Below are 55,174 nucleotides of genomic sequence, written 5' to 3' on the forward strand. Positions count from 1 at the left end.
CGCGTTTCTTGGTCATGAACAGCACCTTGGCGGCGATGGTCTCGATCAGCTTGGCGCTCAGCGGCACGGCGCCCATCCCGTAGTCCTTGATGGCGGTACCAGGTTCTCGTTCAACACGCGGGCGCTGCCTTGGGAGTATTCCCACAGCGTGGCCAGCACTTCGTCGCTCAGGTCTTCCATGCCGAGCGCTGCACGGGCCATGTCGTCGGCGTCGTCGCGGCTGATCGCCTTGATCGTCTCGGGCCACATGCCGACGCGGCCGCGCACCTGGTCGAACTGGCCATGCTCGGGCTTGATCAGGCCGGCGGCTTTTCCCGTGCCGGCCAGCACCACACCGATCATGGCCATGTCGCGGATGCGGCGCAGGCGCTGCAGCGCGCTGGCGCTCATGTTCTCGGCTTCGTCGGCAATGATCAGGTAGTTGGTTTCCTTGAGGACTCGCACCAGCTCGCGGAACTTGCGGTCAAGGCCGTTCGGGATGGCGTTGTTCAACTGCATGAGCAGCTCGGTCATCAGGACGCCGGGCGTCATGTTTGGGCTGACTTCGATCAGCAGCGTCAAATGGCTGGTGGCCGCGTATTCCTTCAGGAACCGGCTCTTGCCGACGCCGACGTAGCCCGTGATGACACCGAAGTTCTGGTGCTTGCGGGTGCGGTCGCACACCACCGACAGCAGCTTGTGCACGCTGCCTTTGACGTAGCCGGGCGTGCCGTCGTCCAGTCGCTCGGTCTCTGTGGCCAGCACGGCCTGCATGGTGTTGAGCTGGCGTGTGGGGCGGGCGGCGTACTTGCCAGACAACACCTGGCTCAGCGTGCCGTTGGGGATGCTCGACTTTTTGCAGAGCCAAGCCTTCGACTGTTCGTGATCCTCCAGCCACTTGTTGATGGCTGCGGCCTTGGCGGTGTCTTCTGGCGTATAGGCGCTGGTGACCTTCTTGCCCATGGCAGGAAGGGACGGCTGGACATTTGCGGGGTGGTCATTTGTCTTTCCTCCAAGTGAGTAAATCGATCTCGAAAACTTCGGCCGACTGCACAGGGGCAGCGGTAGGGAGCGCGGGGCGCAGGGACTCGATGGCGGCCACCTGTGTCTCGGCTGTGATGGGGTCTGCACGGCGCTGGCGTACCTCCTCGACCTTGCGTTCGAGGCGCTTGAGCTGGCCCGCAGCGCGGCGGTCGCGGCCTTCCTCAAGACGGCTGGTGGGCAAGACGCCGATGGTGTTGGCCAGCAAGGCTTCCATGACGAAGCGGCCCTTCTCATCGAACAGCCAGACGCGGCTGTCGTCAAACAGGTCGTACTCGGCCTGCAGCTTCTTGCCGTCGAACAGGGCGAGGGCCTCGGCGAAGTAAAAGCGGTCGTGCAGGCGAATGCTCTGGCGCCCGACGCTGACCTCTTCACGCGGCCTGACGACGCTGTCCATGCTCAGCTCGACGCTGACCGGCTTGAGGCCTGCCCAGACCTGCGCCGGGGTACGACCACCGAGCTTGTCCTGCGGGGCGTTGTGATAGCCCTCCAGAAACTGCATGAAGCTGGTGACGTATTCGGCAAGGCTGGGCAGCTTGCGCGTCGGGGTCTTTTTTGTTGAGATCAGCGCTCAGTCGGCGATTGGTCTCCGGCGCCATGTCGTCGCCGCAGTACACCTGGCCACCGGCAAAGAACTTGTCGTGCTTGTCGCGACAGGTGCGGAACCAGCGCTCAATCCAGCCCTTGCCGTGCGGATTGCCCGGCAGCGCGCTGATCATGCCGATGTCGAACCGGCTGTAAAAGCCGGTGACCTCGTCGCTGAGCATCTTGGAGCGGTAGCCCGCGCCCCGGTCAACGTACACCCATGCAGGGACGTGATCGTGCATGCGCAGGGCCTGGCTCAATGCAAACAGGGTGGACACGCCGCTTTCGCTTTCTGTGAACCACAGGCCAGCGATGTAGCCGCTCTTGATGTCGATGAAGGCCGTCAGCTCGGGGCGGTAAGGCTTGCCCGTGTTGGGGTGGCCGACATAGCAGTCAACGGTGTGGCCGTCGCCTGCGTATACTCCCCGCCGACCAGCACTTCCTCCAGGCTGCGCCGCTGAAATTTCTGGCGCCGGAGCTTGTGCAGGTGCGGGCCAATGCGGGCCGGGCTGAACTTGCCAAGGGTGGCAGGCATGGCTTTGAGGTAGCGCGCTACGCGGCTCTCGGTCACGTCTTCAAAGCCTTCTTGAATCAGCTTGAAAGCCACGTCGGCGTAGCCCGGCTTGCCCGGCAGGTTGTAGAGCGCGACGGCGCGCACTTCCCAGCCGTAGTCCTGACGGACCCGGCCTTTGTATTTCGGCAGCAACCCGGTCACGCCTTCCTTGCGGTAGGCAGACAGGGCGCGCTTGATCGTGGGCACGGAGACGGTCTCCCAGCCCACCAGCGTCATCAGGTGGCGCATGCGGCTGTCGAGCTTGCCCGCCGCTGACTGGCTGACGAACAGGGCTGCGACGTTGTTGATGCTCGCGCCACCGTCCACCAGCTCGTCCAGCGGCTTGAGCAGCGATTCGAGGAATCCGGCCACGCGCTTCTGATCTTCGTTTGCGCAGGCCCAGTGGTCGTCCGGGTTCAGCGCCGCAGGGAGGTCACTCATGTGTCGGATTTGTTTGGTCAATGCCTGAACTGAGCCCATGTGTTTCACCTATTGGGGGTGGGGTGGAACAGCCGGGCCTCAGGCCTTGGCCTGGCGGGATAGAGCCTGGGCGGCGCGCATGGCACGTTCTTCCTTGCTCTTGTGGATGGGCGTTCGGTAAACGACCTCGACACCGCGCCGCGCGCAGCCCTCGACAAACTCGGGGGTGAGTTCTCGCGGGCGTAGTCAACGACAATTTGCTTAGGCCTGGACTTGCTCATTTTTTGCTCCCTGGTGCCTCTGGTGCCTTAGCGGGGCGGCCCTTGCCCTTGGGCTTGGCCTGGTCGCGTTCGTGCTTGCGCAGCGCCTCTTCGTGGCTGTGCAATGCGGTCAGCTGCGTCCAGTCTTCGGCGACACCCTTGATCTCAGATTCGTCAAGAAAGGCCAGCGCGTCGGGCTTGCTGGCAAGGCGTTCGGCCTGTTCGCCCATCGCCTCGACGTAGCTCTTGATGGAGCCGTCGATCAGCTCGCGAACAGCCATCAGACCGGACAGGCCAAGGCGCAGGGTCGGCTTGACCCACTCGCTGGCCTCGGCGTGGCCGCTCAAGGTCACGGCTTCGACGCCCACCGGGTACATGGACGTCACTGCCAGTTCTGCCTTTTTGACAAGGCTGGCCATTTCGGCGCGAATGTCGGCGATCACCAGCGGCACGCCTTGGTCGTCTTCGTCGCGCTGGTTGCGCTTCTTGAGCTTTTTCAGGGCACCGTCTCGCTCAGCCTCGGCCGTTTCCACCTGCACCGACAGGTCGGTGGCCTGAGCCTTCAGGTCGCTGATGCGCTGGCGTAGCTCACGCACGCTCAGGGCATCAAGATCGCCGGCTTCTTCGTCGCTCAAAAGGTCTTCAATGACAGCCGGGTCAGCGCTGGCCAGCATTAACACCTTGGATTTCGGCATGCTGAGCATGTCAGCCCGCTGGGCATCTGGCAGGCTGGTGGCGAACTTGGCCATGCGCATCAACTCTGATGCGCGCTGGCTTGAAAGACCCGTTTCTTCAAGGGCTGCGGTGAAGTCACCGTGCTCCAGCTCGCCCTTGACCGACAGCAACAAATAACCGGATTCAACAGCAAGGCGTGCGGCCATGTTGTACGAGACAACCGCCCGCGTGATGCGGTCAGCGGCCGGGCCACCGACGACGATGCCCATTTGCTGGGCGGCTTCGGCGTCTGCGGGGCTGAAATCAAAAGCCCGGACAGTCCGGGGATTTGCTTCGGTGACGGCTGTGGATGGTTTTTTTGCCATGATCACGCCGCCTTCTTGAGGCCGAAAGCCACGGCCACTTTGTGGCCTTCGCCGTAAAGGCCCTTATTCACGCCGCGCACCACCTCGGAGACGGTGCGGTAGTCGAAGTCGTGCTTGGCGGCGAACTGCTTGAGGGTCACACCCTTGGCCTGCAGCAGTTGCTTGGCCTCTTGCGGCGTCTTTGCGCGGATCGTGGGAACGTTCGCGTTTGTGGACATTTTCTGTTTCTTCATTTCCATATAGCCCTTTTTGTTGACAGTGGATTAGCTGTTATTGAACTGTTGTTGATCATAGTTCAACAAAACGGGTAACACAAGTGATTTGGTGCCTTTTTGTTGAATCGATGTGATCTAGTAACCGGAATGAAGTACTTGCGGGGGCTATGCAGACCGTTTTGTGGGTGCGATACTCTCGTTTTTGATTCACCGTGAATTAACCGTGAACGAACCACAAGAACAAACAGGGTCAACAAACGTGGGAATAGGTGAACGCCTGAGGGAAGAGCGCGAGCGGCTAGGTCTTGCGCAAAAAGAGTTCGGGACGAAATGCGGCGTAAGCAAAACGTCTCAGTTCAATTACGAGGTTGGAGAACGATCGCCAGACGGCGAGTACTTCTCCCTGGCGGACAGCCTGGGCGTTGATACCGCCTACGTGATCACAGGCAGGCGGTCCAAGGCTGCAGCAAACGACGACTTCGTGGTGATTCCCCGGCATGACGTTGCGGCCAGCGCTGGCCCTGGCGCGGTCAACGGTGAAGGCGCTGAAATATATGGGCTTTGCTTTCGCAAGAGCTGGTTAAACAAAAGAGGCCTGCAGGCTTCTCAGCTCCGGGTGATCGACGTGTCTGGAGATTCCATGACTGGCAAGCTGTCAGACGGCGACCAGGTGCTGATCGACATGTCGCAGACCACTCCAAAAAGCGGGTTCGCCTATGTGCTGCGACAGGGCGACGAACTGCTGGTGAAATACGCGCAGTTGCTGCCCGACGGCATTCTGCGAGTGAGCAGCGAGAACCAGTCTTACCGACCATATGACATCGATCTGAGCAAGACGACGGATGTATCTATCCTTGGCCGCGTTGTGGCCTCAACTCATGAGTGGTAATTTTTAAGGGAAATAGCCATGGCAGATAACATTCAAAGCGGGCAATCGCTGCAACCAATCACGAAAAAAATCATTACGGCGGCCATTGGTGCGGCCGTCGGTTTGCTGTTGTATTACCTATTTGTCCTTGGCCCAAAAAACCAGGCTCAACAGCCGCCCACTTCGTTGCAATCTGCCGCAGTTGTTCGTGAACACAATTACGACTTGAAGGAGGGCGTGGACTATGGTTACACCGTGCTGCTCACTGATGACCAGCGAAAAGCAGGAAAGGCCAGTGCAGAAATTGTGATGTTCAGCTATGCCGGCCAGCGCGACGGCAAGCATCAGATACACGCGAGGCAGACCAGTATTTTGACGGCTTATGAGTGCGCCGCACCCTGCGAGATCATCAAGGTGATTAGCGCCATGGATATTGATGGACTACGCAAAACAGTGAATGTTGATCGCCTACGGCCCAGCCCGAACATGATTGCAGCTCTGGCGCTGCAAGACGCCATGACAGGCAAGCTAGAGCCTTACGCTGAGTACCAAGGTAAGCAGCGGTATGGACTGTGGGTCGATGAGCGGCAAGGCATCGTGCGTACCGCCTTAAGGTGAACTCGTGATCCGACCATGGAAATATTAGGGGTCATGTTCTCGCAGGGTGAGCTTTGGATTCTGAGCCTGCTGAGTTTGCCGATCACGGCGCTACTCTCTTACCGCATTGGCTTGAACCAAGCGGCGGTGGGTCGGCGGGCGGCGGCTGCTGCCACTTTCAGGATTGCCCTGAATCGAGCGAAGGAAAATCTCCCGCCGATAGACCAGCACTGGACAGCCGGTGGCTTGCATTATTTGGTCGAGCCGTTGCTGAAAAGCGTGCGCCCCGCGATAAATGACTTTCATCCATATCTGACCAAGAAGGCCGGCAATGCATTGCTGCGCACATTTGGGAAATTGGAAATGCATTGCGGCACCCAAATGAACTCCCTGAAATGGGCAATTGAATACCACGGCGCTGTGGGCTCGCCCCTGACGGGATGCGTTACGCCAAGCAACGACTGTTTGATTTAATTGAAGAGTTGAAAGCACAAGCGCCAGACAAGTAGCCCCTCTGGTGAAATGCTTCACCAAGATTAAAGCGCGCTGATTCCAGACACTGAGGGCTCTCATCGAAGAGCCCTCTTTAACGTCTGGAGTCAATCATGTTTCTCAAACTTCCGCGCATGCTGGTCTGGCTGGTGCTGACCATTGTGCTGATGGGTCTGGCGCTTCTGCTGCAAGCCGAGGCGCCGGGCAACTTGGTCGCTGTCACGCTCTACAAAGCGCACTTGCTCTCACTCGGCGGCTGGGGCGGCTATTGGCTCGACCGGGCGCTCTTTCCCCACGCCCGGCCGCATGAGCTGGCCGAACTGCTCGACGCTGACGCGGCCGCCCGCATGGCGTATGCAGCCTATTGCCGAACTGGTGGAGGCAAGACCTTTGACGGTAAGCCGTTGCCGACTTATGAAGTGCTGGGCGCGGACCGCCAGGCCTGCTGGGAAAGCGCGGTAACCGCCGTCTTTTCTGACCGAGATTGCGCCCGCGCCTTCGACCTGGCCGAGCTTCGCCGCGCCGTAATCGTCGCGGCTTGCCTGATCACTGTCGGGTTGGGGGCATAAGTGGCCAAGCCCCGCATGAAGCTGGCCGCCCGCATGGCCCTGTGGTTCCACATAGGCCTGGCGCTACTGATGCTTTGCGCGTTCATGTCCGTGGCTTGTGCTCAAGGCATCCCAAGGGACGCCCAGCGTCATCAGGCCACGCTCAAGCGCGAGGCACAGCGCGTCTGGGGCCTTAATGCCCCTGTGGCCACCTTTGCCGCACAAGTCCATCAGGAGAGCCGCTGGCGCGAGGATGCGCGGTCCCCGGTGGGTGCGGTAGGCCTGGCGCAGTTCATGCCCGCAACCAGCAACTGGATCGGCGGCCTGTATGTCAGCCTGGGCGACCGGGCGCCGACAAACCCCACCTGGGCACTGCGCGCACTCGTCACCTATGACCGATGGCTGGCCGACCGCATCAAGGCGGTGGACGACTGCGAGCGCATGGCCTTCACCCTGAGTGCCTACAACGGCGGCCTGGGCTGGGTTTACAAGCGCCAGAGGCTCTCAAAGGAGCCGGGGCGGTGCCTTGACGCCACTTGCACGATCAACCCCGGCGTGACCCCTGCCAGTCAGCGCGAGAACCAGCATTACCCCGAAGTCATCCTGCGGCGATATGAGCCGCTGTATGCGGGCTGGGGTGCGGGGAGCTGCTCATGAAGACCTGGGTGAAGTGGTGCATCGCTATAGCTGTCATCGCCTGTCTGGCTGCTATCGGCCGCGCAGAAGTGGCGCTGTACGAACACGGCAAAAAGGTGGGCAAGCAGGAATGCGAAGAGGCACACACCAAGTCCGACAAAAAGCAGCAGTCCAAGGCCAACGCCAAAACAAAGGGCGACCTCAAGCGTGCCGACGCCTCTGGCAACGCGCAGGAAAAAGGCCGCGCTGCCGTCGATCAGTTTTTTGAACAACTTACGAAGGATTCAAGCCATGAAGCTGCTGACTCTGTTGATAGTTGCGTGCTGCCTGACGCTCGGCTGCGCCGGTGGAACTCAGCCAACGCCGGACGCGTCGATACAGCCGATCAAGGTGGCGCCGCCCGCGAACTTGACACAGGCACCGGCCCCGCTGCCACAGGCGGCAACGGGCAAGGTGCCCGATCTGGAGGCGAATCACCGTCTGGTGGCCAAGGCGTACCACCAGCTCGCAACGCAGATGTGCAATCTGCTGGACTTTCTGGAGGTCAATCGTGAGCAATGCAACCAGTGGCGCACAACGAATGAACTACGTTGAAGCGCGCAGCCACATCAAGACTGGCGATCTGATCGCTCTGCGCACCACGCACGGCGGCTTTCCAGCCCTGGTGCGGTGGTTCACCAAGTCGCCCTATACGCACACCGCGGTGGCGCTGTGGATGTGCGACCGGCTGATGATGATTGAAACACGCATCGTCGCTGGCATCGTGCCCATGAGCCAGTTGGGCGACACCGATTTTGACGTGATCCGCTGCCCGGTGGCTGACCCGGAATATGTCTTTATCGAAGCCTTCAACATTCTGGGCACGCCGATCAATTACGACTTCATTGACCTGCTGCGCATCGCGGCCAGGTTGAAGCTGGGCTGGAAAGCGCCGGACGCTGACGACGGCCGCAAGGTCTGCTCGGCGCTGTCGGCGGCGGTGTATCGCCTTGCTGGCTGGAATCCGGCAGGTTTGCCCGGCATCCCCGCTCCGTGCGAGGTGGTTGCCGCTGCCGGACCTGTTGCCATCGAGGTGCGCAACGGTGGATGAAAAGTATTTGGAACAGGCGTCAGCGCTGGAGCAATCCCAGCGCGACACCCAAGTGCGACACGCTCAGGCCCAACTGGAAGGTGAAGGCCAGATCGATTGCGCGTCCTGCAGCAAACCCATCCCCTGTGACCGGCGCAAGGCAGTGCCGGGAGCGATTCGCTGCATCCATTGCCAGTCAACTTTTGAAAAATCCAAAGGACGCGGTTTATGAGTGATCCAAACCAGCAATTGCTGCAGCAGATGGGAGAGGTGCAGGGGCAGCTCAAACTGATGATGCAAGTCATCCAATCGAACCATGATTCGACACACCAGCGCATCAACGACTTTCGGCACGCTATTGAGGGCCGCCTGACTGGTGTGGAAGCTCGTGTGGGCGTGATCGAAAAGAACGAACGCGGCACAGCCATGCGCGTAGCAAGCGGCGGTGCCCTCGCAGGCGCTGTAGTGGCGGCTGCTATCGAAGCCATCAAGATGGCGAACAGGTAAGCAGATGGCTCACGACAAAACCACACGCGGCAAGGTGCGCGGCAAATACCTGCAGGGCATGCCTCTGACCGGCGCCGCCGAGCTGTGCGGGGTGTCGTACAACACCGCCCGAAACTGGAAGCGCACGGCCGCTGACGAAGGCGACGATTGGGACTTGGCCAAGAACGCCCGCCGCATGAGCAAGGGCGGCATGGAGGAAATGGCCAATGAGGTGCTGGGCGGCCTGTCCGAACAGTTCCTGGCCACCATCGAAGCCATTAAAGCCGACCCAAAAATGCCCGCTGACAAGCGCGCCGACATTCTGGTAAAGCTGATGGACGGCTTCAACAAGGCCATCGGCGCCGCGTCCCGCGCCATGCCCAATGGCAACCGCCTGGCCGTGGCCATGGACGTGCTGAAGTTCATGACCGTTTTCATCGGCAAGAATGCGCCCAAGCTGCAGAAGCAATTTATCGAATTGGCCGAGGCCGCGGGGCCGGAGTTCGTCGCCGAATTTGGCTCAGGGAATTAAGCGATGGCCAAGCAGCAAAAGCTAAAGGACAAAGATTTTCTCGCTGAACTGGCGGGCTTTGCCGAGCAGCAGCGCGTGATGATCGAGGCCGAGTGCGAGGGCTTTGCCACGGACTATTCGGCGCGGGACATGCGGCGCACCAGGGCGCAGTATGACTATGAGTTCTTCTGCCGCACGTACTTCCCGCACTACGTCAAAAGCGAATCATCGATCTTTCAGGCGTGGCTTTACAAATACCTGCCGATCCTGGTGGACAAGGCCACCGGCCAACTGGTCAACTTGTCGGCGCCGCGTGGCGAGGCGAAGTCTACGCTGGGCACGCAGCTCGGAACGATCTGGCTGGTGGTCACCGGTCGCAAGAAGTTCATTCCCATTGTCATGGACTCATTGGGCCAGGCCGCGACCATGCTGGAGGCCGTCAAGGTCGAGCTGGACAGCAACCCGCGTTTGGCGATGGACTTCCCCGAAGCCTGCGGCGCCGGCCGCGTGTGGAATGCCGGCGTTATCCTCACCAAAAACGAAGCCAAGATTCAGGCGTTCGGCTCGGGCACGCGGATGCGCGGCCTACGCCACGGCCCCCATCGCCCCGACTTCGTCTGGCTGGACGATATCGAGAATGACGAGAACGTGCGCAGCAAGGAGCAGCGCGATAAGGTCGAAAAGTGGGTTAAGAAGGTCGTGCTGCCGCTCGGCCCGCCCGACGGCTCGCTGGATGTGTTCTACCTGAACACGATCCTGCACTATGACTCGGCCGCAAACCGCTTTCACAGCAATCCCCAGTGGCGCACGCGCAAGAAGTTCAAGGCTGTCATTCGCTGGCCCGACCGCATGGACCTGTGGCAGAAGTGGGAGGAGCTGTTCATCAATCAGGAGGTGCCGGACGAGGCAGACCCGGACGATGAAGAGCGGGAAACCGAAGCGGACGCCTTCTACCGGGAAAACAAGGCCGACATGGAGCGCGGTGCGATTGTTAGCTGGCCGACCATGCGCCCGCTGCTGCGGCTTATGCAGATTCGGGCGGGCGACCACCACACCTTCGATTGCGAGTATCAGAACGACCCGAGCAATGAAGAGGCGTCGTTCTTTTCAACGATGCAGTACTGGGTGCAGCCGTCTCGCGATTGGATTTTTTACGGGTCGCACGATCCCAGCCTGGGCAAGAAAAACACCAATAAGCGAGACCCGTCCGCAACGCTGGTGGGAGGGTTCGACCGCAATCATGGAATTCTCGATGTGATCGAAGCCAAAGTGGCCCGCCGCACTCCTAGCCTGCAGATCAGCCACGTCATCGAATTTCAGCGTGAGTACGGGTGCCTGGTGTGGGCCTTCGAGGCCGTCCAGTTTCAGGAGTTCATGCGGCAGGAGCTGGTCAAGCAGTCCGCAATCATGGGCGTCCCGGTGCCAGCCATGCCGGTGATCCCGCACACCGACAAGGACCTGCGGATTGAGTCGCTCAGCCCGCACGTCTTTAACGGACTGATCCGCTTCAGCCAGGCGCACACGGTCTTAAACACCCAGCTGAAGCATTGGCCCGAGGCCGACCACGACGATGGCCCAGACGCGCTGGAAATGCTCTGGAAGATATGCGTCGCACGCGCTGGCGGCATTCCCCGAATCAAAACCGGCCCCCGAAAAGGAAATAAAAAATGAGTACCCTCCGTGGCCTGATCCAAGGCGTCAAAGGCTGGCTGGGCAAACCGCTTGCCACCGCCGAAACCGACCCTGAGCGCTTTCTTTCCTCCCTGGCCATGCTGCCTAATCCTGACCCGATCTTGCGGGCCATGGGCAAGACCGATGTTGTCTACCGTTCCATCATGGCGGACAGCCATGTAATCGGCGAGATTCGCTCCATTCGTGGTTCTTTTCGCTCGCATGAATACCGCCTGAAACTCGGCGCGCAAAACGACCCCAAGGCGGCCGCAGCGATGGAGCTGTGCCAGAGCTGGATGCAGAGCGGCCCGCCTAACAAGGTGGCCGACTGGATGGAGGTGATGTGGCAGATGTGCTCCTGCATCTTGACCGGCTACAAGGCCCACGAGCTGGTCTGGAACATTAACGCCGCCGGGAAGCTGGTGCCCAGCGAAGTCGCCGATCTCCCAGGCCGCCGCATTCATTTCGACTCATCCGCCAACCCGCTGCTGGTCAGCCGGGCCGCGCCCATGGGTGCGCCCGTCGAGCCCTACCAGTTCGCCATTTCGCGGCACATGGCCACCACGGACAACCCATACGGCATGGCGCTGCTGTCCAGTTGCTTTTGGCCGTGGACCTTCAAAACTGGTGGCTGGCGCTATTTCGTCAAGTACTGCGAGCGCCACGGCCTGCCTTGGCCTGTCGGCCGATACCCAGTCGGGACGGGAGAAAAGGAACAGGATCAGCTCGCCGATGCTCTGGCCAGCATGGTCGAATCCGGCTACCTGGTGGTGCAGGAGGGAACGGGCATCGAGTTGCTGGTGCCGCAGGGCGGCTCTGGTGCGGCACCACAGCAGGCCCTAATCAGCCTGGCCAACCGGGAAATGAGCAAGGCCCTGACCAGCCAGGCCATGATCGGCGAGCAGATGGAAGTCGGCTCACGCGCCGCAGCCGACACCGCCCAGGTCCGACAAAACAGCGTGCATGACTCCGACCGCGACATCGCGGCGTCCAGCATGAGCCAGATTTTTCGCTGGATCACGCTGTTCAACTTCGGTGAAGGTATTGCACCGCCGACCCTGGAGTTTTTCAAGCAGGAAGATGCCGGCAAAGACCGCGCAGAGACTTACGACGTGGCACGCAAGGCCGGCGCCAAGCCATCGCGCAAGGCCATGCTGATCGAACTGGGCATTCCAGAAGCCGAGGACGACAGCGATGCGCTTTTGCCCGATGCCAGGCCCGAGGTAAAGCCTCCACAGCCCACCGGCAAGCCAGACCTGAAGGCGGTTAACTTTTCGAAGGTTCCCGGCTTCAGCTTCGCCAGGGAAGCGGGCATGACGGACGACCAGGCGCAGCAACTGGCAATCGACGCCGCCGATCAGGTCATTGCCGACCAAATGATTGAGCCGATTGCGAACATGCTGGCCCAGTTCGAACGCGACGGCAAGACGCTGGCTGAGTTCAGCGCCGCGCTGCAGGACGTGGTCGGCCAGATGGACGATCAGGGCCTGCGCGAGGTGCTTGACCAGGCTATGACCTATTCCTTTCTGCGTGGCGTGGCCACGAATGCACCATGAAACGCATCTACATTGCTGGCCCGATGACCGGGTTGCCGGAATTCAACTATCCGGCATTTAACGCAGAGGCCGGGCGCCTGCGTGCGCTGGGCTATCACGTAGAAAACCCAGCCGACAACCCCGTGCCGCCTTGCAAGTCGTGGGCCGGATACATGCGGATGGCCATCGCGCAATTGGCCACCTGTGATTGCGTCGCGCTTCTGCCCGGCTGGGAGACGTCCAAAGGCGCAAGCGTTGAGCATCGCCTTGCGCACGATCTGGCCTTGCGCGTAGTCAAGGCTGGCGATATCTGCGAAGGGCCGCATGCCTGATCAGGTCGCCGCTCGCGAGTTTGGCGTCCAATTCAAGGGGGCCATCGATAACCTTAAAGGCAAGCTGCCCGAGAGTACAACGGCATGGGATGACCTGGCCGGGCCGGTGCATGGCAAAGTCTTTGCCATCGCGGGGGCGACGAACACCGATCTGGTCGCCGACATTCAAAAATCGCTGGTCGGCGCCCTCGAAAAGGGCTCCACGATTACCCAATTCCGCAAGGACTTTGACGCCGCTGTGCAGAACCACGGATGGACGTACAAAGGCAAGCGCGGCTGGCGTACCTCGGTCATTTTTGACACCAACATGCGCAGCTCCCATATGGCCGGGCGTTGGGAGCAACTGCTGGCCAACAGTGGCAGCAGGCCATACCTTGAATACCGGACGGCTGGCGATTCTCGCGTCAGGCCACAACACGCGGCATGGAATGGGCTAGTTTTCCCCATCGGCGATGCCTTCTGGCAAACACACTACCCGCCCAACGGCTGGCGCTGCCGGTGCACGATCCGCGCCTACAGCGAGGACGACCTGAAGGCATTGGGGACAAAGCCCAGCGCACCCTTCAATCTGAAAACTCGCACTGTTGTCAGTCAGGACGGCGAGATAAAAGACCAGGTGCCGGTCGGCATCGACCCTGGCTGGGATCACAACGTCGGCCAGAGCTGGTTAAGCCCCGAGCTGGCGCTAGGCCAAAAGCTGGCCGCGTTGCCGCGCTACTTGCAGGGGCCGATGGTCGATAAAACCATTTCACCGGCCTATCAAAAGGTCTTAAATGACGATTTCAAAGCCTTTCGAAACGTCATTAAAACCGACAAGGTCGCACGCGGAAACGCACAGATCGTGGGTTTTCTGGACAGCCGCACGCTGGCCGCGCTCTCCGAGCATGTGCCTACGCTGGCATTGGAGACAACCGCCGTCGCAGTCTTGGACAGCAAAACGGTCCATTTAACTGGCGCCCACAAGGCCGCTAAGGGCGCGCAACTCTGGCCAGCCGACTGGATCGACGCGCTTCCCGAGAATGTCAGGAACTATCGGGCGGTGCTTTGGGACACTAAAAACGGCACGCTGGTGGTTGTGCCGTTCGGGCAAGCAACGAATTGGGCGGGGGTTCTGGGCGACAGCGTGGCAAAGATCGTCCTGCGTCCGAACGTAAAGACCAAGGCCGGGCTGGCGGCATCGGTGGTCAGTTTGGGATCGTCGCCGCGCGGCGACTTGTTGAAGTCCGGCCAGTACAAGCTGCTGGTCGGGAAGCTATGAAAGGGGCCGGGAGGGTCGCAAGTTCCTCATAATCACGCAAAGGCTGCGTGGGGCATGGTGCTTTCCAGTCCACCGGCTTGATTAAATTTTAGGTCAGCCGGGAAGTTCTGGCAATTTCCAGACTTCAATTGCTCAGCTTGTTGTTATTTTTCGGGCAATTAATCAGCTTTTGCGCGCCGATTTTTGTCACTGACTGGATCAAAACAAACGTTTTCGTTTCAGCAGGCCAAAAGCCCGTAAACCCTTGATTCCATGCCGTTTTCCGGCGTTTTTTTGCCCGTTTGTTTTTGGATCAATTCAAACATCACCCCCCTGGCGCAGCCTGGCCTCTAAAATCGGCCATGAAAATTTTTGTCCGCTACTTCTTCAAAACCCTGCGCCTCGTCCTCGGTCCGGTGCTGCTGCTCAAGGAAACACTGACCCGGCCCAAAGGCCTGGACCGCGCGCCAGCCGCGCAGGCAAAAGTCGATCAGCAGTGTCAGGCCCTGGTGTTGTACCAGTACAAAACCTGTCCCTTCTGCATCAAGGTCAGGCAGGAAATCCGCCGCCTGTCCCTGACTATCCAACGCCTTGACGCGCAGCAAGAGGGTCCCACCCGCCAGGCCTTGCTGCAAGGCGGCGGCCAGACCAAAGTGCCGTGCCTGAAGATCACCGACGACAGCGGCCACAGCCAGTGGCTTTACGACTCGGAAAAAATTGTGGCTTATCTGCGCGGGCGGTTTGTGGCGGTTTGACGGGGACCAGTCAGGCCGCTCAGCCCATAGTGCTCGGCGAGCTCCAAGCTTTCAGCAAAAGTTGAAAGCGCTACCGAATTTATAGCTATCTACGCTCATTCTGCATGGGCTAGAGGCATTTTTCACTCATAAACAGTGAGTAAGTGCCCGATGGAGAGGCGCCAAGTGCTCAGCAGCCTACGTTCACCAGCACGCAGCACGTCGGTCGGCACCACCCGCACTATCCAGGCTTTAGCAAAAAGCAATTGGCCAAATTGATAGTCAATTCATATCATTGAATCTACATCAATAGTTTTGTCCATTTTTTGCAAGCAACCCGGAGTCCGACCATGGCCAAACTTGTTCGCAGCAACTTGCCCACCCTGAAAAAAACCGCCAGTTATTACGTGCTTCACGTGACCGTGGCGGCCCTGGTGGCCTATGCGGTCACAGGCAACTTTTTGCTGGCGCTCACCCTGAGCCTGCTGGAGCCCACGGTGCAGGCCTTTGCCTTTTTCTTCCACGAAAAAGCCTGGCAACGCTGGGGCGGACAGCGCACGGCGACCTCAGCCCCGGCTGCGGCCTGACCTGAAGGCATTCTTGTTTCGGGTGTGTATGGGATGGCATGTGCCCTCTGTACAGAAGAAGTAGATTCGTCCTGCGCGTGAGAGAGCATGCTCAGAACACAAGCAGGTGACAGCCAGCCATAGACGATTTTTTCCCGCCAAGTTACACGCCCGAATCGGGGTTAACTTTGTGGATAAGTCGTGGCACAACATCAAAATGTGGCGCCACCATTGGCTTTGCAGGGTGCTGCTTGCGAAATAAGCAGCCCCCTGGTCTGGCCGCATAAACGCCCCTGTGCTCAGTCAGCCAAGGCACTTTGTGGTGTCAGGTGAAGCTCAAAATGCGCTTCGCTTTCACCGATGTTTTTCAAACCAGCACGCTGCGCAGCTTCAAAAGCCTTGGGCCATTTCACGGCCAAGCTGGCCACCGACGCGCTCAGCTCACTGGCGTCACACTCACAGGCATCACGCCAGGCGCGATACGCGGCCACCACCGCATCCGCGCCGCCCAGAGCGCGGTTCAATTCCTTGATAAACCGCCGCTCCGCCGAAACCCTCTCCGCCTCAGGCAAGCCCTCCATGTCATGAAGACTGACGCCATATGGTTCACTCATAAAACCTCCACTAATAACTGTACAAATATACAGTTATTTGGGCTTGAAAAGTTTGCTCTTTGGTCTTGAACCTCGCTTGCGTTTGTCTTCGTCGGCGACCGTGTCTCCAGCAATTCGACAGGAACACCGGGCGATTTACGGCAGCGCCCACACCAGCGGCGGATCCCTACAGCCTGCGCGCCCAAGCAGCTTTGTGAAAAAGTCAAAAGCACTGCACCTGTTTGCGTAAATCCACTTACTAGGGTTTCCCCAAGCGTCGGCCTACAATCGCAGACCTTACAAAGATACGGCCCTGCCGGGGCCACTGCTCAGGAGACCATTGAATGCCCGAAGTTGTGCCCGCCGCCCCTAATAACAACCAGGAAAAACGCGACGAATTGCGCCGCGCCGCACTGGAGTACCACGAGTTCCCGACCCCCGGGAAAATCGCGATCGCGGCCACCAAACAGCTGGTCAACCAGCGTGACCTGGCCCTGGCGTATTCGCCCGGCGTGGCCGCTCCTTGCGAGGAAATCGTCAAGGACCCGAATGCCGCCTTCAAATACACCAGCCGCGGCAACCTGGTTGCGGTGATCACCAACGGCACGGCCGTGCTGGGCCTGGGCAATATTGGCCCGCTGGCGGCCAAGCCGGTGATGGAAGGCAAGGGCGTGTTGTTCAAGAAGTTCGCCGGCATCGACGTCTTCGACATCGAAATCAACGAGACCGATCCGGTCAAGCTGGTGGAAATCATTGCCTCGCTGGAACCCACTTTTGGTGCGGTCAACCTCGAAGACATCAAGGCGCCCGACTGTTTTTACATCGAGCGCGAGCTGCGCAAGCGCATGAACATTCCGGTGTTCCACGACGACCAGCATGGCACGGCCATCACCGTCGGCGCGGCCATCCTCAACGCCCTCAAGGTGGTCGGCAAACACCCGTCCCAGGTCAAACTCGTGACCTCGGGCGCGGGCGCCGCGGCCCTGGCCTGCCTGGGCCTGCTGCTCAAGCTCGGCATCCCGCGCGAAAACATTTACGTGACCGATCTGGCCGGCGTGGTCTACGAAGGCCGCACCGAGCTGATGGACGAGGACAAGATCCAGTTCGCCCAGAAAACCTCGGCCCGCACCCTGGGCGACATCATCGAAGGCGCCGACATCTTTCTGGGCCTGTCGGCCGGCGGCGTGCTCAAGAAGGAAATGGTCGCCAAAATGGCGATCAAACCCATCATTTTTGCGCTGGCCAACCCGAACCCGGAAATCACGCCGGAAGACGTGAAAACCGTGCGCGACGACGCCATCATGGCCACCGGCCGCACCGATTACCCGAACCAGGTCAACAACGTCCTGTGTTTCCCTTATATCTTCCGGGGTGCGCTGGATGCCGGCGCCTCCACCATCACCATCGAGATGGAAATCGCCGCGGTGCATGCGATTGCCGAGCTGGCCCAGGCCGAGCAAAGCGAGGTGGTGGCAGCCGCCTACCTCGGCGAAAAACTCGCTTTTGGCCCGGAATACCTGATTCCCAAACCGTTTGACCCGCGCCTCATGATCAAGATTGCGCCCGCCGTGGCGCAGGCGGCGGCCGACAGCGGGGTGGCGCTGCGGCCCATCACCGACATGGACGCCTACCGCGAAAAACTCCAGAGCTTTGTGTATGCCTCGGGCACCACCATGAAGCCGATTTTTGCGACCGCCAAAAAAGCCAGCAAAAAACGCGTGGCCTATGCCGAAGGTGAAGAAGAACGCGTGTTGCGCGCCTGCCAGATCGTGGTCGACGAAGGCCTGGCCCGTCCGACGCTGATAGGCCGGCCCGCCATCATTGCCCAGCGAATCGAAAAGTTCGGCCTGCGCCTGAAGGAAGAGCTGGACTACGACGTGGTCAACGTCGAGCAGGACCACCGCTACCGCGACTTCTGGCAGACCTATCACCGCATGATGGAGCGCAAGGGCGTCACGGTGCAAATGGCCAAGATCGAGATGCGCCGCCGCCTCACGCTGATTGGCGGCATGTTGCTGCACAAAGGCGACGTCGACGGCCTGATCTGCGGCACCTGGGGCACCACCGCCCACCACCTGGACTACCTGGACCAGGTGATCGGCAAGCGCCCCGGCGTCTGCACCTATGCCTGCATGAATGGCCTGCTGCTGCCCGATCGCCAGGTTTTCATGGTCGATACCCACGTCAATTACGACCCGACGGCCGAGCAACTGGCGGAAATCACCACCATGGCGGCCGAGGAAATGATGCGTTTTGGCATCAAACCCAAAGCCGCGCTGTTGTCGCACTCCAACTTTGGCACGTCCAACCTGCCCAGCGCCCTGAAAATGCGCCGCACGCTGGAATTGCTGCGTGAAAACGCACCCTGGCTCGAAGTGGACGGCGAAATGCACGGTGATGTGGCGCTGGACGCGACGGCCCGGGCCGCGATCATGCCCAACAGCACCCTGGCCGGTGAAGCCAATCTGCTGGTGCTGCCCAATATTGATGCCGCCAACATTGCGTACAACCTGCTCAAGACCGCGGCCGGCGGCGGCATTGCCATTGGTCCCGTGTTGCTGGGTGCCAGCAAGCCGGTACACATCCTGACCGCCAGTACCACCGTGCGCCGGATTGTCAACATGACAGCCCTGACAGTGGCGGATGCCAACGCATCCAGATAAGCCCCTGATAGACAGCTAGCACTAACTTAGATTCGCGAAATACCCACTCCGGGTTGCCTAAACTTTGAGCAGGCACTTGCAATTTTTGCCCGGATGCGTCAAACTCTGTCTCTTGAAATTTAAGGGTTAACCCGGCACCGATCAAAAGGTTTGGCGGCTTGATCCGGTTCAAGAAAGACGTTTTTTCATGTTGCGAAAAAGTTGGGCTGGTTGGCAACTGGCCATGGCCGTCATGCTGGCGGCCTTGGGCACAGGGTTCAGCCCCGATCTGGTGCAGGCCAAGGGGGCCACACCCGGGGTCGGAACCAGCACCGTCGCCATCGCCGAGCTGCCCGTGCAGGGTCGCAACATGGTTAGATTGATTTACCAGGGTGGGCCGTTCAAGTACGACAAGGACGGTTCGGTGTTTGGCAATCGGGAAAGAATTCTTCCTGCCAAAAACCGCGGGTACTACCGCGAATACACCGTTCAGACACCTGGTGAACGCAGTCGGGGCGCCCGGCGCATCATTTGTGGTGGATTTGTACCCACGACGCCTGATGCTTGTTATTACACCGATGATCACTACGCGAGTTTTCGCAGAATTGTTCAATAAATTCTGCAGTGATCATCAACTTTGAGTTTTTGACTTAAGAAAGAGAAGCGGAGATGGACATACCACTTCGTACTGTTAGACCCAATATCGTGCAATCCATACGCGCTTTTCGCGTGCAGGATCTGCAGGATGCCGCGACACAGCTGAACCAGCATTTCCTGTATGCCAACCTGGGCAATGCCCAGAGCAAGCAGGAAGTCCTGGACATGCTGGCGACACAGTACACATTCCCGGCGCATTTCGGCAAAAACTTTGATGCGCTGTACGACTGCATGACGGACCTGGTGCACAAGTCCGGCCCGCAGCCCGGCTTTATCGTGGTGCTTGAGCAGATTCCTGCCAACGCCAAATTCGACAAAGAAGCGCGCGAGCAATTGCTGGACATCTTCCGGGATGCCGCGGACTACTGGGCGGATCGCAAGATCCCGTTCAGATGTTTCTATTCTTTTCTGTAGCCCGCTCCCCAGACATTGGCCAAGGGGATCGGGCGAATGAGGCCCAGCAAGCAAACAGCATCGATGGTGAAGAACCGATGCCAACCGACAAACTGCTAGACGTGTCGCCCTTGGCGTTGCGCATGAGCAGCCCGTTTAACGCGGGTTACTGGTTGGCAGCGGCCTGACGCCTGGCGACAGCGCTCACAAAAAAGCCCGTTGAAGAACGGGCTTTTTTATGCGCGAGGCAAAACTACGCGCTTTGCCACCAGATTAAGAGATAAATCGGCCTTTAGCCCTTATTGGTCGGGCGCAAACAGCTATCTATTTCATAGCGACTGAGATGCCCCGCCCAATCCTCAGGAAGCAGCCGCCGCACCCAAAGCCTGTGCCAGCGCCACATACTCGGCCACCGGCACTTCTTCGGCTCTACGCTGCACATCAAAGGGCTGGTCGTATTGTTTTTGCGCCAGCCACTGGCCCAACGAATGGCGCAGCAGCTTGCGGCGCTGGCTGAAGGCCACACGCACCACTTCGCTCAATAACAAGGCATCCAGCTGGGCCGGCTCAGCATGCGGCACCATGCGCACCACCGCGCTGTCGACGCGGGGCGGTGGATCAAAGCTCTGGGGCGGCACAAACAGCACGTTCTCCATGGCGTATCGCCACTGCAGCATCACGCTCAGGCGGCCGTAGTCACTGGTGGCGGGCCGGGCCACCATGCGGTCAATCACTTCCTTTTGCAGCATGAAGTGCTGGTCTTCGATGACCTCAACCGCATCCAGCAGGTGAAACAGGATGGGCGTGGAGATGTTGTAGGGCAGGTTGCCAACGACGCGTATTTTTTTACCCGGCATGGTGGCCGCCAGCGCCGCAAAGTCCACCCTGAGAACATCGGACTCGACCACCGTCAACAACGGGTGCGCGCGCAACTGCTGCGCCAGATCGCGGTCCAGCTCGATCACCGTCAAGTGGCCCAGGCGTTCGGCCAAGGGCTGGGTCAGGGCCGCCAGGCCGGGGCCAATTTCCACCATGGACTGACCAGGCCGGGGGGCAATCGCCTGCACGATGTCCTCAATAATGCCCTGGTCCGTCAGGAAATGCTGGCCGAAGCGCTTGCGCGGGATGTGTTTCATGCGATGTAAGGCCTTAGAACGAGTGGTGGCCAGGCCAGTGCGAACAGGGCCGGCCTAGAGGGGAAGTTTTCCGCCAGGCCGCCGCCCTTAGGAAAATTAGCCCCTCTTCTTTGTGCAAGGGGCGGCGCACCGCCGAAGGCTCGCGAAGCGACAAGCGTGGGGGCACTATTGCGGCGGTTCCCGGTATTCCACATAAGCGCGGCCGCGCACTTCCTGCGCCCAGGCGGCATAAGCCTCTTCAAACTTTTTCTCGCGCAGCAGGCCACGCACAACTTCACGCTGCTCGCGCGTGGACAGCTTGGTGTTGCGCCGCTCCAGCACCTGGATCAGATGAACGCCAAAACGCGAAACCAGCGGATCGGCCACCTGGCCGGGAGCCAGGCCGTTCATGCGCTCCTCAAACTCGGGCACAAACATGCCTGCTCCCGCCCAGCCCAGGTCGCCACCGTCTTTGGCGGAAGCGTCCTGGCTGTGTTCGCGGGCCAGCGCCGCAAAATCGGCTTGCCCGGCGGCGATGCGTTTTTTGAAGTCCGCCAGGCGGGCCACGGCATCCGCTTCGCTGAGCTGGGGGCCGGTGCGCAGCAAAATATGGCGGGCGCGGGTTTCGGCCACGGTAGCGGCTGGTGCACCGGCGCGTTTTTTCTCCAGCACCTTGAGCACGTGGAACCCGGCACCGCTGCGAAGCGGTCCGGCGACACCACCCACGGGCAGGTTTTGCGTCGCGTTCACAAACAGCTCGGGATAACGCTCGGGCGCGCGCAAACCCATCTGGCCATCCCGGCTACCGCCGGGTGCATTGGAGAATTCCTTGACCAGCTCGGCGAAATCGGTGCCACTGCGGGCCCGTTCTGCCGCCAACTGGGCCTTGGCCTGAAGACTTGCAAGCTGTTCGGCACTGGCGTTTTCAGGAACGGCCACCAGGATTTGCGCCAGGTTGATTTCCAGCGCGGGGGCGCCAGCGCCACCGCTTTCCTGCTCGCGCAGAAACTGGTCGATCTCCTGCTCGCCAACTTTGGCCCGGGCATCCAGTTCGCGCTCACGCACGCGGTTCAACACAATCTCATTGCGCAAGTCGGCGCGAAACTGGGAAAACACCAGGCCTTCGGCCGCCAGGCGCCGGCGCAATTCGTCGGCCGACATCTGGTTTTGCCGGGCCACGTTGAGCACGGCATCGTCCACCATGCTTTCGCTGACCTGCACGCCGGTTTCCTTGGCAAGCTGCAGCTGGGCCCGCTCCACAATGATGCGCTCCAGCAGCAGGCGCGCCAACTCATTCCGGGGTGGCACCTGCGCACCTTGTTGCAGCATTTGCTGCTCGGTGCGCAACAGGCGGGCGCGCACTTCGTTGTTGGTGATCGGCTCGGAGTTAACCACGGCCACGATGTAGTCGGCCTGCTGTTGTCCGCCCGTGCGGCCACCCAAGGCCAGGCTTTGCGTGCCCAAACCCGGGGTCGCACGCAACTGGCCAGGCGGCCTGAGGGTCTGGGCCTGAGCCAGCATCGCGGGCACAGTCAGCACCAGGGCCAGGGCCGCGGCGACGACTGACGGGCGAAGGCAAAGGTGTTGGGTAAAGCTGGATTTAGTCATAGTTGGTAAAACGGCTGGGCGTCACGCCCTGCTCGCGCAGGTATTGGTAACGCGGAATATTTGCTTTCAAGATTTTCAAAGGGTTACTCCCTATGCGCGAAAACCCGACGAGTTCCAGCTGGAACAAGAGACGTGTGCTGCTGGCGCTTGACGTACTCCCCGCCGCCAAGCTGCCTAGTTGGGTACGCTCCAGCACAACCCGGCCAATCCAACAGCAACCGTCGTATTCGAAGCCCAGCACCATGTCGACGAATTTCTTGTCGGGCACGCTGTAGTTCAGGCGTCCGACGCTGTACCAGCGGCCCGGGCCCTGGCCACGCCCGACGCCCAGGTCTTTGCCTTTGTCGCCCCACAAGTCGTTGATGGGCCACTGCCAGCCCACATCGTATTGTTCGCTGACATTGCGCTGGCGCCGATAGGCTGCATTGATGACGCGGTAATTGCTGGGGCTGTAACGCCCGCCTATGGTCGCGCGTTCCGAAATATTGGTTTTCGGGTTGTACTGGACCGTGGTGTCCATCGACCAGGCTTTGGTCAAATTGACTGTCGCGCCCAACAGCAGGTCGCTGAAACGTTCAGACACCGGCACCACCCCGGGCAAGGTCACCAGTTGGTCCTTGAAACGAAAGCGCTGGGCCACGCCCACGCGCAAGGCCTCGGCCCCGGTTTCAGGGTCCAGCAGGCGCGAGGTGACACCCAGCGTCAGCAGGTTGGAGTCCGAAATACGGTCATTGCCGACAAATTCATTTTCTGTGAACAGCGTCGCAAAGTTGAAAGAGTTGGCACCTGAGTCGTAGTTGGGCAGATAACTCTGGTTGCGGTAAGGTGTATTCACATAAAAGGCGCGCGGCTCCAGCGTTTGTGTGAAGGCCTGCCCGAAATAACTGGTCTCGCGCTCGAAGGTCAAACCACTGTCTAGGCTGAAGGTCGGCACGACGCGGGAAGCCGAGTTGGCGCCATTGATCAGCGGCCCATCAAACTGGTAGGTGGTCGCGTTCAGCATCAGTTTGGGCGTGATGTAGCCACTCGGCCGAATCCAGGGCCGGCTGATCTGTGCCAAGGCAAACGTGCGGCTGGCATTCGGCTGCCCGGTCAGAGCGCGGTCGGATTCAAAACGTGTGTAATCGGTGCTGATCGAGTAGTCCAGCCCGCTCACCCCACCTACGGGAACGTTGACACGGGTGTAGGTCGCCGTGAGCTGCGGCATGCGGTCGTACGGCGGAACAATGGGCGAGTTCACGTCCTGCAGGGTCTGGTATTTCAGGGTGCGCACGGTGGTCGCCAAATACCCCTTGCTCCAGCTCAGGCTGGCATCGTTCGTCAGTAGCCGCTGCGTCAGCGTACTGTTGGCGCGTGGGAAATCGCGCCAATAGTTGTCATCGCTGACCCGGTTCAAATTCATATTGATACCGACGTTGCCGATATCCTTCAAGCCGGTATTGAAGGTCCCGCTGTGCAGGTAGTTGTAGGACCAGCGGTTGCTGTTGCTCAGCTTGTCGTTGGGCATCAGGCTGGCGCGCAACTCGCCTTTGTAAGTCGGCTCCAGGTAGCGGTACTCACCAGCCAGGTTCACGCCACGCTTGCTCATGAAGGTGGGCGACAACGTGGCATCCCGATTCGGAGCAATGTCGAAATAATAGGGGACGGTCAGCACACCACCACTGACGTTGTCTATGCCTATGGTCGGCGGCAACAAGCCCGACTTGCGCTTGTCGCTGAGCGGGAACGTGAAGGTGGGCGCTGCCAGAATGGGCACGTCCATGAAACGCAGGACGCCGCCCGAGGCTTCACCCACGTCCTCCTCCTTGTCAAACTTGAGGCGGCTCGCCTTGACGATCCAGGCCGGCATCCAGCTTGGGCCTTCGCCGCGCTGGCAGGTGGTGAAAGTGGCGTCGTAGGCCACCAAGCGCGTGCTGTCGAGAAAATCCACCCGCGTGGCCGCGCCGTGCCCGCTGTTTTGCAAAAATTTGTACTCGGGCTGGGTGAAAAAACCTTCAAAGGTATCGAGCTTGATCTCCAGCTCCGGCCCGCTGAACAGATTGCCGCTGCTATTCACCTGCACATGGCCCCGGGCCTTGATCACATCGGCCGGCTGGTTGTATTCCAGCCAGTCGGCGCGTATCGCCGAGCCGCCGCGGCGCAATTCGGCATTCCCGTCGATCGTGGTTTCCAGCGACGGCCGGCCCGACATGCGGTCGCCAAACACAAAGGTCGGCAACTCCACCCCCGGACCACCGGGCGGTGTTTCGGCCAGCATGGGGGTGCTTTTCAGCGGAGCGGGGCTGTCCGCAACCTTGCGCGGACCCGTCGCTGGCGCGTCCGGGGCTTTTTGTAACTGCTCTTGAGCAGGCGCGGAGTCTTGGGCATACGCCGTGCCCCCATGCCCCAGGCCCAGCACGGTGCAGGACACCAGACTGAGCGCGGCACGGGCCACCGGAGAGAGAATAAAGCGCGAGCTGGATGCGCGATGCATCGGAAGTATGAGATAAACCCGTTTATAAAATCAGGCCCGATTATCCTATGCCCACCCAAGCCCTTCCCCATCTTTTGATTTATCCCTTCCAGGCAGGCCGAAAGACCGCATGACCGACTCCCCCATTGCCTGGGCAGACCCTGCCCGCGCCGGTGCATTTGGTGCCTGGCTCCAGGCCAGCGCCCCGGTCCACGGCCTCTTGCCCGCGACCTTGCAGCTGGCCTCCGCCGACGCCAGTTTCCGCCGCTACTTCCGGATTCACAGCAGCGATGGCAGCAGCCACATCATCATGGATGCGCCGCCGGCCCAGGAAAACTGCCAGCCTTTTGTCCAGGTCGCCGGGCTGATGGCCGAGGCCGGCCTGAACGCGCCACGCGTGTTGGCCTGGGACCAGCCCCAGGGCTTTATGCTGCTGAGCGACCTGGGTGCACAAACCATGCTGGACGTGATCGAACAGCAGCCCGAAGCCAGCAAATCGCAGCGTGCTTATGCCTTGTACCGCGAGGCGGTGGACGCGCTGATCACCTGGCAACTGGCCTCCCGGCCGGATGTCTTGCCGGCTTACGACGAGGCCTTGCTGTCGCGCGAGCTGGCGCTGTTTCCCGACTGGTATGTCGCCCAACACCGCGGCATCAGCCTGGACGCCGCGGCGCAAGCCACGCTGGACAAGGCCTTCGCGCAGATCAAGGCCAGCAATCTGCAGTCGCTGAATGGCGCCCGGGTGTATGTACATCGCGACTTCATGCCGCGCAACCTGATGCTGGACAGCAACGGCCAGCTTGGCGTGCTGGACTTCCAGGACGCGGTCTACGGCCCCATCACTTATGACATCGCCAGCCTGATGCGCGACGCCTTTATCAGCTGGCCGGAAGACTTTGTACTCGACATCACCGTGCGTTATTGGGAGCAGGCGCGCAAGGCCGGCCTGCCGGTGGGTGATGATTTTGGTGAGTTTTACCGCGCCGTGGAATGGATGGGCTTGCAGCGCCACCTCAAAATCCTCGGCATTTTTGCCCGCCTGACTCTGCGCGACGGCAAACCCAAATACCTGGCGGATACGCCGCGTTTTATCAACTACGCCCGCTCCACCTGCGCCCGTTATCGCCAGTTGGGCCCGCTGATGGTGCTGCTCGACCAGATCGAAGGCAACGAAACCCGGGTAGGTTATACGTTTTGACACTCTTGTTTATAAAGAAACAGGCCTCCACCCCAGGAAGGGCGGGCACAAGCAGCTATCTATTTAATAGTGAACCCGTGTTATTGAAAGCCCGGCCATGACGGCCCGCTTCTACGCCGACCTGCCGCTACTCCCCGGCGAATCCCTGGCCTTGCCCGAACACGCGGCGCGCCATGTGCAGGTCTTGCGCCTGCAGCCGGGCGATACCATCACCTTGTTCAACAGCCAGGGCGGCGAGTTCGAGGCGACGATTGAACGCATGGGCCGCAGCGACGTGCAAGTCTTGGTCAATGCCCACAGCGCCGTGGAACGCGAAATCGGCCGCGCCGTGCACCTGGTCGTCGGCATGCCGGCCAATGAACGTATGGACTGGCTGGTCGAAAAAGCCACCGAACTGGGCGCCGCCAGCATCACGCCGTTGATGGCCGAACGTTCGGTGTTGCGCCTCAAGGGTGAACGCGCCGAGAAAAAACTCGCGCATTGGCAAGGTGTGGCCATCGCCGCCTGCGAACAATGTGGCCGCAACCGCGTGCCGCAACTGCAGACCATCCAGACGCTGGTCGATTGGGCCGCCGCCTTGCCGGCACCCAGCGCCACGCCCCGGCTGTTGTTGTCGCTGCGCACCGGCACCCAGCCTTTGGCGCAAGCCCTGGCCGCCTGGGACAACAGCGCGCCCGTGACCCTTCTCAGCGGCCCCGAAGGCGGCCTCAGTGCGGCCGAAGAAGACGCGGCCGTGGCCCGCGGTTTTGTTCCGGTCACGCTGGGCACACGCATCCTGCGCGCCGAAACCGCACCGCTGGCCGTGTTGGCCATCCTGGCGCAATGACGGCCACGAGTCGACCAGCGCCCTGGGGCGCGGACTTGCCGTTGCCCGTCGGCCAGGAAGCGGAGACGCCGCTGGCCGATTATTTTCGCGACGCGGACCACGCCAGCGACTCCTCGCTGGCCTGGCAGATGGAGCAGAAGTCCGCGCAGATCGACGCCTTGCGCGGCCTGTTTCATGGCCCGGCCGGGCTGGTGCGCCTGCGCCTGTGGGTCTTCATCACCCTGATGGGCCAGGCCGACGCCACCCTGACGCGCGACCAGCTCGACCCCTTGTTTCACGCGCTTCGCCCCGAGGCGCTTGACACCGTGCTCAAGCGTTTTCGCGAGATCGGCCTGCTGAGTTGGGACGAGACGCAGCGCCACCACGGCATCACGCCGCTGGCCCAGCAGGTGGCCGCCGTGCTGGGGCCGCTCAGCAGCAGCAACCCCGACCAGGACGAACTCGCCAGCCTGCTGGGCCAGGTGGTGGGCGCCGACCAGCTCGGCACACTCGACGGCCGGCAGGTGCAGATGTTGCAGGCACAACTGGGCCGCTTACACGCTGAATTCCAGGACGCGATTGCCAGCGGCTCCGAATTCCGCCTGCGTGAGGCGCGCAAGCGTTACGACCGCGCCGCCCACCTGATAGACCGCGCCTCCGACGCCATCACCACCCTCATCGGCAACGCGCGCGGCCAGGTGGCGCTGGAAAAAGCCGCTCGCGGCCTGGGCCTGGCGCAGTCGCGCCTGTTGGCCATGGCCAGCCAGTTCAACCGCGCGTTGCAACAGGTGGACCGCCAGCGCGTCACCCTGGGCACCACCGGCATCACCAGCACCGATGTCAAACGCTGGCTGCAAAACGTGAACCACCTGGCGCCGCTCGCCGACGAAGCCATGGCCCCGCCGGTGAGCCTGGCCGCGCTGGCGCCGCATGAGATGCTGGACGTGACCGAGGCCGAGTTCGAGCGCGACCGGCCACAAGCCAGCGCGGCCGACCCGCTGCCCAGCGCCCAGGTCGCGCCCGAAGGCAACCTGAGCACCGTCGCGTTGCCGCAAGAGCTGGCCGACTTGTCCGGCTGGCTGGCGCAATGGGCTTTAGCCGGCGAGGGCGCAGGCGCCGAGTCCCGTCAGCTGGCCGAGGCCTTGTTAGGCACGCCCGACGCCCCTGCGCGTTACGCCCAGGTGGCCTACAAGGCGCAACTGATTCCCTTGCTGGGCGACGTGCAGGCCCAAGGCCTGGCCGGCGCCACCGGCGAGCTGGCGCGCCAACCCTGGCGCGCCGAATGGAGCACCACCTTGCAAAACCTGAAACACCCCGCGGTGACGCAGCTCACGCAAGGCCTGCTGCACCCCGTTTTCCCCGACACACCCAAGGCAGCCCCCGCCCATGAATGACACCCCGGATGACGCCGGCCTGCTGATTGCAGAACTGCTGTCCCGCAAATACCTGCCCCGCACCCATGTTCGCGTGCGCCGCGCGCTGTCCGACGCCGAACTGTTCGGCCAGGTCGAGCAGCGCCTGGCCCAGGTCGGCCTGCGCTGGATGGACAACATCTACGCCGACCATGTCTGCCTGGCGCTGCTGCCCGCCGCGCAAAACCAGGTGCTGGGCGAGTCCGGCATCAACGCCAACAACAACCTGGAGCTGCCACGTGATGCCGTCGCGCTGCTGGTCGTGGTGTGGTCACTCATCGTGCTGCCTAAACGCGAGCGCCAGACCAGCCGCGTCGAGGTCGAAGTGCCGCAAAACGACATGTTTGCCGGCAGCAAGCCCCTGCCTTCCGCCCGCAGCGTCAGCCCGGTGTTGTCGTACAAAACCCTGCTGGAAGACTATGGCAACCAGCTCGGCAAAAAAACCCGGCTCGACACCAACCTCAAGCTGCTCGAGCGCCACGGCTTCATTCTGCGCAAGCAGGACGACATCGCCGAAGGCCCTTTGCTCGACGTCTTGCTCAACTATGACGTGCTGGCGCCCCGCATTTTGAACGGCGCACTCGCCGATGTGCTGGCGCGCGAACAAGCCCAGCAGCCCACCCCTCCTCAAGGCGACCCCACGCCCACCCCACCAGACCATGTTTCATCTCCAGAGTCTTGAACTCGTCCACTGGGACTACTGCCAGCGTGTCAGCCTGCCGCTGGACGCCTCCATCATCACCATCGCCGGGCCCAACGGCTCGGGCAAAACCACGCTGCTGGACGCCATGCGCACACTGCTGGGCCTCAAATGTTCGCAGCCGCGCGACTACAAGACCTATGCCCGCCACGCCGGGGCCAACGTGGCCTGGCTGCGCGCCGTGGTCGACAACCGCGCGCAGAACCGCCAGACCTCCAGCCGGCCGTTTGCGCGCCGCCTGATCTACAGCGACCAGGTCACCCTGGTCTGCCGCATAGACCGCAACGGCGGCGACTGGCAACGGCGTTATGCCGCGCTCGAGGGCGACGTCAGCATCGAAACCCTGAGCCAAACCCCCGACAAGGACTTGGGCTTGATGGGGGTGGAGGCCTGGAACCGGCTGCTGTCGGCCGCCGGCCTGTCGCCGGCGATTGCCAAGGTCTTGTCGCTGGAGCAAGGCCAGACCGACCGCCTCTGCGAGTTCAGCCCGCGCGAGTTGTTGCGCCTGGTGTTTGACGTGTTTGGCGACCAGGAGGTGCTCAACCATTACGACACCGCGCGTGAACACCAGCAACAACTGACACGCGAGATGGTGCAGGCCGAAAAAGAACTGGACCACAGCAAGGCGCAACTGGCCGAGTTGCAGAACAAGGTCACCAACTACAAAAACTGGCAACACAAGGTGCAAGAGCGCGAACGCCTGGCCACCGAGGTCTTGCCCGTGCTGGTCTGGCATGGCGAGCGCTTAGACCTGGGCAAACGCAGCCGCGAGCTCTACCGCCAGCGTATCGCCGCCCGCCTCGGCCAGGCCGAACGCGCCGCACACAACGCCCAGTTGCTGGACTTGCTGCAGGCCCGCACCCAGGCCGAGGCCGAAGAACAACGCCTGCTCGGCGAGCGCGACCAAGCCGCCACCCTGCGCGATCAGTCGCGCGACCAGGAGCGGCCACTCGAGCTGCTGGAAAAACGCGCGACCGAACTTACCAGCCTGGCTTCCGACGAGGCCGATGCCGGCGCGGTCAATGCCCGGCTGGGTGGGCTGGAAACCGACAAATCCGCGCTCGAAGACCAGCTCAGCGACTTGCGCGGCCGCCAGGCCAAAGCGCTGGCGCTGCTCGAATCGCTGCAAGGCCAGCGCACGCCGCCGCCGCCCGAAGAAGCGCGGCGTTTTCGCCAGCGCCTGCAGGCCGAAAAAATCGAACACGGCTTTCTCGCCGACATCGTCGAGGTGCGCGACGAACGCTGGCGCGCCGCCATCGAAGGCATGTTACGGCCCAGCCGCTGGATGGTGCTGCTCAACGACCGCGCCCAGGAAAGCCAGGCCTACGAACTCGCCGAACGTGAGCGTTACCGCCACTACATCGCCGTCGGCACCGACCGCGTGGCCCAGGCGCCGGCCGACTCCTTGCTGGCGCAGGTTCAGTTTGACGCCAAGGTGCCGCGCTGGCTGGTCCAGCAACTGGAAAATCTGCGCTGCGTCAGCAACCCGCGCGAGGGCCAGAAAAGTGGTGGCGCCTGGATCACAGAACAGGCCTATATGCACGACGGCCGCGGCGCGCGTTCGGTCTGGGTCGAGCCGCGCGACTACCAGTTTGGCGCCGCCGCCCTGCAGGCCCAGCGCGAGGCTTGCGAACGCGACATCCAACGCGGCGATGCGGCACAGGCCCCGCTGGCCGAAAAACTGCGCGAGGTCAAACGCCAGATCGAAGACGCCAGACGCAGTCTGGCTGGCCACAGCGCCGCCGAAGAACTGGCGCGGCGCAGCGAAGAGTTTGCCGAGGCGCGCCGCGCATTGCCGGCTGCCAGACAGGCACGTATCAGCGCCGCCACCCGCTGGCAACAACTCGACCAGGACCACCGCGCGGCCAGCCTGCGCCAGCAACAAGGCGACGCCGCCTACCGGGCGTTGCAACACAACCTGCAGAAAAAAACCAGCGAAGCCGCCCACGCCGCGCAGGAATGGCAGCAGCGCCGGACCCAGTTGTCGGTGGAGGTCGATGCCTCCCGGCAGCGCAAGCGCCAGTTTCCCGTCGCGTGGATCACACCCGACAAACTGCAGGAACTCGCCGCCAGCTACCAGAACGCCACCCAGGCCCGCCTGCGCCTGCTGGCGGTGGAAGAAGACCTGGCGCAGGACACCTGGGAACAGGACGCGACCGTTGAAGAACGTTACCGGCGCATGGAAGCTACGGTGCGCGACCAGGGTTTCAGCCTGGACGACCACCAGGTCAAAAACGCGCAGGCCGGCACCGCGGTGTTCAACGCCCGCGAAAGTTATATCGAGGTCTTGCGCAGCACCGTGCGGCGTTACCGCAAAAACATCCAGGAGTTGGGCGCACTGGCCGGCGTCGATGTCGCCGCCGATTTGCCGGCGCTGGAAAACGACGACACCGTGTTGACCCAGGCCGGCCTGAAGGTCAACTTCAACTTCGACGGCAAGGGCAGCATAGGCCTGAACGACGGCGAGGCTTCGGGCGGCCAGCAGGTCATCAAGTCGCTGATCCTGCTGGTGGGCCTGCTCAAGGACGAGGACAACGCCTCGGGCGGTTTTGTGTTCATCGACGAGCCTTTTGCCCACCTCGACGTGCGCAACATCCAGCTGGTCGGCCACTTCCTGCGCTCCACCCAGGCGCAGTATGTGTTGACCACACCGATCACACACAACCTGGAAGTGTTCGAGCCGGCCGAGATCACCCTGGTCACCAGCAAAAAACCACGCGATGCCCGCTGGGCACCGCCGATTGCGGTGGCCAAGCGGCGCGGCCTGCCGGAGATGACCCTGGAGCGAACCGGAACTAACGGCTGAGGCCGGCAGTAGCAAGGTGGTGGGCGACTGGCTCAGCAGCGCTGTCGCTCCCCTTTTGATAGCTGTTTGCGCCCGTGTCTTCTGGGCTACAGGCCTTTTTTCCTCAAGAATTTTGCCCAGGAGCTGGTGAGGCTCGCTACACTCTGAGCCATGAACCGCAATCTCTGGCTGCTCGCCATCTGTCAAGGCCTCTTCCTCACCAACAACGTCACCTTCATCGCCATCAATGGCCTGGTCGGTCTGGCCCTGGCGCCGCTGGGCTGGATGGCGACCTTGCCAGTTATGGGTTATGTGGTGGGCGGCGCGTTATCGACCGGGCTGGTGGCACGTACACAACGCCTGTTTGGCCGCAAAACCTCTTTCCAGCTCGGGCTGCTGGTGGCCATCGCCTCGGCGCTGCTCTGCTGTTATGCGGCTTACAGCAGAAACTTCTGGCTGCTGGTGACCGCCACCGTGGTCGCCGGTTATTACAACGCCAATGCGCAGCTCTACCGCTTTGCCGCCGCCGAGTTGGCGCTGCCGGCCTTCAGGGAAAAAGCCATTTCCCTGGTGATGGCCGGCGGCCTGATAGGCGCCATCGCGGGACCCAACCTGGCGGCCCAGACGCGGACCCTGACCGAGGTGCCGTTTGCCGGCGCTTACCTGGCGCTGGCCGGTGTGGCCTTGTTGGCCATGGCGCTGCTGGCTTTTGTGCAGTTTCCACCGGCGCCGGTGCAACACGCCGCTGGCGGCGGCCGGCCCTTGGGCGAAATCATGCGCCAGCCGGTGTTCATCGTCGCCGCCGCGGCGGGTGCGCTGGGTTATGGCGTGATGAACCTCTTGATGGCTGCCACGCCGATTGCCATGCAGCTTTGCAGCCTGCCGTTTTCCGACGTGGCCCTGGTGCTGGAGTGGCATGTGATCGGCATGTTTGCACCCGGTTTTTTCACCGGCCACCTGATCAAACGGTTTGGCACCCTGCCCATCATGGCGGTGGGGCTGGCGCTGAATATTGTGTGTGTGCTGATCGCGCTGTCGGGTGTCGAGTTTCAGCAGTTTCTGATCGCGCTGTTTTTGCTCGGCCTGGGCTGGAATTTCCTGTTCACCGGCAGCACCACGCTGGCCTTGACCGCTTACCGCCCGGAAGAAAAAGACAAGGCGCAAGGTGCGCTGAATTTTTGCGTGTTTGCGGTGCTGGCCCTGTCCTCCCTGGTGTCCGGTGTGCTGGTCACCACCCAGGGCTGGACCTTGTTAAACCTCGGATCCTTGCTGCCGCTGGGCCTGACCGCGCTGGCACTGGGCTGGCTTGCGCTGGCGCAGCGCAAGCCGCAGAATGTCTGAAACAAGGTCTTCTTGTTTTTATTCACTGGAGCACGATCATGGGTTTACTTGATTCGGTTTTAGGCGCGGTGACGGGTGGGCAACAGCCACAAGCGGGCGCCAACGCGGCCGGCGGCGGCCTGGGCGGGTTGATAGGCATGGTGACCAGCAACCCCCCAATTGCTCCAGGCCGTGACGGCCATGTTGAGCAATGACAGCCCCCATGGCGGCCTGGGTGGTTTGTTACAAAAGTTTCAGCAAGCCGGTTTGGGTGACGTCGCCGGCTCCTGGGTCGGCAGCGGGCAGAACCAGCCTATTTCCGGCGAGCAGCTCAGCCAGGTGCTGGGTCCGGACACCATGTCCGGCCTCGCCGAAAAACTCGGTGTGGCCCCAGGCGAAGCCGCCGGCCAGTTGTCCAACATCCTGCCCGGCCTGATTGATCACCTGACCCCGCAGGGCCAAGCCCCGGAGCAAGGGCTGGGCAATGCGGGCGACCTGATGGGCATGCTGGGCGGTCTGCTGAACAAACGTTAATCAGACCTTGACCCGCGCGGGCCGCCTGGCCGGCCCGGCTTCACCGCTACTTATTTGGTAGCTGCCTGCGCCCGTGCCATATGGGCTACAGGCCTTTTTTCCTTAGAAATGGCTGTCCAGCCAGGCTTTCAGCGTGGCAAACACCGGCGCGTTGTCAGCCTCGTTGAACAGTTCATGGAACAAGCCGTCGAAACAACGGGCCGTGACCACCTGGGCGGCGCCGTTGCCGGCCGCTGCCGCCGCAAAGGCGCGGCTGCCGGCCGGATTCACCAGCTTGTCCGCACCCGCATACATCAGCAGGGTGGGTGTGGTCCAGCCGGCGGCTGCGGCCACCGTGGCCGGCCCGGCGGTCGCAATAAATTTGGCCAGGCGCGCGGAGATTTTCGCGTGCACCAGCGGATCGGCCAGGTAGGTACGCACCACCTGCGTATCGTGCGAGATGAATTCGGGATTCAGGCCGTTGTTGATACGCAGGTTGGGCGCAATCGCCGGCAAGGTGGCCACCAGCAGTTTTTGCAAGGCATTGAGCCCCGGGTCCAGCGCCGGTGACGACATCACCAGGCCTTCCACAGCACGAAGCTTGAGCGAAACAAAACGCCCGACCACTGAACCGCCCATGCTGTGGCCCAGCAAAATCAGCGGCACGGGGCCGGCCGCCGCGTCCCGGCCAAGCAAATGCTGGGCCCGCAGCCGGGTGTTGTCGACCACCTCGGCCAGGTCTTCCAGCAGCAAGGCTTCGCTGGACAAGGCGCCGCGTTCGCCGCCGGACTCGCCGTGGCCGCGCTGGTCATACGCACGCACCGCAAAACCCCAGGCGATCAGCCGGCGCGCCACATGACCATACCGGCTGGCGTGTTCGCCGAGTCCATGAACAATCAGCACCACGGCGCGCGGCGGCTGCGCGTCTTCGGCCTCCCAGACGTCTTGTGGCCACTCGTAAAGCGCCAGATTTTCGCCATCGCGGGCCGTGAAGGGCGCCAATACCGGGTTGTGCATGCGATTCCTGATCCTTGACGTTTAAAAGAGGTTCACGGCATCTGGGCCATCACATGCGCCACAGCCGCGGTGATTTTTTTGGCGTAAGGCACATGCAGAAACTCATTCGGTCCGTGTGCATTGCTCCGGGGGCCCAACACGCCGCAGACCATCATCTGCGCCTTGGGGAAACCGCGGCTCAACATGCTCATCAGCGGAATCGTGCCGCCCTGGCCTATGGTGCCGCAAGGCGCGCCGTAATAAGCTTGCGAGGCCTCGTTCAGGGCCTTGTCAAACCAGGACGCGGTGCTGGGGGCGTTCCAGCCGGTGGCGCCGCCGGCACTTTGGAACGTGACCCTGGCCTGGTAGGGCGCGTTGTCTTCGAGCAAAGTCTTGAGTTCCTGCACCGCGCTGGCGGCGTCCACCAGCGGCGGCAAGCGCAGCGAGAGTTTGAAGGCGGTGTAGGGCCGCAATACATTGCCGGCATTGCCCATCTCGGGAAAACCATCGGCGCCGGTCACGCTCAAGGTGGGTTTCCAGGTGCGATTCAGCAAGGCTTCGACCGGGTCGGTGGTGGTCGGCAGCGCAAAGGTGGTGGCGCCGCCGCAGTCGTAATGTGCCCAGGGAAAACGTTTGTAAATTTCGTCACCCAGAATTTTCGCCGTGGCCTGGGCCTGCTGCAGGCGCTCGGCCGGAATCTCGCAGTGAAAACTGGCCGGCAACAAACGGCCGGTCTTGCTGTCTTCGAGCCGGTCCAGCACCTGGCGCATGATGCGAAAGCTGGACGGCACCAGGCCGCTGGCGTCGCCCGAATGCACCCCTTCGGTCAAAATCTCGACCTTCAAGACGCCGCTGGCCATGCCGCGCAAGGATGTGGTCAACCAGAGCTGGTCGTAGTTGCCGGCACCGGAGTCCAGGCAAATCACCAGGCCCACATCACCCAGCCGCGTGCGCAAGGCATCGACATAAGGCAGCAGGTCGTAAGAGCCACTTTCTTCGCAGGTTTCCACCAGGCCCACAATGCGCGGGTGTGGCATGTTCTGCGCCTTCAAGGCCTGGATCGCCGCGATGCTGGCGTACACCGCATAACCATCGTCGGCGCCGCCGCGGCCAAACAACTTGCCGTCTTCGTATTTGGGTGTCCACGGGCCGAGGTCCTTGCGCCAACCGGTGAACTCCGGCTGTTTGTCGAGGTGACCGTACATCAAGACGGTTTGCGTGGCGTCGGCCTTGGTGGCCGGCACTTCAAAAAACAGCACCGGTGTTCGACCTTCCAGGCGCACGATCTCCAGCTTGAGACCTTCGACTTTTTGCGCCTCGACCCAGGCCGCGGCGTTGCGCATCACGGTGTCGATGTGGCCATGGCTGGCCCAGTCGGCGTCGAAGGACGGCGACTTGGCGGGAATCGTGATGTAGTCGGAAATTTGCCGGACGATGTCGCCGTCCCATTGGGCACTCACATCGGACAGGGCTTGAGCAGCATTGAGGAGGCCGGCGGGCATTTCGCGGTGCAAAGGGGCGTTCATAAAAACTCCGGTGTTGGGCGGCTGCGGGACAAGCCGCTGAACTGGGCCTGAGAGAGCCTGTCTACGCTCTTACTGTACCTGCGCCTGTCACATCCTGCCAGCCCGCCGACGAAGCGCAGCGGCACGCTCGGTCATTTTCTGCAACCATGTGAACACCCCGCGTTCTTTTGCAGGAGTTCAGCCTTGAAAAAATCCGGCCCCCTACACACAGGTATTCGCGTTGGCATAGGCGGCTGGACGTACGAGCCCTGGCGCAACAACTTTTACCCGGCCGGCCTGCCGCACAGCCAGGAACTGGGCTACGCCAGCCGGCAACTCAGCGCCATCGAGGTCAACGGCACGTATTACAGCAGCTTCAAGCCGCCTGTTTTCGCCAAATGGCGCCAGGAGACCCCCGAAGATTTTGTGTTGTCGCTCAAGGCCAGCCGCTTTGCGACCCAGCGTCGCGAACTCGCGGGCGCCGGCGAATCGATCGCCCGTTTTGTCGAAAGCGGCATCAGTGAACTGGGCCCCAAACTCGGGGCCCATCGTCTGGCAGTTCATGCCCAGCAAAGTTTTCGAAGCCCCGGACTTCGAAGCCTTTCTGGCGCTGCTGCCCCCCGAGGTGGACGGCTGCCGCTTGCGCCACGTGCTGGATGTGCGCCACCCCAGCTTCATGTCTGAGGCGTATCTGAAGTTGGCACGCCGGTACCGATGCGCCACGGTGTTTTGCGACTCGGACGATTACCCGAGTTTTGCCGACCTGACGGCTGATTTTGTCTACGCACGGCTGATGCGCAGCGAAGCCAGGTTCAAGAACGGTTATGCGCCCAAGGCGCTGGACGCTTGGGCCGAGGCCGCCCGCACTTGGGCCCAGGGCGGCGAGCCGCCGGACTTGCCGCGCGTATCCAAGCCGGCACCGGCCGGCCCAGCACGCGAGGTGTTTGTGTTTTTTATCAATGGTGCCAAAGAGCGGGCGCCGGCCGCGGCCACGGGCCTGTTGCAGCGTTTCGGCTGGACGCGCCCTACAGATACGGCTTGAGCCAGCCCAGCCCGGCCGAGGTGCCGCCCGGCGTGCCACCCAGGCGCGGCCGGTATTCGCAACCTATCCAGCCGGCAAACTGCAACTCGTCGATCACGGAAAATAGATAGGGGTAGTTCAACTCGCCGATGTCCGGCTCCTGCCGTTCGGGCACACCGGCGATCTGCAAATGGCTGACGCCGCCGGTGGGCAGGTATTTGCGCAGCTTCATGGCCACGTCGCCTTCGACAATCTGGCAGTGGTAGAGGTCCATCTGCACCTTGAGGTTGGGCGCGCCGACCAGGGCCAGGATTTCATGCGCATGGTCCTGCCGGTTCAGAAAAAAACGCGGAATGTCGCGGGTGTTGATGGGCTCGATCAACACTTCGATGCCGGCCTTGGCCGCCTCGGCCGCGCCGTAACGCAGGTTATTCACATAGGTGAGCTGCGCTGATTCGCGTGTCATGCCCTCCGGCACCTCGCCGGCCATCAAGTGAATCCGCGGGCAGCCCAGCACCCCGGCGTAATCAATCGCCAGCGCCAGACCGGCACGGAACTCGGCTTCCTGCCCGGCCAGGCAAGCCGTGCCTTTGCGGCCGGCACTCCAGGCCTGCTCGATGCTGGCCGCATCCTGGCCGCCCGGCGGCGCATTGAACAAGACCTGCTGCAAGCCGTTGGCCTGCAAACGCGTCGCCAACTCCTTGGCGGGCCAGCTGTAAGGCGACAAATATTCCACCGCCTTGAAGCCGTCGCTGGCCGCCGCCTCGAAGCGGTCCAGAAAGGGCAGTTCGGTGTACATCAGGCTGAGGTTGGCGGCAAATTGGGGCATGGCGTCAGAAGGAGAGGTGGAAGAAAAAGATCAAGGCGCGCTGTCGGGGCCGGGCACGCTGCGGCATTCCCAGAAGATACGTGCCGTGCAGGTCCGGCAGATTTGCGGATCGAGTTTCGGGAATATGGTGGCGATGGCCGTGCGTTTGTCGGGGAACTGGTGTTCCGGCCCGAGCAGGCTGGTGAAGCCCGTGGTTTGCCACATCTCAAGCACCTCCGGGCGCGGCCGGTGAAAGTACAAATCGCCACCCATGGCGCGCCGCGCATTCAACTCGGCCTCCCACAGCTGTGCACCGGCCAGGTCGATGAAGTTCATGCTTTTGCCCATCACCAGCAAATGTTTTTGCGGCTGGGGCGCGTGGCGCAAGGCATGCAGGGTATCGGCCACATGTTGGGTCGCGCCAAAATACACCTCGCCCTCCATCCGTAACAGCTTGAGTTGCGGGCATTCCGGCAGCGGGGTCGCGGCATCGGCCAGCACCACAAACTGCCGGTCCGGCGAGCTGCTGTCAAAACCCATGGTGCGCATTGCCGGTTTGGAGGTGCGGTACAAAAACGACATCAGCGACAGCAGCGTGCCCAGCAAGATCGCCATTTCCAGCCGGATGGTGACGGTGGCCACCATGGTCGCCAGCGCCACTGCAAACTCGGTGCGACTGAGTCTGAACAGCTGGCGCCAGCAGGTCAGGTCCAGCAGGCCCACGGCCACCATCAGCAGCAGCGCCGCCAGTGCCGCCATCGGGATTTGTGCCAGCAGGGATGAGCTGACCGCCACCAGGCCCAGCAGCAACAAGGCAGAAAACACCGATGCCATCGGTGTGCGCGCACCGGCCTGCAGATTGGGCATGGAACGGTTCATGGAGCCGCAAGACACATAGCAGGAGAAAAAACCGCCGACGATGTTGGACAGGCCCTGGCCGCGAAACTCGCGATTGGCATCAATCCGCTGGCCGGAACGTGCGGCCACCGCCTTGGCGATCGAGATCGCCTGGCCCAGCGCCACGATGGTCAGCGCAAAGGCCAGGCCCAGCAGATCCGGCACCGAGGCCCAGCCGATATGCGGCACCTCGAAGCGCGGCCAGGGCGTGGCGATTTTGCCCACGGTGCGCAGGGCCATGGCCGGCGTGACCGGCTCCGGCACCATGACCTGGAACCAGGCCACCGCCAGCGCCGTCGACACCACCAGCCCGACCAGCATGAAAGGCCAGCCGGGCCGAAACCGTCGCACCGCAAAAGCCACGGCCGCCGTGATCGCCGCCACCGCCAGCGCCGCCGGCTGTGCATGACCAAGTTGCGCGCCCACATGCGCCAGCACCGCCCCGGCGCCATGCTCCGCAGCCGGTGCCAGCCCCAGCAAATCCGGCAAGGCGTACACCGCAATCAGCAGCGCGGCTCCGGAGGTGAAACCGAACAAGGCCGCCGGGGAAATAAAGTTGGCCAGGCTGCCCAGGCGCAAGGTGCCTATCAGCCACTGCATGATGCCGACCATGACCGTAACAGCCAGCGCCAGCTGGATGTAGGCCGGGCTGAAGGCCATGGCCAGCGGTGACAACATGGCAAACAGGGCCAGCGAATTGGCGTTGGTCGGCCCCGACATCACATGCCAGCTGGAGCCAAACAGCGCGGCGATGATACAGGGCACGACCGCGGTGTACAGCCCGTACTCCGGTGGCAGTCCCGCCAGCGTGGCAAACGCAATACCCTGCGGCAACACAAGCACGGCGCCTAACAAACCGGCCATGGCGTCGACACGTAACGTGCTGCGCGTGACGGTTCGGGTCCAGCTGCCGAACAGGCGTTCCAGCAGGCCGGGGGCGTTATTTTTTTCCAGTTGACCTTGCATGGGCTTGAGCATAACGTGGGTCGACGGCGCGTCGCATCCCTTAGGCCAGACCAAGCAGGCGCAGCGACAAGCCGATCCCCGCCGAAGCCGCGATGACAGGGATCACACCCCACTTGAGGCGCCACAGCGCCAACGCGGCGGCGAAGACCAAGACCAAGGCGACCCAGTCCGGTTGTGCATCAAATAGCCCCTTCCCCCCCGCCGGCCAAGCGACAGCAGCTATAAAAAACAGAGCAAGATTGGCGATCACACCGACCACGGCAGCGGTCACGGCCGCCAGCGGCGCGGTCAGTTTCAGGTTGCCGCGTGTGGACTCGACCCAGGGGCCGCCGGCCAGGATAAAAATAAACGAGGGCAAAAATGTGAACCAGGTCGCCACACAGGCGGCCAGCGCCGCGCCCAGGAACAGCGCGTCCGGGCCCAGCACCTGCGTGGCCCAGCCGCCCACAAAACCGACAAAGGCCACCACCATGATGAGCGGACCTGGCGTGGTCTCGCCCAGCGCCAGGCCGTCCATCATTTGCGCCGTGCTGAGCCACTGGTAATGCTCCACCGCCGCCTGGGTGACATAAGGCAAGACGGCATAAGCACCGCCAAAGGTCAGCATCGCCGCCTTGGTGAAAAACCAGCCGATTTGTGTCAGGGTGCCGTTCCAGCCATAACTGGCGAGCAGCGCGGCCATAGGCAGCAGCCAGAGCACAGCGCCCGCAGCCAGCACCTTCAGCAGCCGTGACCGGCTGAACAGGGCATGGGGTGGCGTCGGTGTGTCGTCGTCAATCAAGGCCGCGTCATGCACACCTTTGAGCGCCGACGTTGGGCCGCCCCCCTTGCTCAAGCTGCCGGGCGCCAGCCGCGCCAGCACGGCCCCGACCAGCATGGCGCTCAACACCACCAGCGGAAAGGGCAGCTTCAGGGCCCAGATCGCTATAAAACTCATAGCTGCTATCGCCCAGGGGACGGGGACCAGCAGCGGATTTCCCAATGATTTGCTGGCAATGCGGTGCAAAGCGTGCAGCACAATCGCCGCCACCGCCGGTTTGATGCCGTAAAAAATGCCGGCCACCAGCGGTTGCTGGCCGAAGGCCATATAAATCCAGCTCAGCGCAATCAGCAGCACCAGCGAGGGCAGCACAAACAGGGCGCCGGCCACCACCCCGCCCCGGGTGCGGTGCATCAACCAACCGAGGTAGGTGGCGAGTTGTTGCGCCTCCGGGCCGGGCAGCACCATGCAGAAATTGAGCGCGTGTAAAAAGCGTTTTTCAGACACCCAGCGGCGGCGTTCGACCAGCTCGCGGTGCATGATGGCGATCTGCCCGGCCGGGCCGCCAAAGCTGATAAAACCCAGCTGCAGCCAGAAGCGGAAAGCGTCGTAAAAAGTGACGGCCGGCGGTTTCCCGTCAGGGATCGATACAACAGGATTTTTGACAGAGGTGTCCACGGAAAACTCCACGTCAGTTGCCAGCGCTTGGACGGGACACCGTCTGTTCTAGGGAAGAGTCGGGAGGCTGAAATCCCGCTGGCTAAATCTTAGCATCCGACAGCGTCAGTCCCTGGCTCAACCGCGCTGGAACTTGAACACCGCACGGCTGGCACGTGCATTGGGCCAGAAGCGGATTTCCTGGCCATCCTGCAGCCCAAACTGGTCCAGGATTTCCAGCCGGTTTTGCAAGGCCAGGGCCTCGAAGTCCTGCAAGGTGCCAACACGGATGTTAGGCGTGTCATACCACTGGTAAGGCAACACCTTGGTCACAGGCATGCGGCCGCGCAACACCGCCAGGCGGTTCGGCCAGTGACCGAAATTGGGAAAAGCCACAATGCCGATGCGGCCCACACGCGCGGTTTCGCGCAACATCACTTCGGCATTGCGCAGGTGCTGCAAGGTGTCTATCTGCAACACCACGTCAAAACTCGCATCGCCAAACATCGCCAGGCCTTCGTCCAGGTTGAGCTGGATCACGTTGACACCCCGTGCGACACAGGCCTGCACATTGGCATCGTCGATTTCCACGCCGTAACCGGTGCAGCCGCATTCGGCCGTCAGGTAGTCCAGCATGGCGCCGTCGCCGCAACCCAGGTCCAGCACGCGTGAGCCCGGCGGCACCAGGCGGGCAATCGACAACTGGTCGGCAGAAAGCTGGCGCGCCGGGTTCAACATGCCGCCACCTTGCCCTGGAAGTAGGAGCGCACCACGTTCATATAACGTGTGTCGTCGAGCAAAAAAGCGTCGTGGCCGTGCGGCGCGTCGATCTCGGCGTAACTCACGTCGCGCTGGTTGTCGAGCAAGGCCTTGACAATTTCTCGGCTGCGCGCCGGCGAAAAACGCCAGTCGGTGGTGAAACTCACGAGCAGAAACTGCGCCTTGGCCTGCGCCAGCGCCTGGGTCAGGTTGCCGCCAAACGCCTGGGCCGGGTCAAAATAATCCAGCGCCCGGGTGATCAGCAAATAGGTGTTGGCGTCGAAATATTCGCTGAACTTGTCGCCCTGGTAACGCAGATAACTTTCGATCTGGAACTCGACCTCTTGCGTGGTGTAACGAATGCCGGCTTCGTCGCTGGGCGTGCCGTCTGCCGCCACCAGATTTCTGAGCTTGCGGCCGAACTTCTCGTTCATCACGTCGTCGCTGAGGTAGGTGATGTGGCCAATCATGCGGGCAATGCGCAGGCCGCGTTTGGGCAAGACGCCGTGGCGGTAAAAGTGGCCGCCGTGAAAATCCGGGTCGGTGACGATGGCGCGGCGCGCCACCTCGTTGAAAGCGATGTTTTCGGCGGTCAGGTTGGGCGCGCTGGCCACCACCACGGCGTGGCGCACACGGTCAGGGTATTGCAAGGTCCAGCTCAGCGCCTGCATGCCGCCCAGACTGCCACCCATCACCGCGGCCAGGGTCTGGATGCCCAGGGCGTCGAGCAGGCGCGCCTGCGCCGCCACCCAGTCCTGCACCGTGACCACCGGAAAGTCGGCGCCGTAAATTTCACCGCTGTCGGGATTGATCTGCATGGGCCCGGTCGAGCCGAAACACGAACCCAGGTTGTTCACACCAATCACAAAAAACTGGTCCGTGTCCACCGGTTTGCCGGGGCCTATCATGGTGTCCCACCAGCCCTCGGACCTCGGAACCACCGCGCCGCTGGCATCGAGGTAAACACCGGCCACATGGTGCGAAGCATTGAGCGCGTGGCAGATCAACACGGCGTTGGACTTGTCGGCATTGAGCGTGCCGTAGGTCTCGTAGCTCAGGTCATAGGCCCGAATGGCCGCGCCGCTTTGCAAGGGCAAAACGTCGGCGAAATGCATGGACTGTGGCGTGGCAACTAGCGTCAAGATGAGGCCCGTAACAAACAACGTACAAAAAGAAAACCCGGCATCGCTAAAAGCGAGTCCGGGTCCTGGATGTCGTCTTTAGCTGAACTTTTTAAGCGCCCGCAAGCTGAGCAAATCGGCGCCAAGCAAGTATATCAAGCGTCAAGCCGGTGCTGTTTTCACCACCAGCGCCAGCACGCCCAACACCGCAAAAATAAGGGCCGAGACGATGTGCACCACACGCAGCGGCACCAGGCGCGTGACACGTTCGCCCAGCCAGACCACGGGCGCGTTGGCCAGCATCATGCCCAAGGTGGTGCCGGCAACCACCGCCAGATAGGTCTCGTAACGCGCGGCCAGCATCACGGTGGCAATCTGGGTTTTGTCGCCCATCTCGGCCAGGAAAAACACCAGCACCGTGGTGGCGAACACGCCAAAACGCGGCGCTTTTTCCGTGTCTTCATCGTCGAGTTTGTCGGGGATCAGCATCCAGACCGCCATGGCGATAAAAGACACACCCAGAATCCAGCGCAGGGTTTGCGGGCTGAGCATAGTGGTGACCCAGGCGCCGAGGGCGCCGGCCAGGGCATGGTTGGCGATGGTTGCGACAAAAATGCCGAAAACAATGGGCCAGGGTTTGCGAAAACGCGCGGCCAGCACCAGCGCGAGCAATTGTGTTTTGTCGCCCATTTCGGCGAGGGCAACAATGCCTGTAGAGACGAGGAAAGCTTCCATTGAATAGACTCCGGCCGGAATAAAACCCATGACTGCATAGCATCCCTGGCCTGAAGCGGAGGCTGTGCAGTCAAAGGTCTCGCCAAGTCTGGAACCGCTTGCGCCATGTCAGCTTTATTGCAAAGCCGGACAAGTCTGTTGACGCAAGCCCCTCTCTCACATAAGTGGAAGGGCGGCTACTCCCCAATGACAACCTGCATTGTAAGCGCGACAGATCGCGACACGGCTTTTGGGCCGGATGGCCTTTTCGCACGCTTGCGGCGCATTTCTTGCTTGTATTTGGTGCGCTTCCGAGGTTTACCTGAAATGCGCACCACAAAACTACATTTCACTCTGCGAGGGACTTATGGAAGCACTAAAACAGGGCTCGGACGCCTTGTTCATTCTCTTGGGCGGCATCATGGTGCTGGCCATGCACGCCGGTTTTGCCTTTCTGGAACTGGGCACGGTTCGCAAAAAAAACCAGGTCAACGCCTTGGTCAAGATCCTGGTGGACTTTTCCGTGTCCACCGTGGTTTATTTTGTGGTCGGTTACGGCGTGGCCTATGGCACGCACTTTTTTGTAGGCGCCGAGCAGCTGGCCCTCAAAAACGGCTACGAGCTGGTGAAATTCTTCTTTTTGCTGACCTTTGCCGCGGCGATCCCGGCCATCATCTCCGGCGGCATTGCCGAGCGGGCGCGTTTTTACCCGCAGTTGCTGGCCACCGCCGTGATTGTGGGTTTTGTTTACCCCTTCTTCGAGGGGATTGTCTGGAACCAGCATTTCGGCGTGCAGGCCTGGATCAAATCACTCACCGGCGCACCCTTCCACGACTTTGCCGGCTCCATCGTGGTGCATGCCATGGGTGGCTGGCTGGCCTTGCCGGCGGTGCTTCTGCTGGGCGCACGCAGCAACCGCTACCGCAAGGACGGCGGCATCTCGGCACACCCGCCGTCCAGCATTCCGTTTCTGGCGCTGGGCGCCTGGATTTTGACCGTGGGCTGGTTTGGCTTCAACGTCATGAGTGCACAAACGATCGACAAGATCTCCGGCCTGGTCGCGGTGAACTCGCTGATGGCCATGGTGGGCGGCACCTTGGTGGCGCTGGCCATCGGTAAAAACGACCCGGGTTTTGTCCACAACGGCCCGTTGGCCGGGCTGGTGGCCGTGTGCGCCGGCTCGGACCTGATGCACCCGCTGGGCGCGCTGGTCACAGGCGGCATCGCCGGCGCGGTGTTTGTGCTGATGTTCACGCTGACCCAGAACAAATGGAAGATCGACGACGTGCTGGGTGTCTGGCCGCTGCACGGCTTGTGTGGTGCCTGGGGCGGTGTGGCGGCCGGCATTTTTGGCAGCAAGGCCCTGGGCGGGCTGGGCGGTGTCAGCCTCGGTGCCCAGCTGATTGGCAGCGCCATGGGTATCGCCTGGGCGCTGCTGGCCGGTTTTGTGGTCTACGGCCTGATCAAAAAAACCCTGGGCCTGCGCCTGAGCCAGGAAGAAGAATTCCAGGGCGCCGACCTGTCCATACACCGCATCGGCTCCACGCCGGACCGCGAGGTCAACTGGTAAGGCCATGGCCGTCGAATCGCTCCTGAATACATAGCTGCTTACGCCCATGTTTATTGGGCGCAGCCTGGCTTTCGTACCAAACTTTCAGCGATGGCGTCTGGGATGCCTGCCTGACACCAAGAAGCCGGGTGCGCGGCGGATGGCAATCATGGGCCAACCGACAAAATCATCACGCATCACGGGTAGTCATCGACTCGATGTCAGCGCACCTTGGGGGACTTCATGCCTTATTTTGTATGCAAATGTAAAAATAAATTGGCTAGCATTGACAAGTGAGGTCCGGGTTTCCTCCCCCCAGGCTCAAAAAATCAAGTGGGCGCAAACTTCTTGATAAAGACGCGACGATCAAGAACAACGCTTTGTCGGCGTCGGCAGGTCAAGCTGAAGGGTGGCGCGAATACCTTGCCAAACAAGGCCGAAACGGGCAAAACAAGCCGCCAAGTCCCTGTCCGCGCGGCTTGACGGGACTAGCTATCAGCGTCGCTTGCTTGTCATATACGTATCTGACGCATAATATGTGAGTGTGGATAACATCCACACAAGTTAGGTGATCGGTCAGTTTCGCGCGCTACAGCGGTACGTTTCAAGATTTGTTGTGCTATCGGGACCCCATCGCTTTTTTATTGTGTTTTAGAGGAGTCCCTTCATGGGCAACAAACTATACGTCGGCAATCTGCCATATTCAGTGCGCGACGAAGACTTGCAACAATCCTTCGGCCAGTTTGGCGCTGTCACCAGCGCTAAAGTCATGATGGAACGCGACACCGGTCGCTCCAAAGGCTTTGGCTTTGTGGAAATGGGCAGCGATGCTGAAGCTCAAGCCGCAATCGCCGGCATGAACGGTCAGCCTTTGGGCGGCCGTAGCGTTGTTGTCAACGAAGCACGTCCGATGGAAGCACGTCCTCCTCGCACCGGCGGCTTCGGCGGCGGTGGTGGTGGTTACGGCGGTGGTGGCGATCGTTCCGGCGGTGGCGGCTACGGCGGCGGCGGTGGTCGTTCCGGTGGCGGCAGCGACGGTGGTTTCCGTAGCCCGTACGGCGGCGGCGGTAGCGGCGGTGGCCGTTCCGGTGGCGGCGGCGGTGGTGGACGCGGCGGCTACTAAGCCCTGCCAGTCAGCCCCTTCAGTCGCTGACTGAAGACAGCTAAAAAAGGCTTCAAGACTCCGGTTTTGAAGCCTTTTTGCTTTCCGGCCCTTATGTGGCGGGCGCAGGCGGCTACTCTTTTTATAGCAACCCGAATTACTGCTCGGCCTGGCGATGTTTGCGCGGCCGGCCCGCGAGGGCCTTGTCCAGCAAGGCATTGGGCAGCAACCTGAGCAATTTGGCCACCACGCCCATTTGCCACGGAATCACACGGTAACTGGCACCAGCCTCGATCGCGGCAAAAGCCTGATCGGCAAAGTCCGCCGGCTGCATCAAAAACGGCATGGCATACCTGTTTTTCCGAGTCAGCGGCGTGTCGATATAACCGGGGCACAAGGTCAGCACCTTCACACCCGACGCGCGCAACTCGCCGCGCAAACTCTCGCAATAAGCAATCACCGCCGCCTTGCTGGCGCAATACGCGCCATGCCCCGGCAGGCCGCGAATGCCCGCCACGCTGCCGATACCGACCAAGGTTCCGGCGCCGCGCTGCGTCATGGCGTCGACAAAGGGATGGAAGGTGGCCGCCAGACCCACGTTGTTGGTGGCAAAGGTTTGCGCCATCACGTCCAGGTCTTCGCGCACCGCGGTGTCCATACCTATGCTGATGCCGGCATTGGCAATCACCACATCGGGCACACCCTGGGCCGCCAGGCAGGCTTGGCCGGCCGCCACAATGCTGTGGCTGTCGGACACGTCGGCGCTATAAACTTGATAGCTGTCTGCTTTTATCCCCTGGGCCAAAGCCCAGGCGTCAACCTCGGACGTTCGGCGTGCGGCCAGCGCCAGCCGGTAACCGGCCTGAAAAAATCGCACGGCCAGTGCCTGGCCGATGCCGCTGGAGGCCCCGGTGATAAAAACGAGTTTGGACATGCTGGGCCCTCCGCTTTATTTGCTTGAATGATTGAAGCCATCTGCGCCGGCCCAGCGGGCGCCCACGCTGTGAACAAAAGGCGAATTCAGGGCGCGGCGCCGGCCGGGGCATTGCGCGGCACCAGCAGGCCTTTCACACGGCCCTTCAGGTCGGCCACCCGATCCAGATTGTTATAGGCAAAGTTGTCGCCGGCAAACTGGTCGCGGCCACGCGTGATCACCACCGGCAAATGCGATTTGACGCGTTCTTCGTTCACAAACACATGCAGGAACTCGCCGCGAAACTCCAGCCGCGGGACCTCCTTGCCATCGGGGTCCTGGTAGGCCTCGCGCACCACGTGCGCGTTGCCGATCAGCTGGACTTCGGAGCCATCGCCGTTGGTCAAGGCGCGGTTGCCGGTGGAAGTGGTCAACCGGCCCTCCACGTTGTAGCTGCGGATCAAGGCCTTGTCGATTTCCACCGTATCGGTCTCGGGGTAGTGGCGCATTTCGATGCCCGACACATCACTTTTGAGCTGGCCGGTTTCGTCAAAGGTCTTGATACCGAACTGGCGCATGTAGTAATCGGGCTCGGCGCTGACCGCCTTGGAGCCTTCCGGCACCAGCGCGTCGGGGGTGTTTCTCACCAGCCAGTAGGTGCCCAGCGCCAGCAGGCCCATCAGCAACACCGGGATGTAGATGGCCGTGCGCTCCCAGCCGCGCGAGATTTTGTCGAGCAACTGGTGCCAGTTCGGCAGGACCCCCGCGGTGGCCCCAAGGCGGCTGGCGGCCATTACTGCGTGTACTCCTGCAGCAAGCTGGCATAACGGCCGCTGGCCACCATCAGCAGGTCGCACAACTCGCGCACCGCACCGTCACCACCGCGCGCTTCTGTGACATAAGTCGCCAGGGCCTTGACCTCCACATGGGCGTTGGCGGGGGCACAACTGAAAGCGACGCGGCGCATCACCGGCAGGTCGGGCCAATCGTCACCCATGAAGGCGGCTTCCGACCAGCCCAGGCCCAGTTCTTTCAGCGTGCTCTCGGCCGCCGGACGTTTGTCTTCGGTGCCGAAATGCGCATGTGTCACGCCCAGGGCCTGCAAGCGGGAGCGCAAGGCGGCGTTGTCGCGCCCGGTGATCACTGCCGGCGTGATGCCGGCTTTTTGCAGCAGCTTGATGCCGTGGCCGTCCAGGGTGTTGAAACGCTTGATGGTTTCGGCCGCCCTCGGGGCGTCGGCCTGCGGCGCGATCCGGGCGTCGCCGGGCGGGTACTCGCTGAAATACAGGCCGCCGTCGGTCAACACACCATCAACATCGAAAAAAACCACTTTGACGTCTTGCGCCAGCAGCAACAGCTCGGGCGCAAAGTTCAGCGCAGGCAGGTGGGGAGTCATCAACATATCAAATGACTTTGGCGCGCATCAAGTCGTTGCTGTTCAGCGCGCCGCACAACACACCGTCGTGGTCCACCACCAGCACGCTGGTGATGCGGTATTGCTCCATCAACGCCACCGCTTCCACGGCCAGCGCGTTGGCATGCAGGGTGCGCGGGTTGGGGCGCATGACATCTGCAGCCTTGCTGGCGCGCAGGTCCACCCCTTTTTCCACCAGCCGGCGCAAATCACCGTCGGTGAAAATGCCCAGCACCCGGCGCGCATCGTCGACCACGGCCGAGGCGCCCAGGCCTTTGTTGCTCATCTCGCGCATCAAGTCGGTGAAGCTGGTCTGCAGCCCGACCGCCGGGATGGCGTCGCCGGTGCGCATCACATCGCTGACATGGGTCAGCAGCTTGCGGCCCAGGGCGCCGCCGGGATGCGAGCGGGCAAAGTCTTCTTCCTTGAAACCACGCGCATCGAGCAAAGCAACCGCCAGCGCGTCACCCATCGCCAGTTGCGCGGTGGTGCTGGCCGTAGGCGCCAGATTCAGCGGACAGGCTTCCTGCGCGACGCTGCTGTCCAGCGTGACGCTACCGTATTCGGCCAGGGTCGAGGTCTGGCCGCCGGTGATGGCCACCAGCGGCACACCCTGGCGGCGCAGCACCGGCAGGATGGCGGTGAGTTCTTCACTTTCGCCGCTGTTGGAAATCGCCAGCACCACGTCGACCGCCTTGATCATGCCCAGGTCGCCATGGCTGGCTTCCGCCGGGTGCACAAACATCGCCGGCGTGCCGGTCGAGGCCAGGGTCGCGGCAATCTTGCGACCTATGTGGCCGCTTTTGCCCATGCCCATCACCACCACCCGGCCCTTGCAGTTGAGCATCAGTTGCACGGCTTGTGCAAACTCGGGGCCGATGCGACTTTTCAGGCCGAGCACGGCGGCGGCTTCGATTTCAAAAGTCTTGTGGGCGAGCGCCAGCGCTTGCGCAGGGTCAAAATTCGCGGGATCAAAGCTCATGCCCGCATTCTATAGAGGAGCGCAAAGACACACGGGCCGTGTGTACGGGCCGAACAGGGGCAATAAAGCACAGTTTTTTCGCCCCAAAACCGCCGACCTCATCAGCTACCATCACGCATGACTGCGCTTGAGTTGACCCTGCTTTACCTGCTGGCCGCCGTGCTGGGGGTGGTCGCCTGCCGCTCGCTCAAGCTGCCGCCCATGCTGGGTTACCTCGCCGTCGGTGTGGTGATAGGCCCGAACGCGCTGGCGCTGGCGCAAAACTCCGACGGTGTGCGTCACCTTGGCGAGTTCGGCGTGGTGTTCCTGATGTTTGTGATCGGGCTGGAATTCAACCTGCCCAAGCTGCGCTCCATGCGCCGCCATGTGTTTGGCCTGGGCCTGTTGCAGGTGGTGCTGACGATTTTGCTGGCCACCTTCGGCTCCCTGTTCCTGGCCGCACTCGCCCCAACCTTATGGAAAATGCCCTGGCAAACCGCGCTGGCCTTGTCCGGCGCGATTGCCATGAGCAGCACGGCCGTCGTGGTCAAGCTGCTGTCCGAACGACTGGAGATGGATGCCGAACACGGCAAACGCGTGATGGGCGTGTTGCTGTTCCAGGATCTGGCCGTGGTGCCGCTGCTGGTGCTGATTCCGGCCCTGGGTTCTTCGCCCGACCAGTTGCTGACGGCGCTGGCCATCGCCGGGCTCAAGGCCACCGTGCTCGTGGGATTGCTGATGACCGGTGGCCAGCGTGTGATGCGCTGGTGGCTGACCCTGGTGGCCAGGCGCAAAAGCGACGAATTGTTTGTGCTGAACCTGCTGCTGGTCACCCTGGCGCTGGCCTGGCTGACCGAACGCGCCGGGCTGAGCCTGGCGCTGGGCGCGTTTATCGCCGGCATGCTGATTTCGGAAACCGAGTTCAAACACCAGGTGGAAACCGACATCCGGCCTTTCCACGATGTCTTGCTGGGCCTGTTTTTCATCAGTATAGGCATGATGCTGGACTGGCACATCGTGCTGGAACGCTGGCCGCTGGTCTTGCTGCTGCTGATCGTGCCCGTGGTGTTCAAGCTGGTGCTGGTCACGGTGCTGGCGCGCCTGCTGGGCGCCACCTCCGGCGTGTCGCTGCGCACCGGTTTGTACCTGGCGCAGGCCGGCGAGTTTGGTTTTGTGCTGCTGGCGCTGGCGCAACAAAGCAGCCTGATCCCGCCGGCCCTGCTCAACCCCATCCTGGCCAGCATGGTCTTGTCGATGCTGGCCACGCCTTTCATCATCATGTACAGCAACCAGATCGTGATGAAACTGGTCGCCAGCGAATGGCTGCAGCAGTCGCTGCAAATGACCACGATTGCGCGCAAGTCCATCAATGCCGACAAACACGTGATCATTTGCGGTTACGGCCGCTGCGGCCAGAACCTGGGCCACATGCTGGAGCGCGAAGGCATCCAGTACATGGCGCTGGACCTGGACCCGGACCGGGTGCGCCAAGCCGCGGCCGCCGGTGACTCGGTGGTGTTTGGCGACGCCGTGCGGCTGCAGGCCCTGATGGCCGCCGGCCTGGCCCGGGCCAGCGCCGTGGTCGTGACCTACCTGGACACCGCCAGCGCGCTCAAGGTGCTGGCCAACACCCGCGCCCATGCACCCACCGTGCCGGTGATCATTCGCACGGTCGACGACCACGACCTGGAAAAACTGCAGGCCGCCGGCGCCACCGAGGTCGTGCCCGAAGCCATCGAAGGCAGCCTGATGCTGGCCAGCCATGCGCTGGCGCTGGTGGGTGTGCCCATGCGCCGCGTGATCCGTGTGGTGCAGGACCAGCGCGATGCACGTTACAACCTGCTGCGCGGTTATTTCCGCGGCGCCGATGACGACACGGTGAACGAGCTGGAACAGGAACGTCTGGCCACCGTGACGCTGCCGCTGGTCACCCGCGCCGCCGGCCAAACGCTGGACGCCATGACCTTGCATGCGGTGGGGGTGCGGGTGGTCAGCCTCAGGCGCAGCAACGGCAAAACCCAGCTTCTGGACGAAAACACCTTGCTGGCCGGTGGCGATACCCTGGTGTTGTCGGGCAAACCGGCGGCACTGGCGATGGCCGAAGAAAAACTGTTGCGCGGCCGCGCCGACAAAGCCGCCGCCATTGCGCGGGGATAGGCCCGCCAGCGGCAGACACAAGGCAAAATAAGGCCCCACCTTCTCAGGCCTGCCCCATGAACGCCCAATCGCCCGCACCGCTCAGCCACCTGACGGTCAACCAGTATTTGAAAAGCCACATCCGCACCGTGCCGGACTGGCCCGCGCCCGGCGTGCAGTTTCGCGATATCACGCCGCTGCTGCAGGACCCCAAGGTGTTTCGGGTACTGATTGATGCGTTTGTGCACCGCTACATGGACAAGGACTTGCGCCCCGACGTGGTGGCCGGGCTGGATGCGCGCGGATTTATCCTGGGCGCCGTGGTGGCGTATGAACTCAATGTCGGCTTTGTGCCGATACGAAAAAAAGGCAAGCTGCCTTTCACGACGGTGCAGGAAACCTACGAGCTGGAATACGGCAGCGCCACCGTGGAGTTACACACCGACGCCGTCAAGCCGGGCGACAAGGTGCTGCTGATCGACGACCTGATCGCCACTGGCGGCACCATGATGGCCGGTAAAAAACTTCTGGAGAAACTGGGCGCCACCGTCATGGAGGGCGCAGCGATTGTGGATTTGCCGGAGCTGGGCGGTTCTGCCAAGTTGACGGAAGCCGGCTTGCCGCTGTTCACGCTGCTGGATTTCGCCGGGCACTGAAACGTTTTTCTCGCTATCAAATAAATAGCTTCCTGCGCCCGTAGCGATTGGGCTAGAGGCCGATTTTCCTCTTAATGCCCGAAACCGGCTCAGTTCAGCTCGCCGTACTGCGTGGCGCTGAGCGCAGGCGCCTGGGCTGGCGACTCCGGCATTTCGGTATCTTCAAAGCCGGTCAGCAAGGTGTAGGAACGCGGACTGCTGCGGGCCAGCACGCTGCTGGCCGCCAGCGGTGTGCCCCGGGCCGATGCGGCGACCAGCGCCTGCTTGAAGGCCGCGACCTCGTCGGCCTCGATGGGCTCATAACGCGCCGCCGCCGGCTTGGGCGCAGTGACAACAGGCTCGGCCTGCGGCAGCGGGGCAGGGCGGCTGTGCGCCTGTGCGCCGGTGACAGGCCGGCCCACCGACACCAGCTCGTTCATGCGCCAGTACACCGCCGTCACGCGGATGTTGTAACGCGCCTTGGCGCTTTGCGCGATCATGACCTCGATGTCGGCCAGTTGCTCGGTGTGGCCGCCGACGGCCTGCGCCAAATCCATCATGACCATGAACTGGTCACCGCGCGGGTCCAGCGACAACACCTTGAACTTGTAACTCGCCGACAAAACACCGGCGCGGATCATGGACTCCCGCACCACGGTGTACAGCAGTTCGCGCTGGGCATGGCGGTGTGACTTGGAGGTGCTGCGCGGGACGGCAGCTGCTGGCACAGAAGCCGGGTCCCGGGTACCGGTCGTGGACCGGCTGCGCGGGTCGCGGCTTGCATCCGGTTGACGTTTGCCTGAAACGCTCGCGCCCCTACGGGATTTGCCGGAAAACCAACTGAAAAAGGACATGGGCTAAGGCTTCAAAAACAATGGCTGCGTACGCAGCCATTGGGGGGTTGCAAAAATGTCGTGCTTGCCAAGCCTGCAGTTTACTGAGTCCTGTGCGGCTTGTCCCCCACGGGTTGGTCAGAAACTGTTTTCTTCTGTTGCGGGGTGGCGAGCGCACCACGCCACCACGTGGCTGGCGCCCATCATTTATGAAAATATGGTCTGTAGCCCTTATCAGGCAAGCGCAAACAGCTATCGAAATAATAGCGTTTGTTAACCAGCGTCAAGTCGCCGCCACGCGTTTGGGCCGGTTGTACAGCCGTTTGGCCAACACCCCGGCCATGGCCAGACTCAGCTCCAGCGCCACCGGGCTGTGCCGGTTGGCAAGCTCCTTGAACCGCAAGGCGGTCAGGCACCAGAGCTTGCAGGCACTGGCGGCCTGCACCGTGGCGTTGCGCGGCAAGCGCGAGAAAAATGCACCTTCCCCGATCACGGTACCGGCGGCCACCAGCGCCAGCCGGACCCGGCCTTTGTCATCTTCGTAGTGGACACTCATGGTGCCACTTTCAATGAAATACAGGGTCTGGTCCGCCGCGCCCTGCTCGATCAGGGTCTGGCCCTGCTGCATGGAAAACGGCTGCATATAACTGGCCAGAATTTCCCACTGCAGCGGACTGAACTGGCAGCGCAAGGCGTCGCTGGCCTGGCTGTGTGTCACCGCATCGACCAGGCCCTGGATGTCAAAACGAAGAGTGGTGGGCAGGGAGGCATTCATGATGCCTGAAAGATACGCTGCCGCCTCCGCCTGTCGCAAGCGATGCTAACTTTTGTTTACAGTTGATACATTGCACACCAGGCTGCCATGGCAAGGCCGCCACACTGGCGCGTTTATTTGCCGATGCAGAATTTGGAGAAAATTTCGCCCAGCAAATCGTCAGGCGTGAACTCACCGGTGATGCCGCTCAAGGCATTCTGGGCCTGGCGCAGATCTTCGGCGAGCAAATCCAGCGCCGGCACTTTTGCATGTAACTGCGCCGCGGCCTGCACCAGTTGCGCCGCCACCTGGCGCAAGGCGCGCACATGGCGCTCCCTGGCCATGAATACGCCTTCGGGCGCCGCCTGCCAGCCCACCACCTGCAGCAGTTGCTGACGCAGCTGCTGCAAACCGGTGCCGGTTTTGGCGGAAATGACCACGCCCGACGCCAGCGCGGCCAAGGTGGCCGGGGGGGCCATGTCGGACTTGTTCCAGACATCGATCACCGGTGTGTTGGCGGGCAGGGTCGCGGCGATGGTTTCGGCAATGACGGTGTCGGCCGCCTTGTAGTTCAGGGCGATGCGCAAATCCTCGGGGGTGTGCTGGCGCGTCAGGTCGTGTAAAAACAGCACGGCATCGGCACTCTGGATTTCGGTCCAGGCGCGTTCAATGCCAATTTTTTCCACCTCATCGACTTCCGGCAACAGGCTGTCGCGCAGGCCCGCCGTGTCCACCACATGCAGCGGCACACCGTCGATCTGGATCAGCTGGGTGACCTTGTCACGCGTGGTGCCGGCCACCGGCGTGACAATCGCCAGTTCGGCGCCGGCCAGGGCATTCAGCAGCGAACTTTTGCCGGCATTGGGCTGGCCGGCAATCACCACCTTGATGCCTTCGCGCAGAATCGCGCCCTGCTGCGCACGTTGCATCACGCCGTCCAGGGTTTGCTGCAACCTGGCCAACTGGCCCTGGGCATCGGCTTTTTGCAGGAAATCGATGTCTTCCTCGGGAAAGTCCAGCGTGGCTTCGACCAGCATGCGCAGGTGCACCAGCTGGTCCAGCAACTGATGCACTTCTTTGGAAAACTCGCCCGACAAGGAGCGCG

At 61.9% G+C, this 55,174-nt stretch carries 56 protein-coding genes, 1 pseudogene and 1 riboswitch (1 of these 58 cut by a window edge); of the genes and pseudogenes, 32 read left to right on the plus strand and 25 right to left on the minus strand.

Annotation, left to right across the window (positions count from 1 at the left end):
• Window positions 1-57 precede the first annotated feature (57 nt).
• From ACHMXK_RS21635 to ACHMXK_RS21660, 6 genes are all read right to left on the minus strand, one after another.
• The gene (locus tag ACHMXK_RS21635) at window positions 58-942 is read right to left on the minus strand and encodes an AAA family ATPase (protein ID WP_397442746.1); all 885 of its coding nucleotides are present in this window, start codon (window positions 940-942) and stop codon (window positions 58-60) included.
• Window positions 943-976: 34 nt separating this feature from the next.
• Window positions 977-1,417, minus strand: a complete 441-nt coding sequence (locus tag ACHMXK_RS21640; protein WP_397442747.1) for a Mu transposase C-terminal domain-containing protein — start codon at window positions 1,415-1,417, stop codon at window positions 977-979.
• Window positions 1,392-1,883 carry a hypothetical protein gene (locus tag ACHMXK_RS21645; RefSeq protein WP_397442748.1) on the minus strand — a complete coding sequence of 164 codons (492 nt, stop codon included), beginning with the start codon at window positions 1,881-1,883 and terminating at the stop codon, window positions 1,392-1,394. The genes ACHMXK_RS21640 and ACHMXK_RS21645 overlap by 26 nt, the downstream gene beginning before the upstream one ends.
• A gap of 65 nt (window positions 1,884-1,948) precedes the next feature.
• Window positions 1,949-2,599 (minus strand): hypothetical protein, encoded by a 651-nt coding sequence (locus ACHMXK_RS21650; RefSeq protein ID WP_397442749.1) that lies wholly within the window; start codon window positions 2,597-2,599, stop codon window positions 1,949-1,951.
• Window positions 2,600-2,855: 256 nt separating this feature from the next.
• On the minus strand, window positions 2,856-3,878 hold the full coding sequence (locus tag ACHMXK_RS21655) for a hypothetical protein (protein WP_397442750.1): 1,023 nt from the start codon (window positions 3,876-3,878) through the stop codon (window positions 2,856-2,858).
• A gap of 2 nt (window positions 3,879-3,880) precedes the next feature.
• Window positions 3,881-4,096 (minus strand): DNA-binding protein, encoded by a 216-nt coding sequence (locus tag ACHMXK_RS21660; RefSeq protein ID WP_397442751.1) that lies wholly within the window; start codon window positions 4,094-4,096, stop codon window positions 3,881-3,883.
• 220 nt (window positions 4,097-4,316) lie between these two features.
• Between ACHMXK_RS21660 and ACHMXK_RS21665 the strand changes: the two genes are divergently transcribed.
• The 16 genes from ACHMXK_RS21665 to ACHMXK_RS21740 all read left to right on the plus strand — a co-directional run bounded on the left by ACHMXK_RS21665 (window position 4,317) and on the right by ACHMXK_RS21740 (window position 15,396).
• On the plus strand, window positions 4,317-4,982 hold the full coding sequence (locus ACHMXK_RS21665; RefSeq protein ID WP_397442753.1) for a S24 family peptidase: 666 nt from the start codon (window positions 4,317-4,319) through the stop codon (window positions 4,980-4,982).
• Between the two features lie 18 nt (window positions 4,983-5,000).
• On the plus strand, window positions 5,001-5,579 hold the full coding sequence (locus tag ACHMXK_RS21670) for a hypothetical protein (RefSeq protein ID WP_397442754.1): 579 nt from the start codon (window positions 5,001-5,003) through the stop codon (window positions 5,577-5,579).
• A gap of 15 nt (window positions 5,580-5,594) precedes the next feature.
• Window positions 5,595-6,032: a hypothetical protein gene (locus ACHMXK_RS21675; RefSeq protein ID WP_397442755.1), complete on the plus strand. Its 438-nt coding sequence runs from the start codon at window positions 5,595-5,597 to the stop codon at window positions 6,030-6,032.
• Between the two features lie 131 nt (window positions 6,033-6,163).
• Window positions 6,164-6,619, plus strand: a complete 456-nt coding sequence (locus tag ACHMXK_RS21680; RefSeq protein ID WP_397442756.1) for a putative holin — start codon at window positions 6,164-6,166, stop codon at window positions 6,617-6,619.
• An 84-nt stretch (window positions 6,620-6,703) separates the two neighbouring features.
• Complete coding sequence (locus ACHMXK_RS21685) at window positions 6,704-7,255, plus strand: transglycosylase SLT domain-containing protein (protein WP_397443102.1); 552 nt, start codon at window positions 6,704-6,706, stop codon at window positions 7,253-7,255.
• Window positions 7,252-7,788 carry a hypothetical protein gene (locus ACHMXK_RS21690; protein WP_397442757.1) on the plus strand — a complete coding sequence of 179 codons (537 nt, stop codon included), beginning with the start codon at window positions 7,252-7,254 and terminating at the stop codon, window positions 7,786-7,788. Before ACHMXK_RS21685 ends, ACHMXK_RS21690 begins: the two co-directional genes overlap by 4 nt.
• Window positions 7,785-8,324, plus strand: coding sequence for a hypothetical protein (locus ACHMXK_RS21695; RefSeq protein ID WP_397442758.1), 540 nt, complete (start codon window positions 7,785-7,787; stop codon window positions 8,322-8,324). The genes ACHMXK_RS21690 and ACHMXK_RS21695 overlap by 4 nt, the downstream gene beginning before the upstream one ends.
• A gap of 52 nt (window positions 8,325-8,376) precedes the next feature.
• Entirely contained in the window at window positions 8,377-8,535 is a 159-nt protein-coding gene (locus ACHMXK_RS21700) for a TraR/DksA C4-type zinc finger protein (protein ID WP_397443103.1), read from the plus strand.
• On the plus strand, window positions 8,532-8,810 hold the full coding sequence (locus ACHMXK_RS21705; protein WP_397442759.1) for a hypothetical protein: 279 nt from the start codon (window positions 8,532-8,534) through the stop codon (window positions 8,808-8,810). The genes ACHMXK_RS21700 and ACHMXK_RS21705 overlap by 4 nt, the downstream gene beginning before the upstream one ends.
• Before the next feature lie 4 nt (window positions 8,811-8,814).
• Complete coding sequence (locus ACHMXK_RS21710; protein ID WP_397442760.1) at window positions 8,815-9,321, plus strand: DUF1804 family protein; 507 nt, start codon at window positions 8,815-8,817, stop codon at window positions 9,319-9,321.
• 3 nt (window positions 9,322-9,324) lie between these two features.
• Window positions 9,325-10,971, plus strand: a complete 1,647-nt coding sequence (terL, locus tag ACHMXK_RS21715; protein WP_397442761.1) for a phage terminase large subunit — start codon at window positions 9,325-9,327, stop codon at window positions 10,969-10,971.
• Window positions 10,968-12,527, plus strand: a complete 1,560-nt coding sequence (locus ACHMXK_RS21720) for a DUF935 family protein (RefSeq protein WP_397442762.1) — start codon at window positions 10,968-10,970, stop codon at window positions 12,525-12,527. Before terL ends, ACHMXK_RS21720 begins: the two co-directional genes overlap by 4 nt.
• Entirely contained in the window at window positions 12,524-12,838 is a 315-nt protein-coding gene (locus ACHMXK_RS21725; protein WP_397442764.1) for a DUF4406 domain-containing protein, read from the plus strand. Before ACHMXK_RS21720 ends, ACHMXK_RS21725 begins: the two co-directional genes overlap by 4 nt.
• Complete coding sequence (locus tag ACHMXK_RS21730; RefSeq protein WP_397442765.1) at window positions 12,831-14,096, plus strand: phage minor head protein; 1,266 nt, start codon at window positions 12,831-12,833, stop codon at window positions 14,094-14,096. The genes ACHMXK_RS21725 and ACHMXK_RS21730 overlap by 8 nt, the downstream gene beginning before the upstream one ends.
• A gap of 341 nt (window positions 14,097-14,437) precedes the next feature.
• Window positions 14,438-14,830 carry a glutaredoxin family protein gene (locus ACHMXK_RS21735; RefSeq protein WP_397442766.1) on the plus strand — a complete coding sequence of 131 codons (393 nt, stop codon included), beginning with the start codon at window positions 14,438-14,440 and terminating at the stop codon, window positions 14,828-14,830.
• A 329-nt stretch (window positions 14,831-15,159) separates the two neighbouring features.
• A complete protein-coding gene (locus tag ACHMXK_RS21740) occupies window positions 15,160-15,396 on the plus strand; it encodes a DUF2061 domain-containing protein (RefSeq protein WP_397442767.1) in 237 nt (78 codons plus the stop codon).
• A 278-nt stretch (window positions 15,397-15,674) separates the two neighbouring features.
• On the opposite strand, the gene ACHMXK_RS21745 is transcribed toward ACHMXK_RS21740, so the two are convergent.
• Window positions 15,675-15,989: a hypothetical protein gene (locus ACHMXK_RS21745; protein ID WP_397442768.1), complete on the minus strand. Its 315-nt coding sequence runs from the start codon at window positions 15,987-15,989 to the stop codon at window positions 15,675-15,677.
• Window positions 15,990-16,312: 323 nt separating this feature from the next.
• Here ACHMXK_RS21745 and ACHMXK_RS21750 point away from each other — a divergent pair, with 323 nt between their 5' ends.
• The 3 genes from ACHMXK_RS21750 (at window position 16,313) to ACHMXK_RS21760 (ending at window position 19,681) form a co-directional block, all read left to right on the plus strand.
• Window positions 16,313-18,631 (plus strand): NADP-dependent malic enzyme, encoded by a 2,319-nt coding sequence (locus ACHMXK_RS21750; RefSeq protein WP_397442769.1) that lies wholly within the window; start codon window positions 16,313-16,315, stop codon window positions 18,629-18,631.
• Window positions 18,632-18,818: 187 nt separating this feature from the next.
• Entirely contained in the window at window positions 18,819-19,226 is a 408-nt protein-coding gene (locus tag ACHMXK_RS21755; RefSeq protein WP_397442770.1) for a ribonuclease domain-containing protein, read from the plus strand.
• A 53-nt stretch (window positions 19,227-19,279) separates the two neighbouring features.
• Window positions 19,280-19,681, plus strand: a complete 402-nt coding sequence (locus ACHMXK_RS21760; RefSeq protein ID WP_397442771.1) for a barstar family protein — start codon at window positions 19,280-19,282, stop codon at window positions 19,679-19,681.
• 338 nt (window positions 19,682-20,019) lie between these two features.
• Here the strand turns inward: ACHMXK_RS21760 and rsmA are convergent, their stop codons facing one another.
• The 3 genes from rsmA to ACHMXK_RS21775 form a co-directional block, all read right to left on the minus strand.
• Window positions 20,020-20,796 (minus strand): 16S rRNA (adenine(1518)-N(6)/adenine(1519)-N(6))-dimethyltransferase RsmA, encoded by a 777-nt coding sequence (gene rsmA, locus ACHMXK_RS21765; RefSeq protein ID WP_397442773.1) that lies wholly within the window; start codon window positions 20,794-20,796, stop codon window positions 20,020-20,022.
• 165 nt (window positions 20,797-20,961) lie between these two features.
• The gene (locus ACHMXK_RS21770; RefSeq protein WP_397442774.1) at window positions 20,962-22,383 is read right to left on the minus strand and encodes a peptidylprolyl isomerase; all 1,422 of its coding nucleotides are present in this window, start codon (window positions 22,381-22,383) and stop codon (window positions 20,962-20,964) included.
• Window positions 22,376-24,856: an LPS-assembly protein LptD gene (locus ACHMXK_RS21775; RefSeq protein ID WP_397442775.1), complete on the minus strand. Its 2,481-nt coding sequence runs from the start codon at window positions 24,854-24,856 to the stop codon at window positions 22,376-22,378. The genes ACHMXK_RS21770 and ACHMXK_RS21775 overlap by 8 nt, the downstream gene beginning before the upstream one ends.
• Window positions 24,857-24,965: 109 nt before the next feature.
• Between ACHMXK_RS21775 and ACHMXK_RS21780 the strand changes: the two genes are divergently transcribed.
• From ACHMXK_RS21780 to ACHMXK_RS21815, 8 genes are all read left to right on the plus strand, one after another.
• A complete protein-coding gene (locus ACHMXK_RS21780; protein WP_397442776.1) occupies window positions 24,966-26,033 on the plus strand; it encodes an aminoglycoside phosphotransferase family protein in 1,068 nt (355 codons plus the stop codon).
• Between the two features lie 97 nt (window positions 26,034-26,130).
• Window positions 26,131-26,859, plus strand: a complete 729-nt coding sequence (locus tag ACHMXK_RS21785) for a 16S rRNA (uracil(1498)-N(3))-methyltransferase (protein ID WP_397442777.1) — start codon at window positions 26,131-26,133, stop codon at window positions 26,857-26,859.
• Window positions 26,856-28,232: a hypothetical protein gene (locus ACHMXK_RS21790; RefSeq protein WP_397442778.1), complete on the plus strand. Its 1,377-nt coding sequence runs from the start codon at window positions 26,856-26,858 to the stop codon at window positions 28,230-28,232. Before ACHMXK_RS21785 ends, ACHMXK_RS21790 begins: the two co-directional genes overlap by 4 nt.
• Window positions 28,225-28,932: a hypothetical protein gene (locus ACHMXK_RS21795; protein ID WP_397442779.1), complete on the plus strand. Its 708-nt coding sequence runs from the start codon at window positions 28,225-28,227 to the stop codon at window positions 28,930-28,932. Before ACHMXK_RS21790 ends, ACHMXK_RS21795 begins: the two co-directional genes overlap by 8 nt.
• On the plus strand, window positions 28,910-31,756 hold the full coding sequence (locus ACHMXK_RS21800) for an ATP-binding protein (RefSeq protein ID WP_397442780.1): 2,847 nt from the start codon (window positions 28,910-28,912) through the stop codon (window positions 31,754-31,756). Before ACHMXK_RS21795 ends, ACHMXK_RS21800 begins: the two co-directional genes overlap by 23 nt.
• Window positions 31,757-31,906: 150 nt before the next feature.
• Complete coding sequence (locus ACHMXK_RS21805) at window positions 31,907-33,076, plus strand: MFS transporter (RefSeq protein ID WP_397442781.1); 1,170 nt, start codon at window positions 31,907-31,909, stop codon at window positions 33,074-33,076.
• Window positions 33,077-33,114: 38 nt separating this feature from the next.
• The gene (locus ACHMXK_RS21810) at window positions 33,115-33,270 is read left to right on the plus strand and encodes a hypothetical protein (RefSeq protein WP_397442782.1); all 156 of its coding nucleotides are present in this window, start codon (window positions 33,115-33,117) and stop codon (window positions 33,268-33,270) included.
• Window positions 33,257-33,589: a YidB family protein gene (locus ACHMXK_RS21815; protein WP_397442783.1), complete on the plus strand. Its 333-nt coding sequence runs from the start codon at window positions 33,257-33,259 to the stop codon at window positions 33,587-33,589. The genes ACHMXK_RS21810 and ACHMXK_RS21815 overlap by 14 nt, the downstream gene beginning before the upstream one ends.
• Window positions 33,590-33,691: 102 nt before the next feature.
• Here ACHMXK_RS21815 and ACHMXK_RS21820 read toward each other — a convergent pair whose 3' ends face one another.
• Window positions 33,692-34,585 carry a lysophospholipase gene (locus ACHMXK_RS21820; RefSeq protein WP_397442784.1) on the minus strand — a complete coding sequence of 298 codons (894 nt, stop codon included), beginning with the start codon at window positions 34,583-34,585 and terminating at the stop codon, window positions 33,692-33,694.
• 32 nt (window positions 34,586-34,617) lie between these two features.
• Window positions 34,618-36,090 (minus strand): M20 family metallopeptidase, encoded by a 1,473-nt coding sequence (locus ACHMXK_RS21825; protein WP_397442785.1) that lies wholly within the window; start codon window positions 36,088-36,090, stop codon window positions 34,618-34,620.
• A gap of 183 nt (window positions 36,091-36,273) precedes the next feature.
• Here ACHMXK_RS21825 and ACHMXK_RS21830 point away from each other — a divergent pair.
• A pseudogene (locus tag ACHMXK_RS21830) lies at window positions 36,274-37,111 on the plus strand (DUF72 domain-containing protein).
• Here the strand turns inward: ACHMXK_RS21830 and otnI are convergent.
• The 6 genes from otnI to ACHMXK_RS21860 all read right to left on the minus strand — a co-directional run bounded on the left by otnI (window position 37,095) and on the right by ACHMXK_RS21860 (window position 43,793).
• Entirely contained in the window at window positions 37,095-37,919 is an 825-nt protein-coding gene (otnI, locus tag ACHMXK_RS21835; protein WP_397442786.1) for a 2-oxo-tetronate isomerase, read from the minus strand. The pseudogene ACHMXK_RS21830 and the gene otnI sit on opposite strands and share 17 nt — an antisense overlap.
• Before the next feature lie 30 nt (window positions 37,920-37,949).
• Window positions 37,950-39,761 (minus strand): SulP family inorganic anion transporter, encoded by a 1,812-nt coding sequence (locus ACHMXK_RS21840; protein WP_397442787.1) that lies wholly within the window; start codon window positions 39,759-39,761, stop codon window positions 37,950-37,952.
• A 40-nt stretch (window positions 39,762-39,801) separates the two neighbouring features.
• Entirely contained in the window at window positions 39,802-41,199 is a 1,398-nt protein-coding gene (gene chrA, locus ACHMXK_RS21845; protein WP_397442788.1) for a chromate efflux transporter, read from the minus strand.
• A gap of 117 nt (window positions 41,200-41,316) precedes the next feature.
• Complete coding sequence (gene metW, locus ACHMXK_RS21850) at window positions 41,317-41,916, minus strand: methionine biosynthesis protein MetW (RefSeq protein WP_397442789.1); 600 nt, start codon at window positions 41,914-41,916, stop codon at window positions 41,317-41,319.
• Window positions 41,910-43,079, minus strand: coding sequence for a homoserine O-acetyltransferase (locus ACHMXK_RS21855; protein WP_397442790.1), 1,170 nt, complete (start codon window positions 43,077-43,079; stop codon window positions 41,910-41,912). Before ACHMXK_RS21855 ends, metW begins: the two co-directional genes overlap by 7 nt.
• Window positions 43,080-43,220: 141 nt before the next feature.
• Window positions 43,221-43,793: a TMEM165/GDT1 family protein gene (locus ACHMXK_RS21860; protein ID WP_397442791.1), complete on the minus strand. Its 573-nt coding sequence runs from the start codon at window positions 43,791-43,793 to the stop codon at window positions 43,221-43,223.
• Window positions 43,794-43,796: 3 nt separating this feature from the next.
• Window positions 43,797-43,990: riboswitch (yybP-ykoY riboswitch) on the minus strand.
• Window positions 43,991-44,139: 149 nt separating this feature from the next.
• Here ACHMXK_RS21860 and ACHMXK_RS21865 point away from each other — a divergent pair.
• Window positions 44,140-45,342 (plus strand): ammonium transporter, encoded by a 1,203-nt coding sequence (locus ACHMXK_RS21865; RefSeq protein ID WP_397442792.1) that lies wholly within the window; start codon window positions 44,140-44,142, stop codon window positions 45,340-45,342.
• Between the two features lie 646 nt (window positions 45,343-45,988).
• Window positions 45,989-46,444, plus strand: coding sequence for an RNA recognition motif domain-containing protein (locus tag ACHMXK_RS21870; protein ID WP_397442793.1), 456 nt, complete (start codon window positions 45,989-45,991; stop codon window positions 46,442-46,444).
• Window positions 46,445-46,580: 136 nt separating this feature from the next.
• On the opposite strand, the gene ACHMXK_RS21875 is transcribed toward ACHMXK_RS21870, so the two are convergent.
• The 4 genes from ACHMXK_RS21875 to ACHMXK_RS21890 form a co-directional block, all read right to left on the minus strand.
• Window positions 46,581-47,357, minus strand: a complete 777-nt coding sequence (locus ACHMXK_RS21875) for an SDR family oxidoreductase (RefSeq protein ID WP_397442794.1) — start codon at window positions 47,355-47,357, stop codon at window positions 46,581-46,583.
• Between the two features lie 86 nt (window positions 47,358-47,443).
• A complete protein-coding gene (lptC, locus tag ACHMXK_RS21880) occupies window positions 47,444-48,130 on the minus strand; it encodes an LPS export ABC transporter periplasmic protein LptC (RefSeq protein WP_397442796.1) in 687 nt (228 codons plus the stop codon).
• Window positions 48,130-48,732, minus strand: a complete 603-nt coding sequence (locus ACHMXK_RS21885; protein ID WP_397443104.1) for a KdsC family phosphatase — start codon at window positions 48,730-48,732, stop codon at window positions 48,130-48,132. The genes lptC and ACHMXK_RS21885 overlap by 1 nt, the downstream gene beginning before the upstream one ends.
• Before the next feature lie 7 nt (window positions 48,733-48,739).
• Complete coding sequence (locus ACHMXK_RS21890; protein ID WP_397442797.1) at window positions 48,740-49,732, minus strand: SIS domain-containing protein; 993 nt, start codon at window positions 49,730-49,732, stop codon at window positions 48,740-48,742.
• 117 nt (window positions 49,733-49,849) lie between these two features.
• On the opposite strand from ACHMXK_RS21890, the gene ACHMXK_RS21895 reads away from it, so the two are divergent.
• Entirely contained in the window at window positions 49,850-51,868 is a 2,019-nt protein-coding gene (locus tag ACHMXK_RS21895) for a monovalent cation:proton antiporter-2 (CPA2) family protein (protein WP_397442798.1), read from the plus strand.
• Window positions 51,869-51,924: 56 nt separating this feature from the next.
• Window positions 51,925-52,503, plus strand: coding sequence for an adenine phosphoribosyltransferase (locus ACHMXK_RS21900; RefSeq protein WP_397442800.1), 579 nt, complete (start codon window positions 51,925-51,927; stop codon window positions 52,501-52,503).
• A gap of 89 nt (window positions 52,504-52,592) precedes the next feature.
• Here ACHMXK_RS21900 and ACHMXK_RS21905 read toward each other — a convergent pair whose 3' ends face one another.
• From ACHMXK_RS21905 to mnmE, 3 genes are all read right to left on the minus strand, one after another.
• Complete coding sequence (locus tag ACHMXK_RS21905) at window positions 52,593-53,336, minus strand: hypothetical protein (protein ID WP_397442801.1); 744 nt, start codon at window positions 53,334-53,336, stop codon at window positions 52,593-52,595.
• Between the two features lie 262 nt (window positions 53,337-53,598).
• Window positions 53,599-54,090: a Crp/Fnr family transcriptional regulator gene (locus tag ACHMXK_RS21910; protein WP_397442802.1), complete on the minus strand. Its 492-nt coding sequence runs from the start codon at window positions 54,088-54,090 to the stop codon at window positions 53,599-53,601.
• A 113-nt stretch (window positions 54,091-54,203) separates the two neighbouring features.
• On the minus strand, window positions 54,204-55,174 hold the 3' portion of the coding sequence (gene mnmE / locus ACHMXK_RS21915; RefSeq protein ID WP_397442803.1) for a tRNA uridine-5-carboxymethylaminomethyl(34) synthesis GTPase MnmE. Its footprint extends 478 nt past the window's final position; 971 of the gene's 1,449 nt are visible here — the last part of the coding sequence; its start codon lies beyond the right edge, outside the window — the gene reads right to left on this strand; its stop codon occupies window positions 54,204-54,206.

Source organism: Polaromonas sp. UC242_47, from assembly GCF_044452385.1.
Classification (GTDB): domain Bacteria; phylum Pseudomonadota; class Gammaproteobacteria; order Burkholderiales; family Burkholderiaceae_C; genus Polaromonas.

What these genes read in the sequence shown, in the direction of transcription:
- ACHMXK_RS21735 (WP_397442766.1), top strand. Translation starts at nt 14,438, where the DNA reads ATGAAAATTTTTGTCCGCTACTTCTTCAAAACCCTGCGCCTCGTCCTC.
- terL (WP_397442761.1), top strand. Translation starts at nt 9,325, where the DNA reads ATGGCCAAGCAGCAAAAGCTAAAGGACAAAGATTTTCTCGCTGAACTG.
- ACHMXK_RS21785 (WP_397442777.1), top strand. Translation starts at nt 26,131, where the DNA reads ATGACGGCCCGCTTCTACGCCGACCTGCCGCTACTCCCCGGCGAATCC.
- ACHMXK_RS21780 (WP_397442776.1), top strand. Translation starts at nt 24,966, where the DNA reads ATGACCGACTCCCCCATTGCCTGGGCAGACCCTGCCCGCGCCGGTGCA.
- otnI (WP_397442786.1), bottom strand. Translation starts at nt 37,919, where the DNA reads ATGCCCCAATTTGCCGCCAACCTCAGCCTGATGTACACCGAACTGCCC.
- ACHMXK_RS21905 (WP_397442801.1), bottom strand. Translation starts at nt 53,336, where the DNA reads ATGTCCTTTTTCAGTTGGTTTTCCGGCAAATCCCGTAGGGGCGCGAGC.
- ACHMXK_RS21810 (WP_397442782.1), top strand. Translation starts at nt 33,115, where the DNA reads ATGGGTTTACTTGATTCGGTTTTAGGCGCGGTGACGGGTGGGCAACAG.
- ACHMXK_RS21860 (WP_397442791.1), bottom strand. Translation starts at nt 43,793, where the DNA reads ATGGAAGCTTTCCTCGTCTCTACAGGCATTGTTGCCCTCGCCGAAATG.
- ACHMXK_RS21730 (WP_397442765.1), top strand. Translation starts at nt 12,831, where the DNA reads ATGCCTGATCAGGTCGCCGCTCGCGAGTTTGGCGTCCAATTCAAGGGG.
- ACHMXK_RS21725 (WP_397442764.1), top strand. Translation starts at nt 12,524, where the DNA reads ATGAAACGCATCTACATTGCTGGCCCGATGACCGGGTTGCCGGAATTC.
- ACHMXK_RS21690 (WP_397442757.1), top strand. Translation starts at nt 7,252, where the DNA reads ATGAAGACCTGGGTGAAGTGGTGCATCGCTATAGCTGTCATCGCCTGT.
- ACHMXK_RS21775 (WP_397442775.1), bottom strand. Translation starts at nt 24,856, where the DNA reads ATGCATCGCGCATCCAGCTCGCGCTTTATTCTCTCTCCGGTGGCCCGT.
- ACHMXK_RS21635 (WP_397442746.1), bottom strand. Translation starts at nt 942, where the DNA reads ATGGGCAAGAAGGTCACCAGCGCCTATACGCCAGAAGACACCGCCAAG.
- ACHMXK_RS21910 (WP_397442802.1), bottom strand. Translation starts at nt 54,090, where the DNA reads ATGAATGCCTCCCTGCCCACCACTCTTCGTTTTGACATCCAGGGCCTG.
- ACHMXK_RS21685 (WP_397443102.1), top strand. Translation starts at nt 6,704, where the DNA reads ATGTCCGTGGCTTGTGCTCAAGGCATCCCAAGGGACGCCCAGCGTCAT.
- ACHMXK_RS21745 (WP_397442768.1), bottom strand. Translation starts at nt 15,989, where the DNA reads ATGAGTGAACCATATGGCGTCAGTCTTCATGACATGGAGGGCTTGCCT.
- ACHMXK_RS21720 (WP_397442762.1), top strand. Translation starts at nt 10,968, where the DNA reads ATGAGTACCCTCCGTGGCCTGATCCAAGGCGTCAAAGGCTGGCTGGGC.
- ACHMXK_RS21655 (WP_397442750.1), bottom strand. Translation starts at nt 3,878, where the DNA reads ATGGCAAAAAAACCATCCACAGCCGTCACCGAAGCAAATCCCCGGACT.
- ACHMXK_RS21680 (WP_397442756.1), top strand. Translation starts at nt 6,164, where the DNA reads ATGTTTCTCAAACTTCCGCGCATGCTGGTCTGGCTGGTGCTGACCATT.
- ACHMXK_RS21900 (WP_397442800.1), top strand. Translation starts at nt 51,925, where the DNA reads ATGAACGCCCAATCGCCCGCACCGCTCAGCCACCTGACGGTCAACCAG.
- ACHMXK_RS21885 (WP_397443104.1), bottom strand. Translation starts at nt 48,732, where the DNA reads ATGACTCCCCACCTGCCTGCGCTGAACTTTGCGCCCGAGCTGTTGCTG.
- ACHMXK_RS21800 (WP_397442780.1), top strand. Translation starts at nt 28,910, where the DNA reads ATGTTTCATCTCCAGAGTCTTGAACTCGTCCACTGGGACTACTGCCAG.
- ACHMXK_RS21760 (WP_397442771.1), top strand. Translation starts at nt 19,280, where the DNA reads ATGGACATACCACTTCGTACTGTTAGACCCAATATCGTGCAATCCATA.
- ACHMXK_RS21660 (WP_397442751.1), bottom strand. Translation starts at nt 4,096, where the DNA reads ATGTCCACAAACGCGAACGTTCCCACGATCCGCGCAAAGACGCCGCAA.
- ACHMXK_RS21895 (WP_397442798.1), top strand. Translation starts at nt 49,850, where the DNA reads ATGACTGCGCTTGAGTTGACCCTGCTTTACCTGCTGGCCGCCGTGCTG.
- ACHMXK_RS21640 (WP_397442747.1), bottom strand. Translation starts at nt 1,417, where the DNA reads ATGGACAGCGTCGTCAGGCCGCGTGAAGAGGTCAGCGTCGGGCGCCAG.
- ACHMXK_RS21875 (WP_397442794.1), bottom strand. Translation starts at nt 47,357, where the DNA reads ATGTCCAAACTCGTTTTTATCACCGGGGCCTCCAGCGGCATCGGCCAG.
- ACHMXK_RS21705 (WP_397442759.1), top strand. Translation starts at nt 8,532, where the DNA reads ATGAGTGATCCAAACCAGCAATTGCTGCAGCAGATGGGAGAGGTGCAG.
- ACHMXK_RS21770 (WP_397442774.1), bottom strand. Translation starts at nt 22,383, where the DNA reads ATGACTAAATCCAGCTTTACCCAACACCTTTGCCTTCGCCCGTCAGTC.
- ACHMXK_RS21650 (WP_397442749.1), bottom strand. Translation starts at nt 2,599, where the DNA reads ATGAGTGACCTCCCTGCGGCGCTGAACCCGGACGACCACTGGGCCTGC.
- ACHMXK_RS21840 (WP_397442787.1), bottom strand. Translation starts at nt 39,761, where the DNA reads ATGCAAGGTCAACTGGAAAAAAATAACGCCCCCGGCCTGCTGGAACGC.
- ACHMXK_RS21670 (WP_397442754.1), top strand. Translation starts at nt 5,001, where the DNA reads ATGGCAGATAACATTCAAAGCGGGCAATCGCTGCAACCAATCACGAAA.
- lptC (WP_397442796.1), bottom strand. Translation starts at nt 48,130, where the DNA reads ATGGCCGCCAGCCGCCTTGGGGCCACCGCGGGGGTCCTGCCGAACTGG.
- ACHMXK_RS21820 (WP_397442784.1), bottom strand. Translation starts at nt 34,585, where the DNA reads ATGCACAACCCGGTATTGGCGCCCTTCACGGCCCGCGATGGCGAAAAT.
- ACHMXK_RS21865 (WP_397442792.1), top strand. Translation starts at nt 44,140, where the DNA reads ATGGAAGCACTAAAACAGGGCTCGGACGCCTTGTTCATTCTCTTGGGC.
- ACHMXK_RS21795 (WP_397442779.1), top strand. Translation starts at nt 28,225, where the DNA reads ATGAATGACACCCCGGATGACGCCGGCCTGCTGATTGCAGAACTGCTG.
- ACHMXK_RS21740 (WP_397442767.1), top strand. Translation starts at nt 15,160, where the DNA reads ATGGCCAAACTTGTTCGCAGCAACTTGCCCACCCTGAAAAAAACCGCC.
- ACHMXK_RS21890 (WP_397442797.1), bottom strand. Translation starts at nt 49,732, where the DNA reads ATGAGCTTTGATCCCGCGAATTTTGACCCTGCGCAAGCGCTGGCGCTC.
- ACHMXK_RS21675 (WP_397442755.1), top strand. Translation starts at nt 5,595, where the DNA reads ATGGAAATATTAGGGGTCATGTTCTCGCAGGGTGAGCTTTGGATTCTG.
- ACHMXK_RS21805 (WP_397442781.1), top strand. Translation starts at nt 31,907, where the DNA reads ATGAACCGCAATCTCTGGCTGCTCGCCATCTGTCAAGGCCTCTTCCTC.
- metW (WP_397442789.1), bottom strand. Translation starts at nt 41,916, where the DNA reads ATGTTGAACCCGGCGCGCCAGCTTTCTGCCGACCAGTTGTCGATTGCC.
- ACHMXK_RS21755 (WP_397442770.1), top strand. Translation starts at nt 18,819, where the DNA reads ATGTTGCGAAAAAGTTGGGCTGGTTGGCAACTGGCCATGGCCGTCATG.
- ACHMXK_RS21790 (WP_397442778.1), top strand. Translation starts at nt 26,856, where the DNA reads ATGACGGCCACGAGTCGACCAGCGCCCTGGGGCGCGGACTTGCCGTTG.
- rsmA (WP_397442773.1), bottom strand. Translation starts at nt 20,796, where the DNA reads ATGAAACACATCCCGCGCAAGCGCTTCGGCCAGCATTTCCTGACGGAC.
- ACHMXK_RS21870 (WP_397442793.1), top strand. Translation starts at nt 45,989, where the DNA reads ATGGGCAACAAACTATACGTCGGCAATCTGCCATATTCAGTGCGCGAC.
- ACHMXK_RS21710 (WP_397442760.1), top strand. Translation starts at nt 8,815, where the DNA reads ATGGCTCACGACAAAACCACACGCGGCAAGGTGCGCGGCAAATACCTG.
- ACHMXK_RS21815 (WP_397442783.1), top strand. Translation starts at nt 33,257, where the DNA reads ATGTTGAGCAATGACAGCCCCCATGGCGGCCTGGGTGGTTTGTTACAA.
- ACHMXK_RS21825 (WP_397442785.1), bottom strand. Translation starts at nt 36,090, where the DNA reads ATGAACGCCCCTTTGCACCGCGAAATGCCCGCCGGCCTCCTCAATGCT.
- ACHMXK_RS21750 (WP_397442769.1), top strand. Translation starts at nt 16,313, where the DNA reads ATGCCCGAAGTTGTGCCCGCCGCCCCTAATAACAACCAGGAAAAACGC.